Here is a 44,743-nt window from a genome sequence, read left to right on the forward strand (position 1 = left end):
GGCGCCTTCGCGGGCGTCGAGTTCTTCCGCTGGCTGCGGCTCCTCGGGCAGGCCGACCTTGTGGTGTCGGTGTCCTATCTTCTGTTCCTGAGCGTGATCGGCGGCCTGATGCTGACCGAGAGCCTCGGCGCGATCCTGCGGCGGCGCCGGGGAGAGCCCAAGCCGCCCCGGCGCGACCGCCGGCCGATCTGGCTGTACGGCCTGCCGCTGAAGATGCGGTTCCCGCGCTCGCGGCTCTACATCAGCGTGATCCCGCCGCTCATGCTCGGCGCCTTCGTGGGCGTCCTGTCGGCGATCATGGGCGTGGGCGGCGGCTTCATCCTCGTCCCGGCGATGGTCTACGTCCTGCGCATGCCCGCCAGCATGGTGGTCGGCACGAGCCTCCTGCAGATCATCGTGACCGCCAGCCTGACCGGCGTGCTGCAGGCGGGACGCAACCAGACCGTCGACATCCTGCTCGCCGCGCTGCTGATCCTGGGGGGCATCATTGGCGCCCAGTTCGGCGCGCGGGCCTCGTCCCGCTTCCGGGCCGAGGAGCTCAGGGCCATCCTCGCCCTCATCGTCCTCATCGTCGGGCTGCGCATGGGGCTGGGCCTGTTCCTGGCTCCGGAGGAGCCCTTCGTCCTGCTGTCGGGAGCAAGCGGGTGATCGCAGCTCTCGCCGCGCTGGCCGCCGTAGCCGCCCCCGGGCCGCCCTCTCCGCCCCTGCCGCCCTCTCCGGCGGCCGCGGCCGCGCCCGTGATCTCGGCGGCCCTCACCGACGCGACCGTACAGGTGAAGTCGGACTTCCGCGGCGCCCGCATCGTCCTCTACGGCGCCGTCTTCGACGCCGCGGCCCGGCCCAGCGACGTCGTGATCCTCGTCCGCGGACCCGAGCAGCCGGTCCGTCTGTCCCGCAAGCAGCAGGTCGCCGGACTCTGGCTCAACAGCCGCCCCGTGGTCTTCCGCGGCGCGCCGGGGTTCTACCGCGCCGCCTCGAACCGGCCGCTGGGGGACATCGCCACCTTCGGGACCCTGCGGCGCCTGGGCGCGGGCATCGACCACCTCACCATCAACGCACCGGCCGAGCAGCGGGTCGAGACGCGCTACGGGGTCAAGGACGTCGTGGTGTCGCGCCTGGGCGAAGACTACTTCGTGTGGCGGCGGGCGGTCGTGCGGCTGAAGGAGAAGGCGGGCCTCTACCACGAGGACGACGGCGGCGTGCGGTTTGTGGACCGCGGGCTCTTCCGGGCCGAGATCGCGCTTCCGACGGGCGCGCCCACAGGCGTCTATGGCGTCGACATCCTGCTGTTCCAGAACGGGCGCGCCGTCTCGCGGCGAACCCGGACCCTGACGGTCGAAAAGGTCGGCATCGAAAGGGCTCTTTACGTCTGGGCTCATCAGGGCCCATGGTCCTACGGTCTGGCCGCCATGGCGTTTGCGCTTGGGGCCGGTTGGGCGGCTTCGACGGCATTCCGGAGAGAATGATTGCTCATGGATGACGTGCGGTCCGTTCCGCGGGCGGAATCCATCCCGGCGGGACTTTGGGCGATCGCCCTCCTCGCGCTGTCGCCCTTCCCGGTCGCGGCGCTGCTGTATTGCTTCGGTCCCCCTGACCTGATGCGTGCGGCGCTGACGGGCCTGCTCGGCTGGAGCGCCGTCGTGCTGGCCTTCCTCGGGGGCGTCCGGTGGGGCCTCGAGACCCGCGAGCCGAGTCCGCGCCTGACCCGGCAGGCCTTCTCGGCCATGTGCGCCGTCGCGGCCTGGGTCGTCCTGCTCGCCCACAACCGCGCGCCGGACACCTGGATCCTCGGCGGCTTCATCGCCGCCTTCCTCATCCAGTGGCTCTTCGACCACCAGACGCCCGACACGCCCAGCCGGTATCCGATGCTCTCGACCACGCTCACCGCCGGGGCCTGCGTCTCCCTCGCGCTCGCGCTCGAGAAGGCGATGTCGAGCTGAGCCGCCCCGCGACCCGGGCGGCGAAACAGCTTGGCCTTGCGGGGCCTGGAGCGCATCATCCCTGACCATGCCGCTCGCCCGCCTGTTCGGGAGCCTTCGGTCGCGTCGCCGCGCGCACGATCCCACGCAGCCCTGGACCGGACCGCCCGACGCGACGCCCGTACACACCCTGCTCGACCAGCGCGGCGTCCCTTGGCGCCTGTCGGCGGCGGACCTGGTCGAGCGGTTCGGCGAGGCGGACGGCCGGGTCGAGATCCCCACGGCGCGGCCGTTCCTGCCCGGCCTCGTGCGACCGCTTTCCGCGGCCCTCGATCCGCACGCCCCGCGCGACCGCCCGGCCACCGCATTCAGCGCCCTCGTCCGCCGAGGCGGCGATCCCGCCAGCGACCTGCGGCTCACCGCAGACGAGGTCAGCCTCTACCTCGGCCGCGTCCGGATCCACGGGTCGGGGCGCGCGGCCACGGCGCTCTGGCGCTTCGGCGCAGCCTCGCTCGAGCTGGCGGCGACGCCCGACGGGTGCCGCGTGGACATCCGCCTTTCCGACTAGAGTCCGTCGACGGCGGCCGGCTCAGCAAGTAGCCTCCCTCGCATGACGAGCGCGGAACCGGCGGGATGACGCAGACCTATGCGCCCCGGACCCTCGGCGGCGGCTGGCGGGCCTGGTGGGCCCTGGCGGCGCAGGCCGTGATCTGCCTCGCCCTCGTCTGCGCCCTGCCCAGCTTCGTCGTCTGGCAGACCTGGAGCGAAGCGCGGGCGCTGCAGGCGGAGTGGTCGTTCACGGGCCCCCCGTGCGACATCGTCGAGACGCCGGCGTCCTGGGCCACCAACCACCGCCGCGCGCCGCGACAGTTCAGCTATGGCGGCCACCAGATCACCCGGCAGTTCGCCGCCGTCAGCTGCGCGGCCGTGCCCGAGCGGTGGTGGTGGCCGGGCGAGTCCTACCACGTCTGCATGTTCAACAATCCGGGCGCCGTGACCGTGTCCACGGTCGATGGGCCGGTCACCTTCCAGCCGCCCTACGGCCAGCGGGCCACGGTCAGGATGCAGGACGGCAAGGCGAGCTGCGTTGTCGGGGGCCGCTTCAACGCCTGAGCGCAACCAGGGACGTCGGCCGTCCCGCGCTCCTCCACGTCAGCCTGCCGAGCAGCCGGCCTCCAGCTGAAGCTGGAACTCCGCGGCGGTGCGCCAGCACGCCGCTTCCTCTCGCGCGGCGTTCCAGGCCCAGGCGAGTACGGCGCACATGACCGCCAGCGCCACGCTGACGGCCGTCAGGATACGGACCGCGACGATGGCGCGGGAGGCCTTGGGCATGAGAACGCTTTGGCTGATGCCGCCGCTCAGGGCAAGGGGGCTCGCTTCAGGCCGGCAGAGCCGCCCGGCTCACGGCGCCGACGCGGCGCTCGCCCTGCCACACGACCACCTCCACCGAGCTCAGGTGCTCGGCGAGCACCCGCTCCGCGCGGTTCAGGGCGCCGTCGTCGTCCGCGCAGTCGAAGGTTTCCAGGGCCGTGGACGAACCGTCCGCTCGGCAGGGGTAGAACGTGAAGAGCATTGGTCGGAACTCCCTCTCAGCTGGCGGGAGCACGGGGACTTGTCCCTGTCTCTCTATCGTCGGCCCGTCGTCCGGCGACAGCGGCACCATACACCATTCCCGCCGGAGGAGAGTCACCGACCCGACAGTCGCGCCGGTCAGGCGGTGCGGCCGCTGCGGTCCAGGGCGGCCGAAAGCCGGGCCATGGCGCGGCCCAGCTGGTTGCGCAGCTCGTTCGCCGTGACGAGCACGGGCGCCGAGACGCCCCAGAACAGCATCAGGGCGATCATCGCCCCATGCTGCGCCACGCCGTTGGGCGACAGGAAGAACCGATAGCCGATCACGCCGCCCGCCAGCATCACCAGCGCGCCGCAGAACGGCCCCCGGATCAGGCCGGCGACGAGCACCGCGGCCACGTAGAGCATGAACGGGGAGAGCGCGCCCAGATAGGGTGTCAGCGAAGCCCGCACCGCCGTCGCGACACCGACCAGGATGGCCGCGACGACGACGCTGATCAGCGCGCTCGCGACCACGCTCGCGGTCCGACTCTTCAGTGCCATGGCGATACCTTTGGCGAACCGCTCCCTTGACGCAACCGGCTTCGCCGCTGGCGCGAGCGCGATCGGGCCGGTTCCGGTCACCCGTGGAAGCCGGACGCGCGGGAGGTCGCATGGGGGCTCACGCCCGCCCGTCCGGCCTGCGCGGAGTCCACGGGTGACCGGCCTCTGACGACGCGGCGAGCGCGCGCCAAACCGATCCCGGCCGCAGCTAGAAGCCCGTCGGCTCCGCGGGGGCCGCCGCCGCGGCCGGCGCGTCGCAGCCCTTGCCCGAGTAGAGGCCGGCCAGCAGGGCCTTGCGGGTCCCGGCGGTGCTGATGGTCTGGCCCGCCTGAGCCTTCACCTGCTCCGCGCGCTGCCGCGCCATGTTGGTGGCCTGGTTCGCCATCTGGCCCACGCCCGGCATGCGCCCGAGCAGGCCGGTCCGAAGCATGCCCTCCACGGCGACGGCGCCCGCCACGCCGGCGCCCTTGGCCGAGCTTTCCGCCTTGGCGATCTGGGCGTTCGCGTCCGCGATGACCTGGTCCATGCGCCCGGACTCGGTGGCGATCGCGGCGCAGTCCATCTGGGCGTCCGCGGGATAGCTGACCTGCAGCGGCTCCGTCGCGAACGCTGTCGTTGACGCGAGCAGGGCGCACGCCGCGCCCGTGGCAAGAAGTCTGATCATTGACGCCCCCATGTTACCTGACGCCCGGGAGACTAGGGCGGCGGGCGCGGGGCGCCCTCCCCCGATTGGGGGCGCCGTTCAGCCGGTCAGGAGCGCCGCGAGTTCCGCAGCATGGGTGAACTGGGGCAGCATCCCCGCGCCGGCGAGCTGCACCACCTTCAGCTCGTGCAGTCCCAGCCAGCTGGGATCGACCTGGCTCGGGAAGCCGGCGGAGATCGCCACTGTCCAGCCGCGGGCGGGAAGGTCGCGAGGCGCTTCCCAGCCGTTCGCGTAGACCGCGTGCTCCGCCGCGAACCCATGCGCCGAGCGCGCGCAGAGCGCCTGGATGTCGCGGATCAGGAAACGGCGCACAGCGGGGTCCGACAGCGCCTGGGCGTCGCACGCCGCCTCGCCGAGCATGCGCGCGAGAATGCGTTCGAGGAGCTGGGTGGTGGCCTGCCGGCGCAGGAACTCGGCGAAGGCGGCCACCAGGTCCGGATTGCGCAGCAGATGCTTCTGCACCGAGCCGGTGAAGTTGTCGCGGTCGGGGGCGAGCCGCATGGGGGGATGGGGGTTCAGCAGCGCGGCGCGGCCGAGACGCTCCGGGTACGCGGCGGCGAACGCGAGGGCCACCGGTGTCCCCGTGTCGCGTCCGAGGAGATGCGCGGACCTGAGGCGCAGCCGTTCCACCGCGGCGGCCATGTCCGCGGCGCCCGTTTCCACGTAGTCGCCCCGGGCAGGGTCTGTCAGGCCGAACCCCGGGCGCTGCAGGACGAGGGGACGCAGGCCCGCCGCCGCGAGGCGCGATCGCAGGCCCTCCGGCAGGCGGCGACCCGCCGCGGCGCCGTGGAACACGAAGACCGGTTCGCCGTCATAGGGGCCGTAGTCAATCAGCGCGATCCGGCGATCACCGTCCAGCGACGGCAGGATGCGCAGCCGTCCGCCGCCCTCCTCCTCCGCGAAGACCGGCTCGGCCGCCGACGTCAGGGCGACCAGTTCCCGGGCCTCGGCCAGCAGCCGCGCGAGGTCCTTGGCGCTGTGGGCTCCGGTCTTGGCCAGCACGGACTTCATGTGGGTCTTGATCGTCTCGGCGCTCAACCCAAGCGCCTTGGCGGCCTCCGGCGCGGTAGCGCCGCGGGCCACCAGAGCCGCCGCCCGGGCCTCGGCGGGCGTCAGGTTGAGGGCGTGCTGCGCAACCGCTTCGTCATCGGTCGGGTCGCCGCCCGCCTGCTGGCTCTGGGCGGCGCACATCAGGCCGACCAGGCGCGAGATCAGCTCGGGCGTCCGGCGCACGCCCAGCTTGGCGTTGATGCGGCGCAGCGCGTCGCGCGCGGTCTCGCGGCCCACGCCCGCGTCGGCGGCGGCCACGTCCAGGTTCGGCGCGAACAGCAGGGCCTCCGCGAGCCGCGCCTCGAGCGCCGTGAGGTCGAGCGCCTGCGCGGCGCGCCGGGCGAGCTCCGAGGATCGCGAAGGCGCGCTGACCACCACCACCAGGCGCTCGGGACTGGCCCGGAGCGCCGCCGTGGCCTCGGGGTCCAGCGGCCAGCGCGCCGCGGCGGCCGCATCGCCCACCCAGGCGACGAAGGCCGCGCCCGCCGCGCCGTCCACCAGGCTCACAAGGGGAGCCTCGCGTTTCGCCCGCTTCAGCAGAGGTCGCAGGTCGGCCGAGTCCGGGAACAGCGCGAGGTAGGCCGCGTCCGCGTAGAAGACGTCGCCGCGCGGGTTCAGGACCGCGGTGGCCAGCGTACGGCGGTCGGCGATGGCGCCCGCCATGGGGGGCAAGGCTTCGGCCGCGGCGTTCAGCGCTTCGCGGGTGTCGCCCGCGTCGGCCCGCACCGCGTCTTCCACCTCGGCCCAGGAATCGAGCAGCAGCCGCACCGGCGCGCCCGTGGGCGCACGGGCGTCGAGGAGGTCGGACAGGCGGACGACGGACTTGGAGCTCATGTACCGTTCGCAATTACGTCGCCGGGACGGCGGCGGTGGCAAGCGCCGCAGGCCCTCGAACTGCAAGTCCGGCGCCATCGGCGTCTCGCTCCGACCCGAGGATAGGCGCTCGATGAGTCCGGAAGATTGCAGGCGTGAGCGTGCGGGCGCGGCCGCCGGGTTCGATGAACTGATCCGCCTGTCGCGGGTTCAGGACGGGTTCAGTGCGAGGGACATCCACTGACCCCGCTGGGGAAACCCGAGGACCCGAATGAAACACATGCTTTATGCCGCGGTCGCCATCGCGGCCGTCGCCGCCCCCATCGCCGCCTCCGCCCAGCCCGGGCACGAGCGCCGCGAAGATCGCCGCGAACTGCGGGAAGACCGGCGCGAGTATCGCGAGGACCGGCGGGACGCCCGCCGCGACGGCGTGATCACCCGCGACGAGGCGCGGGAGCTGCGCCGCGACCGGGCGGAAATCCGCGAAGGGCGGCGCGAGCTCCGCTACGACCGCCGACAGGCCGAAACCTGGCGCAACCGCGCCGAATGGCGCGAGTACCGAGGCGCACGCAACGGCTACTGGTACGCCCCCGGCTACGGCTACCGGCCCATCGCGCGCGGCTACTCCTGGCGGCGCGGCGCCTACGTGCCCACCAGCTACCGGCGCTTCTACGTGCAGGATCCCTACTACTACGGCCTGCGCGCCCCGCCCCGCGGCTATCGCTGGGTGTACGCGGACGGCAACTTCGTTCTGATGGCGCTCGCCACGGGCCTCATCGCCGAGGTGCTGCTCGACCGCTACTAGGGCGCGTTCCGAACGCACTCAAGCTCGTGATCTGGAGCCTCATTGCCCCGTTCAGACGGTTCCGTCTGAACGGGTGAGGCCCTGGCCGCGGGCTTTAGTTCGATCTCAACGATTCAATAGCTTCCGACTATCCCGGCGAATGCCGGGACCCAGATCCAGGTGCGGGACCGTGATGGGAAGGGCTCCGCACCTCGCAACCCGCATCCGAGCCATTCCATCTGGATCCCGGCCTTCGCCGGGATGACCGGGTCTGGAGTACGGAGTCCGCGGCCGGCTAGTGCAGCGTGGCGGCGGACCCCGCAGCGGCCGCCACGCCCGCGCCGCTCCGCGGCATGGAGACGACAAGCGCCGAGCCCCGCGCGTCGGCCCGCAGCGCGAGCCCCGCGCCCAGCTGCTCGATCATGGCGCGCAGCAGGTAGCCGTTGCTGACGGACACCAGCGTGCCCTCGGCGTTCTCGCCCGCCTCCATGATGGCCACCTCGGCCTGGCGGCCCCGGGCGTCCACCCGCAGCCGCATGCGGCCGCTGACGCCCGCGTCGAACAGCGCGCCCAGGCACTCCGCCAGCGCCACGGCGAGGGAGGTGGTGTCTTCCACGCTCAGCCTCAGGCCGGACGGTTCGATCTCGATCCGGTCCGCCGGCTGCTCGCGCTCCAGGCAGATGGCCCGGGCCAGCGCCGCGGCGAAGGCGTCGAAGTCCACCGCCTGTTCGCCTTGTCCTCCCAGGTCGCGGTGCACCCGGGAGATCAGCAGCGAACGCTCCATGGCCCGGCGCAGGCTTTCGGCCACCTGCGGCTCGGGCTCCCCCTTCGCCTGCAGCGCCAGCACGCCGGCCACCAGCCGCATCTGGTGGCTCATCCGGACATTCAGCTCGCGGAAGAGGGCCGCATGGTTGTCGGCGACCGCCTGGGCGCGGCCCAGTTCGCCCGAAAGCTGGCGAAGCGCGCGGGTCGCGCCCGTGATCACCGTGATCATCACCGCGCAGGTGATCACGAAGAAGAGGAGGCTCGCGATGGAGTCCGGCGTCGATTTCCACGCATAGGCCGGCTCGATGAAGCACCAGAAGCCGATGGCCGAGGACACCACCGTCGCCGCGATCGCGGGCGCGCGCCCGAAGGCGTAGGCCGGCAGGATCACCGCCGGATAGAAGACGGCGAACGAGGGACCGCCGCCCAGCAGGGGCTCCATCGCCGAGCGCAATGCGAACGCCACCGCGACCATGCCCGTGGTCCAGACCCAGGGCATGGCGGACGACAAGGGGTTGGAGCCCGGGGTACGCAGGGGCGGCGGGAACATTCAGAGGCTTTAGCACATGGCGGACTGGCGCGCTTGCGCGAACCATCGGAAAGCTTCGGCATGACCGACCGCGACGTGTACCTGAAGTTGGCCGAGGTGGCCGACGAACTGGCCAGGCTGGCGGAGCAGGCCGAGACCTATGTGGGCAACGCGGCGCTGCAGACCGCGGCGACGACGCTCGCGGGGACGGCCAAGGCGGTCTACGACCACCTCATGAGCGGGGAAGGCTCTCACTGACGCCCGCATCGGGTGGCGTCGGCCCCGAAACCGACTAGCCTCGCGGTCATGAGATCACTCGCCGCCGCTCTCCTCTGCCTCGCCGCGCTGGCCGGTCCGGCCGCCGGCCAGGACCTCGTGATCACCGGCGGCCCGATCTACACGGGCGCGGCGGCGCAGCCGACGGCGCGGAAGGTGATCGTGCAGGACGGCCGCATCGCCTACGTCGGCGACGCGGACGCGCCGTTCCGGCTGAAGCCGGGGACGGAGCGCATCGACCTGCAGGGCGCGGCCCTCTTTCCAGGCTTCACCGACGGCCATGCGCACCTGCGCGGGATCGGCGAGCGCGAGCTTTCGCTGAACCTCGAGGGTTCGAAGTCGGCCGCCGAGGTCGCCGCGCGCCTCAAGGCCTATCTGGAGACCCGCAAGCCTTCCGGTCCGGTGTGGGGACGGGGCTGGATCGAGACCGGCTGGCCCGAGGGCCGCTTCCTCGATCGGCGGGACCTCGACGCCGTCGCACCCGACCAGCCGGTGCTGCTCACGCGCGCGGACGGCCACGCCCTGGTGGCCAACTCGGCCGCCCTGCGCGCGGCGGGGATCGACGGCGCGACCCAGGCGCCGGCGGGCGGCGAGATCCTGAAGGGTCCGGACGGCGCCCCCACCGGCATGCTCGTCGACAACGCCATGGCCCTGGTCGCCAGGCTCCGGACCCCGCCCACCGAGGCCGATCGGCGGGCCGCGTTCGAGGCCGCGTTCCGGGTGGAGGCCGCCTACGGCTGGACCGGCGTGCATTCCATGAGCGTCGCCTGGGCCGACGTGGGCCTGCTCGAGCGCCTCGCGGCCGAGGGCCGCGCGCCGCTCCGCGTCTACAACGCCGTCGACGCCGGCGAAGCCGCCCCGCTCTTCGCCGGCGGCCCGCGCGCCACCCCCGATGGGCGCGTCACCACGCGCGCCGTGAAGCTCTACGAGGACGGCGCGCTGGGCTCACGCGGCGCCGCGCTCTTCGAGCCCTACGCCGACGAACCGGGAACCCGGGGCCTGGTGCGCACGACGCCCGAGCAGATGCGGGCGACCATGGACAAGGCCAAGGCCGCCGGAGTCCAGGTCGCCAGCCACGCCATCGGCGACCGCGGCAACGCCAACGTCCTCGACCTCTATGCGGCGGTGGGCGCCCGGGACCTGCGCTGGCGGATCGAGCACGCCCAGGTCGTCAGGCCGGCCGACATCGCCCGCTTCGCGCAGCTGGGCGTCATCGCGTCGATGCAGCCCAGCCACGCGATCGGGGACCTCCACTTCGCCCCGGCGCGGCTCGGCGACGCGCGCCTCGACGGCGCCTACGCCTGGAAGTCCATGCGCGACGCGCAGGTGCTGGTGGTGGGCGGGTCGGACGCGCCGGTCGAGCGGGGGGATCCCCTGATCGAGTTCTACGCCGCCGTGTCACGCCGGGACCTGGCCGGCTTCTCGGCGCCGGACTGGCGCCCCGGCCAGAAGCTGAGCCGCGCCGAGGCGCTCGCGCTCTTCACCTCGGCGCCGGCCTACGCCCGCTTCGCCGAGCGAGAGCTGGGCACCATCGAGGTCGGCAAGCGCGCCGATCTCTCGGCGTTCTCGGTGGACCTGATGACGGCGCCCGAGGCCGAGATCCCCAAGGGCCGGGCCGTGCTCACGGTCGTGGACGGCCGGGTCGTCTACAGGGCGCACTGACCGCCGCAGAACCAGCCCCTCACGGCGGCCTCGATCGCCGGCCACGCCCGTACGATCCCCCACGTCAGCAGGAGGACCACGGCGATCGCCACCACCCGGACCACCTCGGCCACGGAGCGGTGCAACGGCTTCCTCTGCGCCTCGCCGGTGAGGAACTTCAGCGTCGCCGGGCGGTAGCCGGGTTCCTTCTCGACCCGCTCCAGCGCCATGGCGTTCAGCTCGTCCGCCGTGGTGGGGTTCTTCGGCGCGGGGGGCTTCGACTTCGGAATCGTCCCGACCCGGTCGGCGTAGCCGGTCATGAACCCGATGAAGTCGAACTGCCACGGCTTCAGGAGCTCGCCCCGCTTGCCGATGCGGAACGGCGCCAGCGCGTTGCGGCCGCCCGGGTCCTGAGGGTTCTTCGCCCGGCCCAGTTCGGATCCCGCGCTCCAGTCCAGTTTCAGGCCCGCCCGCAGCGCGCCGACCGCGATCCAGACCAGCGCGCCGCTGGAGATCCCGTGCTCACGGTTGCCGCCGCCCACCGAGCCGTGCGTGCCGGGAAACCACTGCTGCTGGAACGGCCGGTCGCCATAGCGGACGAAGGTGTCCGGCTGCTCGGGATCGTCCACCTGCCGCCCCCGGGCGCGCGCCCAGGCCTGGTTGAGCCTGTGGATGTTGTTCACCGGCGTGATGTCGAAGGACTTGCGGTCCTCGTCGAGCGCGCAGGCGTGTCGGATCGAGTAGAGCAGCGAACTCGCGTCGGTGTCGTAGAATTGGTAGCGCTTGTTCACCCAGCGCGAGACGAACGGGATGGTGGACGGCACGCCCATCGACCCCACGGTGTCCCAGACGCCCAGGTACATCAGGCGGTAGACGCCGAGCGGCGGCGGCTCGGGCGGCAGCCAGGCGAACTCGTCCCCCGGCTTCGGCTTGCGGCGACGCGTCCGCGGTCCGGCGAGCGGCGTCGGTTCGGCAGGACGGAAATCGATCGCCCGCGCCGCCCAGTCCTCCGGGTTCGCCATGTCCTCGACGCCGGTCGCCATGGGCGCGCCGGTCTCGGGATCGCGATAGGTGTGCCGCGCGCGGAAGTCCGTCACCTCGTGCGGCGGCTTCGACTTGTCGCGATAGATCGACATCGCCTCGGGGATCTTGTCGAAGCAGTCGCGCCGCACGATCCCGCACTTGCGGATCAGCCCGCAGAGGCTCCGCGCCGTGTAGGCGCCGCGCGAGAAGCCAAAGACGAAGATTTCGTCGCCCGGCTGGTAGTTCAGGACGAGGAAGCGGTAGGCGCTCTCGATCTTGTCGTCGAGGCCGGCGCCGATGGCCCCGCCCAGGACGGTGACCAGCCGGTCCGCGAGATGGCCGACCCCCGTCGCGACCCCCACGCCCGAGTCGTAGAAGACGACCTGCCGCCGGCCGTCCCAGCCCCGCGGCTCCACGCACTTGGCCAGCCGCGCGACATTGGTCAGGTCCTTCATGCGCAGGTCGTTCCACGTCCCGTCGCAGAAGACCGCCAGGCGCTTGCGGTCGTAGGCGATGTCCGCGCTCGCCCGAGGCTTCGCCGTCTTCGCTCGCGGCAAGACCGTCCCTCCCCCGCTGTCCGTTCACTCTCAGGTTGTCTTGCGGGCTCGTCAACGCCCTGGCTGGCGCCTCCGCGGCCGCGGAACACGAGGGCGGTTCGCCGGTTACGGGTGCGACCCAGCGTGGAGATTCCCCATGACCTTGAGCAACGCCGAGCGCCTGTGGAAGGCGATCGACGACAACCACACCGGCATGCTCGGCCTTCAGGCCGAACGGCAGCATTTTCAGCCCATGACCGCGTTCGTGGAGCGCGACACGTCGACCCTGTGGTTCTTCACGCGCGACGACACCGACCTGGCGCAGACGGTGGGCGCGGGCGCCGAGGCGACCTTCCTGTTCATGGACCGGAAGCTGCAGGCCTGCATCGACGGGCGTCTCAGCCTGGCGCACGACCGCGACCGGATCGACAGGTACTGGAACGCCCACGTGGCGGCCTGGTACCCGGACGGCAAGGACGACCCGTCCCTGACGCTGCTGCGGCTCGACGTGGAGGAGGCCGCCGTCTGGATCACCGAGGGCGGGCTGCTGAAGTACGCGGTCGAGGTCGCCAAGGCGAACGTGACGCGATCGACGCCGGACGTGGGCGAACGGCGGGACCTTCACCTCCGCTGACGCGTCCGTCGCGGACGGAGCGTGGACGCCGGCGCGCGCGGGGACTGAAACCCGACTGCGCGATCGGCGTTTCGAGTTCCCGATGCAGAGGCCAGCACCACCTTCCCGGAACAGTCTGCTCGAGGCGCTTCCTCCGGCCGACCGCGACGCGATCGCACCCTATCTGGTCAACGTCGAGCTCGCCCGGGGCCGGATCCTGTACGATCCGGGCGACCCCATCGACTTCGCCTACTTCCCCCATGACGGCATCATCTCGCTGATGACGCTCATGGAGAGCGGGGCGGCGATCGAGTCGGCGACGATCGGACCGGAAGGCGGCCTCGGCCTGATGGCGGCGGTGGCGCCGCGCCAGTCCCTGTCCCGCGCCATCGTCCAGAGTCCGCTGAATGCGGCGCGCATCGGCGTGGATCGGCTGCGCGAGGTCTGGGAGCGAAGCCCGGTCTTCCGCAGCCTCGTCGACCGGCACAGCGAGGCCCTCTACGGGCACGCCATCCAGTCGGTGGCCTGCAACGCGCTGCACTCGGTGGAGGAGAGGTTCTGCCGCTGGCTGCTCATCTGCCACGACCGCATCGCCTCGGACCGGATGGCGCTGACGCAGGAGTTCCTGGCCGACATGCTCGGCGTCCAGCGGACCACCGTCACCGCCGTGGCGGGCTCGCTCCAAGAGAAGGGCGTCATCCGCTACCGGCGCGGGGTCGTGGACATCGTCGACCGGCGCGCGCTGCTCCAGGCGACGTGCGAGTGCTACGGGGTGATCCGCGGCCACTACGAGCGTCTTCTCGGCGCCGATGCAGCGCCCGCGGCTCACGCGCCCCCGGCGCGCCGCAGCGTCGGCGGATGATCGTCTGACGCCGTACAAGCGGCCGCTCGTCGCGCAGGCATTGCGCGGCACGGATTTTCCCCGTTTTGTGCGCCCCTCGCCGGTTCCTCGCATGGAGCCCGCCGGCCAAGGGATCAAGAACGACCGATGCTATCCGGAACACGCAAATTCCTGCTCGCGGGGGCTGCGGGCCTCGCGCTCTTCACCAGCCACGCCTGGGCCGCCGACGCGCCCGACCCGGCGTCGCTCGCCTCGCCCCGCTACGGGACCTGGGGCTTCGACCTCTCGGGCATGGACCGCTCGGTCAAGCCGGGCGACGACTTCTTCCGCTTCGCCAACGGCGCCTGGGCCGACCGGACCGAGATCCCCGGCGACCGCAGCCGCTACGGCAACTTCCACAAGCTGCGCGAGCTCTCCGAGGCCCGCATCCACGCGATCCTCGAGGACGCCAAGGCCGGCAAGCTGACGGACTCCGACGCCGGGCGGATCGCCGCCGCCTACTCGGCCTTCATGGACGAGGCGCTGGCCGAGAAGCTCGACGCCAGGCCGCTCGCGCCCGAGCTGGCCCAGATCCGCAAGGTGAGATCCAAGGACGAGTTCACGGCCCTCATGGGCCGGGCGACCCCCGGCGCGGGCCGCGGCAACGACGGCGTGGGCTACGCCTCGATCCTGCCGCTCGGCATCGCCTCCGACCTGAAGCAGCCTACCCGCTATGCGGTCTACACCGGCGGCGGCGGGCTCGGCCTGCCCGACCGCGACTACTATCTGCAGCCGAGCTTCGCCGAGAAGAAGGCCAAGTACCTCGCCTACGTCGAGCAGGTGCTGACGATGATCGGCTGGGAGCAGCCCGCCGCGCACGCCCGGGCGGTCGTCGACTTCGAGACGAAGCTCGCCGAGGCCAGCTGGAGCCGCGTCGAGCGCCGCGACCGGGACAGGACCTACCGCGCCAAGACGCCCGACGAGCTGCAGGCGATGACGCCGGGCTTCGACTGGAGCCGCTACCTGGCGGCGGCCGGCCTTGGCGGCGTGCAGCGGGTGGTCGTGACCACCGACACCGCCCTGCCGAAGTTCGCGGCCATCTACGCCGAGACCTCCCTCGACACGCTGAAGGCCTGGCAGGCCTTCCGGCTGGCCGACTCCGCGGCGCCCTATCTTTCCAAGCGGTTCGTGGACGCCAACTACGCCTTCCGCCTGAAGGAGCTCGCGGGCCAGCCCGAGCAGCAGGCGCGGTGGAAGCGCGCGGCCGCCTTCCTGGACGCGACCCTCGGCGAGGCGGTGGGCCGCGTCTACGTCGCCCGATACTTCCCGCCGGAGGCCAAGGCCAAGATGGACGCGCTGGTCGCCGACGTGCGCACCGCGCTCCGGGCCCGCATCGAGAAGCTGGCCTGGATGGGGCCCGACACCCGGACCCAGGCGCTCGACAAGCTGGCGAAGTTCACCGTCAAGATCGGCTACCCGGTCAAGTGGCGGGACTACTCCCGGATCGAGTTCAAGGCCGACGACCTCTACGGGAACGCCCAGAGGGCCGACATCCAGGAGTGGGCGCGGGCGGTGGCCCGCCTGAACGGGCCCGTGGACAAGGCCGAGTGGGGCATGACGCCGCAGACCGTCAACGCCTACTACAGCCCGCCCAACAACGAGATCGTCTTCCCGGCCGCCATCCTCCAGCCGCCGTTCTTCGATCCCGACGCGGACCCCGCCATCAACTACGGCGGGATCGGCGGCGTGATCGGGCACGAGATCAGCCACGGCTTCGACGACCAGGGCCGCAAGTCCGACGGCGACGGCGTGCTGCGCGACTGGTGGACGGCCGACGACGCGGCGAAGTTCAAGGTCCAGGCGGACCGCCTGGGCGCCCAGTATTCGGCGTTCGAGCCGCTCCCCGGCGCCAAGGTGCAGGGCGCGCTCACCATGGGCGAGAACATCGGCGACATGGGCGGACTGTCGCTGGCGCTCGACGCCTACCGGGCCTCGCTGAAGGGCCGTCCCGCGCCCGTGCTGGACGGGCTGACCGGCGAGCAGCGGGTGTTCCTCGGCTGGGCCCAGGTCTGGCGCGAGAAGGCCCGCGACGAGTACATCCGCCAGCAGGTCGTCACCGACCCGCACTCGCCGGCCTACTACCGGGTGAACGGGACGATCCGGAACATCCCCGGCTGGTACGACGCCTGGAACGTCCAGCCTGGCGACAAGCTCTACGTCGCGCCCGCCGAGCGCGTGGACATCTGGTGAGCCGCGTCCGGGTCCGGCGGCCGCCCGCCGCCGGATCCGGCTCCGCTTGTCAGGCGCCGCCTTCCGGGTCATGAACCCGCGCTCGGGTCAGGGACAACGCATGACGGATATTTCGATCGCCGGCCTCGGCGCCGCCAAGCTCGTGGTCATGGCCGACGGGCTGCTCAAGCTGGGCGACATCGAGACGGCCAAGGCGCTCTACCGGGCGGCTTTGCCCAAGGCGAGCCCGCAGCTCCAGCGCCGCATCCACATCCGCCTGGGCGTGGCCCACAAGGTCGACAACCGCCTCGTGCCGACGTTCAAGGCGCTCGACGACCTCGAGGCCATCCCCAACGCCAACGTCTTCATCGGCGACGGCCTGGCCACCTGGCTCAAGGCCCTGCCGTTCTTCGAGGACCAGCGCTTCCTCGACATCGCGCAGCGCCACGCCGACCTGCTCCCGATCCGCAACTGGCACTGGAACCTGCAGACGGCCCTGTGGGCGGTGGCCCAGGCCCGCAAGGTTCCCGGCGACCTCGTCGAGCTGGGGGTGTTCAAGGGCCACACCACGCTGTTCTGCGCCGAGTACCTCGACTTCGCCGCCTGGCCGAAGCGGTGGCGGCTGTACGACACCTTCGAGGGCATTCCGGAAGACCAGCTCGACGCCGGCTGGAGCGACGTCAACCGGCGCCTCTACGGCGACACCTTCACCTTCGAGGAGGTGCGGCAGCGTTTCGCCCACATCCCCAACATCGAGGTCATCAAGGGCCGCGTCCCCGAGATCCTGCACGAGCGCTCGCCGGGCGACGCGATCTCGTTCCTGCACATCGACATGAACAACGCCACCGCCGAGATCGCGGCCCTCGACGTGCTGTTCGACCGGGTCAGCCCGGGCGGCGTGATCCTGTTCGACGACTTCGCCTGGTCCACCGCCGACGCCCAGCGCCGCGCCGAGACCGCATGGTTCGCCGCCCGTGGCGAGCAGGTGCTGCCGCTGCCCACCGGCCAGGGCCTCTACGTCAAGCGATAGGGCCGGCTCAGGCCCGCGCGGCCGCGTGGACGACCACGCCCGCCACCAGCGTCAGCCGGACCCGGTCCTGCGAAGGCTCGCGCAGCGCCTCGTGCAGGGGCGCGTCCAGGAGGCATAGATCCGCCGGCGCGCCGGGGACCACCCTGCGCCGGTGGCGCCCCGGACCGGCAGGGTCGTCGAGGTAGAGCCCGAGCGCCGCGGCCGGCGAAAGCGCCTCGCCCGCGCCCACCTGGCGGCCGCCCGCACTCAGCCGGTCGACGGCCGCCGCGATCCCGACCCAGGGGTCCGGCGTGGCGTAGGGGGCGTCCGAGCTCGCCGCCACGGGCAGGCCGGCCGCCATCAGGCTGGCGCAGCGGTAGAGGTCGGGCAGGTCCTCCGGCGCGACCTGGGCCAGGTAGCGGTCGCCCCGCTCACGGATGAACGCCGGCTGGGTGACCACGGTCAGGCCCAGGGCCTTCAGCTCCGGAACGGCGGCGGGCGGAATGACGCTGCCGTGCTCCACCCGGTCGCCGGGCTCGACGCCGGCGACGGCGAAGGCCGCGAGCGTCAGCGCCAGTTCGGCGGCGGTCACGCAGTGGACGGCCACCCGGCGGCCCTCGGCGCGCGCCCCGGCGATCCGCGCGGTGAAGTCGTCGAGGTCGATCAACGCGTGGTCGTCGAGCAGGATCTTGCGCGGCCCCACCCGGAACGCGCCGTCGGCCGGCGCCGCAAGCGGACCGCCGCTCATCAGCGTCAGCCGCTGCGGCAGCGCGCCGTCGCGATGCGCGTCCGCCAGCCGGCGGGCGGCGTCGGCGTCGGTCGTGACGCTCGCGTCCGTCACGGCGGTCACCCCGCAGGCGGCGAGCCGCGCCCCCACCGGCGCCAGCGCCGGCGGCTCGGCGCCGATCCGGTCCCGCAGCCAGGCGTCGGCCCGCCAGACGCGGCCCGCCTCGCGGTCCACGCCGGGCGGCGCGTCGCCGTCGCACAGGCTTTCGAGGGCCAGGCTGTTCAGCATCCACAGCGAACCCGTCTGGTGCTGGATCCGCAGCCGGTGGCGGGGCGCGAGCCGGTCCAGGTCGGCGCGGGTCAGGTCGCCGGCCTGGCTCTCATGGTAGCCCAGCACGCGCAGCCAGGCGCCGTCGGGCCGCGCCGCCGCCGCTTCCGCGATCCTCGCCGCCAGCGCCTGCGGGGTCGCGACGCCCTCCAGCGTCACCGACTCCGCCTGCGCGGCGAGGCCGAAGAGGTGGATGTGGTGGTCACAGAGTCCGGGGATCAGGGCTCCGCCCTGGCCGTCGATCTCCGGGCCGGCGCGCGGAAGCCGCGGCCCCACCGCCGCGATCCGGCCGTCCGCCAGCGCCACGTCCAGTCCGGCCTGCCCCTCGACCTCGACATTCCGGACCGTGAGGGCGCTCAAGGCAGCCGCCGCTGGCCGCAGATGATCGCCGCCCGCCTCGCGATCGACGCCATGCCGGCGTCGATCACGCCCGCGCGCTCATGCGCCAAGGCGCGGAGCGCGCTCGCTGCGGCGGCCACGCCCGTCACCGGGTCCGCCAGCGCGTCGCCCCGGAACCGCGGCTCTCCCGCCGCCGTCCAGGCGACCAGGCCCCCGGCGGCGGCCGTGTCGTCGCCGAACCCGACGCGGTTGGTCCAGGGGTCATCGCTCCACACGGCGCCCGAGAGGCCGTAGCCAGTGATGGCGACCCAGGTCAGCCGCCGCGCGGCCAGCAGCGCCTCGGGATCGAGACCGATCGAGCGCAGGCCGCGGGGCCGGGCGCTGGTGATCACCGCGTCGGCGTCCAGGATCAGGTCGCGCAGCTTCGCCTGGTCCGCCGCGTCCGTCAGGTCCAGCGCCCGCTCCGCCTTGCCGCCGTTCAGGCGGGCATGCAGCCCGGGCGTCGAGGTCCGCGTGGGGTCGGGCCGCCGCACGCTCTCCACCTTCGTCACCTCGCAGCCGGCGGCGGCCAGGATCGCCCCGCACAGGGGACCGGCCCACAGCGCCGAGAGGTCGACCACCTTCGGGGTCCTGCGGGGCGCGCCGTAGGCCCAGGCGCGGCTGACGATGTGCAGGGGTTCGGGATCGCTCGCCACGATCTCGGCGACCCCGCAGGCCGGAAGGCCCAGCAGCATCGCCTGCTCCATGAGCGACCGCCGGGATTGGCGCGGCGCCTCGGCGGCGACCAGGTCCCACGGGTCGTCCGAGGGGGCGCCCCCGAAGTCGCAGCCCAGCCACGCGGGCACGAGGTCGCGGTCCTCCTCGCGCGCGAGGTTCAGCGCCATCCAGCCGTCCGCGACCCGGAACATGCGGCACGCGCCATTGGGCGAAACGAGCTCGCCCGCAGGCCCCAGCGGAAGTTCGCCGTCGCGGTCGGTCACCCCGAGGGCTGCGACGTCTACCTCGCGCCCCAGCGCCGCGCTGGCCTCCGCCACGCCCTGCGCGTGGCGCCGCAGGGCCTTGCCGATCGGGCCCTTCACACCGCCACCTCGTCCACCAGGCCCCACGCCAGCGCGGTCGCGAGATCGATTTCGGCGCCCGAGATCGCCATCCAGCAGGCCCGCCGCCGGCCGATCCGCCGCGGGATCGTGGCTGTGCCGCCTGCGCCGGGGATCAGCCCCATCGACACTTCCGGCAGCCGGAAGTGCGTCCCCGGGTCGGCGCTCACCCGGCCGGCCGCGGCAGGCACCTCGATGCCGGCGCCCACGCACGCGCCGTGCAGGCGGACCGTCAGGCGCTCGCCCAGATCCTGCGCCAGCCGGGCCGGCGAGCGCAGCGTGCGGATCAGGTGCGCCTGGCCCGGATCGGGCGCCTGGCCGAACTCGTCGAGGTCCCCGCCCGCGCTGAAGCACGGACCTTCGCCGCTGAGCACGACCGGCGGCGCGTCCGGGTGCGCCAGCGCGAAGGCCAGGGCCTCGGCCAGTTCGTCCCGCATCCGGGCGTCGAAGGCGTTGCGCCGGTCGGGTCGGGTAAGGCGCACGGCGATCGCGTCCCCGGCGTCGACGGCGACGCGGGGCGCGGGGGACTCCGGGCGCCGCTGGGGCGGATGGGCCGCCCGCCAGCCGCGGAACCCTTCCGACGCCAGCAGCATGGAATACGCCAGCGACTCCAGCGCCAGGGCGCTCGGGAACGGGACGTCCAGCGTCATCCGCAGCACCTGCGCGCAGACGGCGGCGGCCGCCGGTTGCGCCGCCACCGCGGCCCGCAGGGCCTCGATCTCCGCGTCCAGCCGATCGGGCCCGATCCCGACCCATGGGCCCGGCGCGGCCGGCTCGTGGCTCAGGAGGATGTCGAAAGGCTCCAGGGCGCCGCCGGGCAGCGGGCCACCGCGCCAGACGCCGACCTGCACGACCCCCGGCGTCGCCGCCAGCGGCGGCGGATCGCGTCCGAGCTCGGTCACGGCGACGCCCGCCCCGCCCAGCTCGATGAGGTCGGCGAGGAGGCTCATGCGGCGGCAGACTGGATTGCAGGCACGATCGGCCTCCGCGCGACTCCGCTACGCGGGCCGGCTCATCTCGGCCTTGAGCTGGCGCCGCAGCAGCTTGCCCGTGTCGTTGTACGGCAAGGCGTCGCGGAATTCCCAGACTTCCGGCGTCTTCGACGACCGCAGCCGGGCCTTGGCGAACGCGGCCAGGTCCTGCGCCGAGGGCTGCGTCTCGCGCGGGACGATCACCGCGGCGACCTTCTCGCCCCACTCGTTGTCCGGCAGGCCCAGCACCGCCACGTCCGCCACGTCGGGATGCTCGCGCAGCACGTCCTCGATCTCGCCGGGGCTCATGTTCTCGCCGCCGCGCACGATCACGTCGTCCAGCCGGCCCTCGACGAACAGGTAGCCTTCCTCGTCCAGGAAGCCGCCGTCGTTGGTGGCGAACCAGCCGTCGTCGCGGATCACCTTCTTCGAGGTGTACTCGCCCGAGACCTGCTCGCCGCGGACGTAGATCTCGCCCGACTCGTTCGGCCCCAGCACCTCGCCGTCCGGGCCTCGGATCTGAAGCTCCAGCGTGGGCAGCGGGCGCCCCACCGAGCCCAGCCGCTTCTTCACCGCCTCGTCGTCCGAATAGAGCGCCATGCGGTGGTCGTCGGGGCCCAGGATCGAGATGGTCGAGGACGTCTCGGTCAGCCCGTACGCATTGGCGAAGTCCACGTGCGGCAGCAGGGCCAGGGCGCGCTCGATCACCGGCAGCGGCATCCGCCCGCCGCCGTAGCTGATCGCCTTCATCGACGGCAGGCTTTCGCCCCGCGCCTCCAGGACGTCGAGGATGCGGCCCAGCATGGTGGGCACCACCATGGCGTGGGTGATGTCCTCGGCCGCCGCCACGTCGACCCACTGCTCGGGCGTGAACGCCTCGAGGTGGACGATCCGCCGCCCGGAATAGCAGCCGGTCAGCACCGCCGAGATCCCGGCGATGTGGTAGGGCGGCACGCTCACCAGCGCCGCCTCGTCCGGCTCCGAGCCCAGGAACTCGACCGTCGAGATCACATAGCTGGTCAGGTTGGCGTGGCGCAGGATCGCGGCCTTGGGCTCGCCCGTGGTGCCGCTGGTGAACAGCAGGACGGCGATGTCGTGGTCCACGTCCAGGAACTCGGCGTCGGAGTCGCCGTGCATGCGGCAGGCGGCCTCGAAGGCGCTGCGGGCCACCAGGTTCACGCCCTCGGCGGGCGCGAGGCGGTGGGCCATGTCGTCGTCGACGATGGCCACCGACGGCGCGGTTCGCGCCAGCAGCTTGGACAGATCGGCGTCGGGCAGGCGGTAGTTCAGCGGCGCGAACGGCTTCGCCAGCATGCCCGCGGCGAACAGCGCCACCGGCAGGGCCGGGCCGTTCAGGCCCACGAACGCCACGTTCGTTCCGCCCATCTGTTCGAGGAAGGCCGCGCCGTGGTGCGCGCGCCGGCGCACCTCGGCGAAGGTCAGGCCTTCGGCCTTGCGACCCAGCGCCAGCCGGTCGGCGGCCGCATCGGCCGCCATGTCGAGCAGGAGCGCGGTGTGCATGCGGTTCAGTCCGACGCCGGCAGCTTCTTGGCTTCCTTGGCGCCGATCGGCCGGCCGCCGATGGTGAGCGTGCCCTGGCCGGTCTTGGTGCAGAGCACCTCCATGCCGGTCTCTTCGTCGGCGTAGCGCTTGCCCGCCTGGCTGCCCTCGGCGAAATCCTCGTGTAGCGTCTTGCCCTCGGGCTTGGCCTCGGCGTGCGGGATCACCGGATAGCCGCCGCATTCCAGGGTGGCCTCGGCCTTCGGCGGCCGCACCACCACCACCTCGGTGTCGCAGACCGCGCTCTTCCAGCGCGAGCCGGGCTTAAGCTCCATCGTTCACTCCCACGTACCGGTTTTTCCAGTCTCTCTAGAGCGCGTTCCGAAAAGTGGGAACCGGTTTTCGGATCGAAACGCGCTCAAGGTCTTGATTTAGAGCCTCATTCTCCCGTTCAGACGGCTCCGTCTGAACGGGTGAGGCTCTCGCCGCCGCCCGCGGCTGCGTCCACGCGGCCGGCGCTCAGGGGTACATCGCCGCGGCGAGCGCCCGGGCCTCGGCCTGGTCGGCCTTCAGGATGAAGCCGGCCTTCACCGCCTTCGCCAGCGCCGCGTCGAACGCCTTCAGGTAGGCCTCGCGACCGCCCGGGTAGAGCCGCGCCAGGGTGGCGGCGTCGAACGGCTCGGTCGATCCGACCAGCCCGGCGAACGGGCCGCCCGAATTGCCGAAGCCGGAAAGCTTGGCGGTGGGGACGTCCTGCCATGGCGTCCGGATCCCGCCGGTGGCGTTGCCGTTGGCGTCCAGCACCAGCTTGGGCGGCGCCGCCCCCTCGCCCGGCGTGACCGCCAGCCGCGGGGCCGTCGGCGGCGCCTTGCCGGTGCGCACCCAGGCCTCCAGGCCGGCCATCGCCGCCTGGGCCACGTAGTGGTGCTGCGGCGCGCCGTTGATGGGCTTGGCCAGCTTGCCCACGATGGTGACCGCCGACGGCTTCCACAGCGGGACCAGTTTCTCGATCGGCGCCAGGCCCGAGTCGTTGGCCGCCACCTGGAACATGTAGACGTCGGCGTGCGCCGCGCCGGGGATCTGCCAGACGCGGAGCCTGGCGTTGTCGGGCTGCTCGGCCATCCACCAGCCGCCGGGGCTGACCACGTCGGTCTCGGCCAGAAGCGTCATCACCGGCACGCGCAGGTCGGGACGGAAGCGAACGCCGGCCTGCGCCTGCTGCGGCATGGTCCGCGAGGCGTCGACGCCCGGCGCGCCGCCGAAACGCGAGTGCACGAAGTAGCCGTCGTAGACCTTCGCCATCGGGTCGATGGCGTTGATGTAGGTGGTCATGAAGATCGCCGACTGGGACTCGCCAAGCGCCAGCAGGCGTTTCGGCTTCAGACCGCCCAGCACATCGGCCTCGCGCACCGCGCGGCCCGCCTGGGTGAAGATGTCGAAGGCGTAGGCGTCGCCGGGGTGGCTGAGCTCGCCATAGCGCGTGGGATTGGCCCGCTTCAGCGCGCCGCCCAGGCCGCCGCCCATGCTGGGCCCGCCCTCGACGCCCACCTTCTGCACCGAGACGCCGACCCAGACGTAGCCCGAGCGCAGCATCTCGCGGTGCGTGAACGACCAGACCGGCCCCACGTCCAGGCCGCCGGTGACGTTCAGCCACTCGACCGCCACCGTGCCGTTGAAGCGCTTGGGATCGATGGGCCGCACCACCACGATCCGGGTGGCGTAGGGGGCGGTCGACGCGGGCTCGGCCTGCCAGCGCCCGTCGGGGCCCGCCTCGCCCACCTTGCGGTAGGACTGGGCCGTACCCTTCAGGAAGTACTCCTCGACCGTGTAGCCGACGGTCTTCAGGTCGTACGACGCCAGCGCCAGCACCGGCTGTCCGGGCGTGGCCTTGACCTCGGGGGTCGCGGCCAGCGCGGCCGTGGCCAGACCCAGCATCAACATCACGCCAGCGATCCAGGTCCGCATCCCACGTCTCCCCGACTTTCTTCACGTCGTCCCGCGCCTCCGGCCGAGGCTGCGGGACGGCTTGACGCTATCTTCCGCCCTGGCCGTCGTCCACGCGGATCACGGTGCCGGTGACCGCCTCCGAGGCCGGTCCCACCAGGTAGAGGAGCGTGGAGTCCAGCTGCGCCGGATCGCCCAGGCGCTGGCGCGGGAAGCGCTTGGTGAGGTCGCCCACCCGGCTCATCATCCCGTCCATCATCTCCGAGGCGAAGGCCCCGGGCGCGATGGCGTTGACGTTGATGTGGTAGCGCGACCACTCCACGCCCAGCACCTCGGCCGAGCGCGCCACCGCAGCCTTGCTCACGGAATAGAGCGCCGCCCCGCCGCCGCCGTACGAGAAGGCCGCCACCGAAGCGATGTTGACGATCCGGCCGGGCTTCTCGGCCGCGATCAGCCGCCGGGCCACCTCGCAGGCCAGGATGAAGGGCGCGCGGACGTTGATGTCCAGCACCTGGTCGATCAGCTCCAGCGACATCTTGTGAGCCCGCTGGGCGTCGGGGATGCCGGCGTTGTTGATCAGGATCTGGACCGTGCCGAGCTCCTTCTCGGCGGTTTCCACCGCCGCGATCAGCTGATCGGCCTGGGTCGCGTCCATGGCGATGGGCAGGGCGACGCCGCCCGCGTCGCGGATCTCCTTCGCCAGGGCCTCCAGCTTGTCCACCCGCCGGGCCGCGATGGCGACCTTGGCGCCGCACGCCGCCAGGACCTTGGCGAACCGGTAGCCGAGGCCCGACGAGGCGCCGGTGACCAGCGCCACCTGCCCCGTGAGGTCGACCGAATTGTTGGGAAGGGGGAAGCTCATGCCTTGGTCCTGCCGCTTGTCGGGATGTCCTTGAAGGCCACGTCCTTGTCGACGCGGATGTCGCCGGGCAGGCCCAGGACCCGCTCGCCGATGATGTTGCGCAGGATCTCGTCCGATCCGCCCTCGATCCGCGTCGCCGGCGAGCGCATCAGCATGCCCTGGAAGCGGCCGTTCTGTGGACTGTCCTCGTCCCACGCGACGCCGGCCTGGCCCTGCAGGTCCAGGGCGAACATCGAGAGGTCCTGCATGTTGGCGCCGGCCACCAGCTTGCCGATGGAATTCTCCGGCCCCGGCGTCTGGCCCTTGGACAGCGCCGTGATGGCCCGCATGCCGGTGTACTTCAGCCCCGACTGGCGCACGGCGAACTGGGCCAGCTTCGAGCGCACGTTGGAGTCGTCCACCGCGGGCTTCCCGTCGATCTCGGCCTCCAGGCAGTAGCGGAACAGCTCGGGGAAGCCGTTCGACATGCCCGAGCCGATCGACAGGCGCTCGTTCATGAGCGTGGTCAGCGAGACCTCCCAGCCCTGGCCCACCGCGCCCAGCCGCTGGCTGTCGGGGATGCGCACGTCGTTGAAGAAGACCTCGTTGAAGCCCGACTGGCCGTTCGCCTGCTTGATCGGCCGCACCTCGACGCCCGGCGAGTCCATCCGCAGGAAGAACATCGTCAGGCCCTTGTGCTTGGGCACGTTCGGGTCGGTCCGCGTGATCAGCAGGCCCCACTGCGAGTGCTGGGCCCCGCTTGTCCACACCTTCGACCCGCTGATGATCCAGTCGCCCGAGCCGTCCTTGGCCGGCTCGGCCTTGGTGCGCAGGCCGGCGAGGTCCGAGCCGCCGGCCGGTTCCGAGAACAGCTGGCACCAGATTTCCTCGCCGCTCGCCAGCGGCGGCAGCAGCTTGCGCTTCCAGTCCTCGCTGGCCCACGTCATCACCGTGGGGCCGCACATGCCGTGGCCGATGATGAAGGGCCCCGAGAGCGCACCGTAGACGCCCTCCTCCTGGCCGAAGATCACCCGCTCGATCGGCGTGGCGGCGCGGCCGCCGTATTCCTTGGGCCAGTGCAGGCACGCCCAGCCGCCCTCGGCCTTCTTCTTCTGCCAGGCCTTGGAGGCGGCCATCGGATCTTCGCTCTCGATGCCGCTCGAGGCGAAGCTGGCGCGCTTCAGCTCGGCCTCCAGGTGCCTGGGTGCGTTCGCCTCGATCCAGCGGCGGGCCTCGGCGCGGAAGGCGGCTTCTTCGGGGGTGTCGTCGAAGTTCATCGTCTTTGCTCCGTTCAGGCCGCCGCTTCGGCGTTGCCGGCGCTCATGCGTTCGATCAGCAGGCTCTCCCAGGTCGAGAGCGAGCCCAGGGAGAGGGCCAGGGCGTTGGCCCGGCGATAGTAGAGGTGGCAGTCGAAGGCCCAGGTGAAACCCATGCCGCCGTGCACCTGGATGTTGTTCTTGGCGCAGTGCTGGAAGGCCGTGGTCGCCGAGACCCGCGCCGTCGCCGCCGCCACCGGCAGCTCCGCGGCCTCGGTCGAGAGCGCCCAGGCGGCGTAGTAGCAGTTCGACCGCGCGAGCGTGGCCGAGACGTACATGTCCGCTAGCATGTGCTTGATGCCCTGGAACGAGCCGATCTGCCGCCCGAACGCCATCCGGTCGAGCGCATAGTCGCGGGCCATCTCCAGCGCGCGGTCGGCGCCGCCCACCTGCTCGTAGGCCATCAGGATCGCGGCCCGGTCGATCACGCGCTCGGTCAGCCCCCAGCCGTCGCCGGCGGCGCCCAGCGGCTCGCCGGGCGCGCCGTCGAAGGTCAGCTTTGCGTAGCTGCGCGTGGGGTCGATCGTTTCGACCGCCGTGCGCGTCACGCCGGGTCCGTTCAGGTCGACGAGGACGAGCTGCAGGCCGCCCGCCGCCTTGGCCAGCACCACCGCCACGTCGGCGACGTCGCCGTCGGGCACGACGATCTTGGTCCCCGAGAGCTTGCCGTTCTGGAAGCCGGCCTTGATCGCCTCCGGCTGCACGCGGCCCGAGGCCTCGACATAGGCGAACGTCCCCACCGCCTCGCCGCTCGCCAGCTTGGGCAGCCACGCCTGCTTCTGCGCCTCGCTCCCCGCCAGCAGCAGGAACTCGGCGCAGAGGTAGATCGACGAGCTCACCGGCACGGGCGCGATCGCGCGGCCCAGCTCCTCGGCGATCAGGCAGAGTTCCAGATGGCCCAGGCCCATGCCGCCGTAGGCCTCCGGGATCGCCACCCCCAGCACGCCCAGTTCGGCCAGGCCGGCGTAGAGCGCCCGGTCGTACGGCTCGGGCCCCTCCAGGATCGCGCGCGGCGCGCTGGTGGGGCACTTCTCGTCCAGGAAGCGGCGGACCTGCGCCTGCAGCGCCTTCTGGTCGTCGGAAAAGTCGAGGTTCATGGCGAGCTCCGTCGTCTGCCCGCTACCTGCCCCCGCTCACCCGACGGCAGGAAAGACCCCTCTGCCCCTCCCGCTTCGCGAGCTTCGGAGGGACCACCCTCCCCTTGCAGGAGGGGACCAAGCTCCCGGCGCCCACCCAACCCTGTCATCCCGGTTTCCGCGAAGCGGAACACCGGGACCCATAGACTCCGCTTTTCCGGATGAAGCGCGGCGGCGCCGCCCGAGGGCCGCGCCCCACCATCGGGCGCGTATGGGTCCCGGTCTTCGCCTGCGGCGAAACCGGGATGACAGCTGTGGGGGTGTGCAGGCCGATGGACGCCGCAGGCGCTCGATTGAACCGCGGAGGACGCGGAGAAGACCGCAGAGAACGCAGAGATCTCCGCGCCCTCCGCGCCCCCTCCGCGATCTCTGCGGTCAAGTCGGGCCATGCTCCCCCCTAGGGGAGCTCGCGAAGCGAGAGGGGGTCTGGCCGCCCCAACCCCTGTCATCCCGGTTTCCGCGCAGCGGAAGACCGGGACCCATAGACCCCGTCTTTCCAGATGAGGCGCGGCGGCGCCGCCCGCGGGCCACCCCCACCTCGGCGCGTATGGGTCCCGGTCTTCGCCTGCGGCGAAACCGGGATGACAGCCGTGGGGGGTGCGCAGTCTGCTTGCCGCCGCCGGCGCGCGATTGAACCGCGGAGAACGCGGAGAAGACCGCAGAGAACGCAGAGATCTCCGCGCCCTCCGCGCCCCCTCCGCGATCTCTGCGGTCAAGTCGGGCATGCTCCCCCCTGGGGGAGCTCGCGAAGCGAGAGGGGGTCTGGCCGCCCCGACCGCTGTCATCCCGGTTTCCGCGCAGCGGAAGACCGGGACCCATAGACTCCGCGGTTCCGGATGAAGCGCGGCCGCGCCGCCCGCGGGCCGTCCCCACATCAGGCGCGTATGGGTCCCGGTCTTCGCCTGCGGCGAAACCGGGATGACAGCCGTGGGGGTGCGGGAGAACGCAGAGATCTCCGCGACCTCTGCGGTCAAGTCGGGCCTCCCGCCCTACCTCAGCTCCAGGATCTCGATCCGGCGGAACTCCACGGGCGAGCCCTCGCTCTGGAGCGCGATGTAGCCGCCGCTCACGGCCAGCGCGCCGCCGGCCGCCGCGATCAGCGGGGTCGCGGTCCGGTCGGTCGGATCGTACTGGGGCGCGTCGTAGGCGATGACGTCCTGGCCGTTGATGCGGTGGACCACGCGGCCCGACGGCGAGACCTCGGCCTCGACCTTCACCCACTCGCCGAAAGGCGCGGCCGGCGCGCTGGCGGCGTTGCAGTGCTGGGTGACCAGCTTCCCGGCCATCTCCACGTTCAGCCCCGGCGTGCAGAGGTTGCCCGTGGTCCGCGTCTGGCCCGGCACGACGCCCAGGTACTGCACCTCCAGCGAGACCGGGAACGGCTGGCCGATCGCCATGGTCGCCGGCGCCTGCGAATGGATCATCACGCCCGAATTGCCCTTGGCCCAGTCGGCCGTGTCGGCCGGCCAGGTCCCGACGAAGCGGTACTCCATGCGGAGGCGGTAGGCCCGGTAGGGCGTCTTCCAGAACAGGTGCCCGAACCGGTTCCGGAACGCGCCGCCGTACTGGTCGTAGCTGACGACGATCCTCCCGTCCTCGACCCGGAACGTGCGCAAGGGGTCCTCGCCGGCCGGCAGCCCCATGATCTTGGGCGTCCAGCCCTTCAGCGACTTGCCGTCGAAGAGCCGGGTCCAGCGCTCCGCCGCGGCCGCGGGCGCGGCGGCCGCGAGAACGATCAGTCCGGCGGCCAGGGCGCGCATCAGACGATCGTGCCCCCGGTCTTGCCCCAGTAGGCGTCGCGGATCAGGCGCTTGTAGAGCTTGCCCGTCGGGTGGCGCGGCAGCTCGGCCATGAAGTCGATGACCCGCGGCCGCTTCACCCCCGACAGGTGCTGGCGGCAGTAGGCGTCGAGCTCGGCCCGCAGGTCGTCCCCGGCGTCGGCCCAGTCCATGGGCTGGATCACCGCCACCACCTTCTCGCCCATCTCCTCGTCGGGGGCGCCCACCACGGCGGCGTCCGCCACGCGCGGATGGGTGATAAGCAGGTTCTCCACCTCCTGCGGATAGATGTTCACGCCGCCCGAGATGATCATGAAGCTCTTGCGGTCGGTGAGGTAGAGGTACCCCTCCTCGTCCAGCCAGCCCACGTCGCCCAGCGTGGTCCAGCCGTGCCTGTTGGTGCTCTCGGCCGTCTTCTCCGGCGCGTTGTGGTACTCGAACTTCGCCCCGCCCGAGAAGAAGACCATCCCCTCGGTCCGCGGCGGCAGCGGCTCGCCCTCGTCGTCGCAGATCTTCACCTCGACGGGCGGGTTCGCGCGCCCCACCGAGCCCTTGTGCGTGAGCCACTCGGCGCTGTTGATCGTGGTGCGCCCGTTGCCCTCGGTGCCTGCGTAGTACTCGTGGATGATCGGGCCCCACCAGGCGATCATCTGCTCCTTCACCGGGATCGGGCACGGCGCGGCGGCGTGGAACACGACCTTCAGGCTGTCGTGGGCGTAGCGCGCCCGCACCTCCGGCGGCAGCTTCAGCATGCGCACGAAGTGGGTCGGCACGAACTGAACGTGGGTGATGCGGTGGCGCTCGATCAGCCGCAGGCAGTCCTCGGGGTCGAACTTCTCCATCATGACCACCGTCCCGCCCAGGCGCTGGACGTTCATCGACCAGCCGAGAGGGGCAGCGTGGTACAGCGGCGCGGGCGAGAGGTAGACCGTGTCCGGGTCCATCCCGTAGAGCGTGCGGGCCCATTCGGTGAGCCCCTCGGCCGCGGTCAGCGGGCCGCCGGGCAGCGCCCGCTTCACGCCCTTGGGCCGGCCGGTGGTTCCCGAGGAGTAGAGCATCGCCACGCCGGGCGTCTCGCCCTCCACCGGCGTGGCCGGGTGCTTCGCCAGCTCGGCCTCGAACGATGCGAACGGCGCCACCGCCTCGTCGCACATGAAGAGCGCGACCCCGGGCGTCTCCTTCACCGCCTCGACCACCACGTCGGCCATGGCGCGCGACGCGACGAACGCCTTCGCGCCGGAATCCTGCACGATGTAGGCGACCTCGCCGGCGGTCAGCCGCGACGAGATCGCCGTGTAGCGCAGCCCGCACCGCTGCGCGGCCCACAGCACCTCGTAGTAGATCGGGTGGTTCTCCATCATGATCGCCACCCCGTCGCCCACCTGCAGGCCCAGCGCGCGGAACAGCTGGGCGCCCTGGTTCGAGCGCTCGTCCAGTTGGCGGTAGGTCACCGTGTGGCCGGTCCCGGCCATGATGAAGGCGGGCTTGTCGGGGCTCGTCCGGGCGTGGACGGAGGGGTGCATCCTAGTTCTGGCCTCCATCCACGCGCACCACGGCGCCGGTGACGAACGACGACTTCGGGCTCGCCAGGAAGAGCGCCGCCGTGACGATCTCCTCCGGCCGGCCCGGACGGCCCAGCGCGTTGTCGGATTTCTCGCGCGCCTCCTCGGTCCAGGCCTTCGAGATGTCGGTCAGGAACGGGCCGGCCGAGATCGAATTGACCCGCACCTTCGGACCGTACTCGTGCGCCAGCGACACCGTCATGGCGTTCAGCGCCGCCTTGGCCCCCGAGTAGGGGACCACCCGCGGCAGCGGCACCAGCGCGCCGGTCGACGAGATGTTGATGATCACCCCGCCGTCGCCGTCGGCCATCCGCTTGGCCACCTGGCTCGCCAGCCGGAACGGCCCCTTGAAGTTGAGGCTGAGCACGCTGTCGAACAGCTGCTCGGTCACCTCGTGGCTGGGCACGGCCGGGCTCATGCCGGCGTTGTTCACCAGGATGTCGATGCGGCCGAAGTCGGCGTAGGCGTCCTCGATCAACCGGTCCATCTCGGCCCACCGCCCGGCATGGACGGCGTAGGCCTTCGCCCGGCGGCCCATGGCCCGGACTTCCTCCGCCGCCGCCTCGCACGCGTCCAGCTTGCGGCTGGCGATGATCACGTCCGCGCCGTGGCTCGCGAACGCGCGCGCCATCTGCAGGCCCAGCCCCCGGCTCCCGCCGGTGATCAGCGCCACCTTGCCACTGAGGTTGAAGAGGTCGTCGGCCATGTTCCGCTCCCGTTTTCCGCCATGCTAGGCCCGAACGGGCGTACCGCTAGGTCAGGCTTTCCGGCGCGGCCCATCCCCCCTAAGTCGGGAGCCTCGGCGGCGCGCGGGGGACACCATGGATCTGAGCTGGAGCGACGCGGATCTGCGGTTCCGCGACGAGGTGCGGGCCTTCCTCGACGCCGAGCTGACGCCCGAGCTGCGCCACGTGGGCGAGACCCTCACCAGCGTCTACGCCGAGCGCGACGTCGCCATGCAGTGGCAGCGGATCCTCTACCGCAAGGGCTGGGTCGCCCCCGCCTGGCCCCGCGAGCATGGCGGCTGCGACTGGTCGGTGACCCAGCGCTACATCTTCGCGTCCGAGCTGGCGGCGGCGCACGCCCCGCCCCTGTCGCCCATGGGCCTCGGCATGTGCGGCCCGGTCCTCATCGGCCACGGCACGCCTGCGCAGAAGGCGCACTACCTGCCCCGCATGCTCCGCGGCGACGACTTCTGGTGCCAGGGCTACTCCGAGCCGGGCAGCGGCTCCGACCTGGCCTCGCTGCAGATGGCCGCCGTGGACGACGGCGACCACCTGGTCTGCACCGGCCACAAGCTGTGGACGACCCACGCCCACCGGGCCAACTGGATCTTCTGCCTCGTCCGCACCTCCCGGGAGGCGATCCCGCAGCAGGGCATCACCTTCCTGCTGATCGACATGACCAGCCCCGGCGTCGAGGTGCAGCCGATCCTGTCGCTCAGCGGCGAGCACATCCAGAACCACGTCTTCTTCACCGACGTCCGCGTGCCCAAGGCCAACGTCGTGGGCCGCATCGGCGAGGGCTGGGGCGTGGCCAAGTACCTGATGCAGTTCGAGCGCGGCGGCGGCGTCTCCACGCCCGGCCTGAAGGTCCGCGCCCGCCGCATCGCCCAGATGATCCGCCGCGAGACCGAGGGCCGTCCCGACCTCGCCGCGGAGGCCGCCGCCCTGTCCCGGCAGCTTGCCGAGGCGTCGGTGCGGATCGAGGCGTTGGAGGCGACCGAGCTCAAGCTGATGGCCCGGCTCTCGGCCGGCGACCCGCCCGGCCCGGAATCCTCGCTGCAGAAGACGGTCGGCACCGAACTTTCGCAGCGGCTGACCGAGATCGCGCTGGCCGCCGCGGGCCTCTTCGCCGCGGTCTACCAACCGCACACCGTCTCGGCGGGCGGCCCGACGCCGCACTTCACGCCGCCGAACGACGGCCTCGCCATCGGGCCCGACTACGCACGGACCGTGGCCGCCAAGTACCTCAACGACCGCGCCGGCTCGATCTACGCCGGGTCGAACGAGATCCAGCGCAACATCATCGCCAAGGGCATCCTGGGCCTCTGATCCGAGGCGCCGCAGGGTGAAGCCGGGGGCGTGCTAGACGACGGCGAAATCCAGATCGGGAGCCACCCATGAAGCTCGACTCTTCCGTCTCCGCCATCGTCACCGGCGGCGCCTCCGGCCTCGGCAAGGCCACCGTCAAGGCCCTGCGCGACCTGGGCGTGAAGGTCGCCATCTTCGACTTCAACGCCGAGACCGGCGAGGCGGCGGCCAAGGAGACGGGCGCCGTCTTCTGCCAGGTGAACGTGATGGACGAGGCCTCGGTCGACGCCGGCTTCGAGAAGGCCCGCGCCGCCAACGGCCAGGAGCGCATCCTGATCAACTGCGCGGGCGGCGGCCGCGGCGGCAAGACCGTGGGCAAGAACAAGGAGACGGGCGAGATCGTGCCGTTCAAGGTCTCCGACTTCTCGTACGTGCTCGAGCTCAACACCGTGGGCACCTTCCGCTGCATCGTGAAGAGCGCGGCCGGCATGATCGCCAACCTCGAGCCCGACGAGACCGGCGACCGCGGCGCCATCGTCAACACCGGCTCGGTGGCCGCCGAGGAGGGCCAGATCGGCCAGGTCGCCTATTCCGCGGCCAAGGCGGCGATCAAGGGCATGACGCTGGTCATCGCCCGCGACCTCTCGGGCGACGGCATCCGCGTGAACACGATCCTGCCCGGCATCATGGACACGCCCATGCTGGGCGGCCTGAAGACCCGCGCGCCGCAGGTCTACGCCGGCCTCGCCGCCTCGGTGACCTTCCCCAAGCGTCTGGGCCACGCCGAGGAGTACGCGGACCTCGCCGTCACCATGTGCCGCAACGGCTACCTCAACGGCGAAACCGTCCGCCTCGACGGCGCCATCCGCATGGCGCCGCGGTAGGCTCCACGCCGCCGCCCGACTTGCCGGTCATGGCGCAGCTTTACGGGCGCAGGGGCTGGCTCCCGGGTCTCCGCGCTCTCTCGAGCGCTCCGCCCGGGATGACGGGGGGAAGGGGGACGACGTCCGCCACCGCCGCCCCCCTGCTGGCCTCTTACCTCCCCCGCGAAGCGGCGGGAGGGGGACCGGTCGCCGACCCCGGCGGAGCCGGGGGAAGAGCGACAGGTGGAGGGGGCGAGCGGCCGGCATTGCGGAACGATCGGCCTCGCCGGGCTCAGCGGTCGAGGCTCGCCCCTCCTTTGCGCGGGCACGGAAGCGCGGCCCGCAGCCTGGCAGCGATCTCTGCGCACCAGGCCAATCCCGACCGCGACAACGCACCGCGCTGGGCGAAGCAAACGGCGCGATCGGGTGGCCCAAGAGGCCAGGCCATTCAGGACGCGTGGGCGCCGGGCAGCTCAGGTTCATCCTTGAAGATGACAAGGAGGCTGGAGCGGAGCGGCGGATCAGAGGGGCCGGAGCGTGCGCCGTCGCCGAGGTGATCATGGCCGCGGGCCCTGGGCTCCGGTCACGTCAGGTCCCGCTACGTACCGCACCCGCTTGATTTCGCCTTCGCTGGAGCCAGGCCCGGCCTGCCGCGATGCCGGGCTTCTCGATGCCTATATGCAGCACCAGGGCCCCGAACAGGCACGCAGGCACAGTAATCGACATCGCCGCGATAAATCGGTGGAGGGGGGTCTCGAAGGCGCCTACGGCCCATGCCGCACTGGGGATCAGGATCAACAGGTGCAGCAGGTAGACCGAATAGCTGGACTCGCCCGCAAGGTGGCCCAGCCTTGAGCCCAGAGCGCCGGCCAATCGCCGCCAAAGTGTGGCAAACGGCAAACCGCGCTGGTCCACGAGGAGGCCCAGCCCCAGGACCATGGCTGCTCGCAAGATGATTTCCAGTCGCGCCGATCTCAGGACTGGTGCGGCCGACACCAGGATCGCGATGGTCAAATAGAACCAGCGCTGTGCGCCGCTCTTCGTCATGGCTATGGCGAGCAGCATGCCCGACAAGAACAGATTGAGCTTCATAGGCAGAAATGCAGGCTGTTCGAAGCTTTCATAGACCCCCGGAGCGGACCACCCCAGGAGGACGCAGCCGCCGGTGACGGCAACGGCCATGCCGATGAAGCCGATCTTCCGACCGGCCAGCATCAAGAATGGAAAGGTGGCGTAGAACGCCATCTCGAGTCCGATGCTCCAGTCGGGGAGCGCGGTGCGGAAATGATATTCTGGCAGCTGGCCGAACACGAAGGACACATGCGCCAGGATGTTGGCGATGCTCGTATCAGTGTAACGGCTCTCCGCCTGAGACTGCCCTGGTATTGCAGCTCCGATCACCTCGCGCGCGTCGAAGAGCAGTGGACCGAATAACAGCGCCGCGGCCAGAAGCACGTAGTAGAGGGGCGCGATGCGGAAGAACCGCTTCGTCCAGAACTCCAGCCAAGTGGATGTCGCGCTCCAAGGCGCGGCATGTTCCCGCCTCTGATAGTGGTAGGCCATCAGGAAACCGGACAGGATGATGAAGAGGTCGACGGCGAGCTTCGCATTGGAGACGATCGGAACCCGGAAGCCCGTCAGCAGCATCGCGTGTCCGGTCAGGACCCAGAAGGCTGCAATTCCACGCAGCCCATCAAGGCTGCCGATCCGATCCTCGACCGGCTTCATACGCCACGCCCCCGCCCGATGTTCCTCTCTCCTAGAACCTTGCCGCACTTTCGGTTGTCAATTGATCACTCCTGCCTGCAGCCAGATTCGTCCAAGACGAGACGTTCTACGTCCCGCTCGCCGAGATATGCGGCCACGCGATCGAGAGTAAGGCTTCGACAGCCCTCGCCTGAAAGCTGCAAATCAGGGGCTAGCTGGCGTCACAAGCCTCTCTCTTCCAGCACGATAGGAGGCTTCGCAGCATCGAAGGAACGATCCTTCGCCAATCGGCATCGGCTCGCTGCGAATTCGACAAGGTCGCTGAGTTTTTGGAGCGGGTGAGGGGAATCGAACCCCTGACATTCAGCTTGGGAAGCTGACGTTCTACCTCTGAACTACACCCGCTCAGGCCGGGAGCTTCCCGGCGAGGGCGCATCGTTTAGCGTCTCTTCGTCGGCGCGTCGAGACGGCGTGGTGGGGCGGTCGGGCCGGCCTCCGCGTTGACCCCCGGACCGCTCGCGCCCACCATGCCGCCCAATCAGGGAGGTTCCGATGGCCGACGGCGAAGTCCTGCTCGAGCGGGCGAAGTTCAACAGCATGGTGGAAGGCACGGCCGAGGACTGGGCGGCCATCGGCCGCGCGGCGGCCAGGCATCGCGGCGAGCACGTCGACCGCATCGTGGCCCACCTGAAGCTGCTGGAGGGCGACCACGGCGGCTTCGCGGTCGACCGGCTGGAGCACTCGCTGCAGACCGCCACCCGCGCCCATCGCGCCGGCAAGGACGAGGAGTATGTCGTCTGCGCCCTGCTGCATGACATCGGCGACATCCTGCTGCCAGCCAGCCACGCCGAGCTGGGCGCCGCGATCCTCGAGCCCTACGTCTCGGAAGAGAACCACTGGATCCTGAAGCACCACGGCGTCTTCCAGGGCTACTACTTCTTTCATCACATCGGTCTGGACCGCGACATGCGCGAGCAGTTCCGGGGCCACCCGGCGTTCGAGGCCTGCGCCCAGTTCTGCCACCTGTACGACCAGAACTCGTTCGAGCCGGGCTACGACTCGATGCCGCTGGACGCCTTCGTCCCGATGATGCGCCGGGTGATGGATACCCCGCGGCGGTCGATCTACAAGCGTCCGGCGGAGTGAACGCGCGACCCTCCGCCGCGCTCGCCCTCGCCGCCGCATGCGCGGCGCTCGCGGTCGGCCCGGCGGCGGCGCAACCCGGACCGCAGGACCGCGCCCGCGAGGCCGCGGCCATGCTCACGGCGGCCGGCTACGCGATCCGCGGAAACCAGATCCTCAACGGCTGCGGGCGCCCCGCCCGGCCCGTCCCGACCGCGGTCGACCTGAACGGGGACGGCAGGAGCGAGGCCATCGTCACCGACGTCGACCCCGCCTGCTATGGCCCGGCCGGCGCGGGCGCCTCCGTGATCTGGCGCGATCCGGCGGGCCGCTGGCGCAGGATCGGCGGAGCCGCCGGCCGCATCCGGGTGCTGTCCACCGTCACCGGAGGCTGGCGCGACTACACGCTCGACGCGCCGGGCGCCCAGCCGGTCTGGGCCTGGGCCGGAGAGGCCTATCTGCTGAAGCCCGCCTCCGCGTCCGGGCCGCCGCCCGCGACCGCGACCGCGGACCGCGCCGCGGCCTTCCGGGCGGCGGGGTTCACGGCCAGGGCCGGGCGCTACCCCGCCTGCGACCCGCGCCAGGAGGCGACGATCGAGATCCGCGACCTCAACGGCGACGGCCGGCCCGACGCCGTGGTGACCGACGAGGGGACGAACTGCTTCGGCATGACCGGAACGGGCTATGTGATCGTGACCAAGGAGGCGTCCGGGGCCTGGCGGCGGCTGTTCTCGAACGCCGGCATACCGAAGTTCCTGCCGACCCGCGGCGCCGGCGGCTGGCCCGATATCGAGAACGGGGGCCCCGGCTTCTGCCACCCGATCCTGCGCTGGACCGGGAGCGACTATGCGATCGTCCGCTGGAAGGCCGAGGAAGCGGGCGCCTGCGCGGGCCGGCGCTGACGGCCTACTTGCGCTCGGCGCGCACCCCCAGTTTCGCGAGCTGCGCCTGGACGCTGTCGGGGCCCACGGTGTGGCCCGCGCCCACCGCGACGAAGCTGACGCCCGAGCCCTTCAGCGTCTCGACGATGGTGCGGGCCCAGTCGGCATTCCGGCGCACCACGATGACGTCATAGAGCTCGGGATAGTCCCGCTTCAGTTCGGTGACGAACAGCGTCTCCAGGCCGGCCGTGTCGCCGGCGGCCCAGGCCGAGACCATGGCGTCGAGCTGCGCCGCCGCGGAGTCCAGGTCGTCGAGCGTCGATACCAGGAACTGCGCCTGGGCGGCCGGCGACATCCCGGCGAGATAGCGGATCTGCTGCTCGGGCGTCTCGAGGCCCCTCACCTCCCAGCCGCCGGCCTTGGCCATACGCAAGAGGCTCATCTCGACGCCGCTCTGAGGGTCGTAGCCGGCCTTCACGGCCGGCGCGAGGCTCAGCGTCAGGGCGGCGAGCCAGGGCTGCAGCGGCTCCAGGGCCTGTGGCGGCAGGCCCATCGCCTGGGCCGCCGCGGCCAGCCGCGGCCGGTCCTTCTCGGGCAGCTTCGACGAGAGCGGCTGGGCCGGATCCAGGCCGTACCTGCGCACCAGCGGCTGCATCACCGCCGCGTCGTCGAGCCCCGCGGCCTCGATGACCAGCGAGCTGGACGAGGCCAGCGCCGCCTCGACCTTGCCCTCATGCCACGCCGTTCCCGGGCGCAGCACGTGGACGGTTCCCATCAGGTAGATGGTGGAGTCCTCGTCCTTGATCACCCAGAGCGCCGGCTCGGCGGCGGCCGGCGTGGCGGCGAGAAGGCCGCAGGCGACGACGGGAGCCAGGGCGCGGCGCGCCAGGCGGGAAAGCGTACGGATCATGGTGTCCCTTGTAGATCGGCAGGGTTCGGCGCGCGTTAAGCGGCCTCGTCCTGGAAGATGTCTTCGATGGCGAGCCCGAAGAGGCGGGCGATCTTGAAGGCCAGCGGCAGGCTCGGGTCGTACTTGCCCGTCTCGAGCGCGTTCACGCTCTGCCTGGAGACCCCGAGCCGCTCGGCCAGGTCGCCCTGGCTCCAGTCGCGTTCGGCGCGCAGCACCTTGAGGCGGTTCTTCATGGCGTGATCCACGATGCGAGAGTCCCCACGAAGTAGGCGGCGACGAGACTGCCGTAGACGACGGCGGCGGCGCCGGAGATCAGCGGGCTCACCGGCGCCTCCACCACCAGAACGCCCAGGCGACCAGGAAGCCGATGAGCTGCGCAGCCATCACGGCGGTGGCGCCGGCCAGCATCAGCTTCTCGGCGCTCGCGCCGGGCCGCGCCAGTTGCAGGGCCAGATCCGGATAGAAGGCGATGGCCAGCACGCCGAAGCCCAGGCCGGCCGAGCCGCCCCAGAACCAGGCCCACTTCTGGGCCTCCTGCGCCGCCTCGTCGAGGCTGCGCCAGTAGTTGAGCACGAACCACAGCGCGGGGATGGCGGCGGCGAGTCCGATGCCCAGCCGCACGCTGGCCGGCGGGTCGAAGCCGCTCAGCCGCATCGCCGTGACCACCCCGAGCAGCAGGCCCGTGGCGGCGAGCAGGGCCAGCAGGGCGCGGCCGGGCGACGATCTGAACCAACTCACGTGAAGCCTCCTTGTCTGTTTGACAAGGAAACATGACATGACAGGACTGTCAAGCGACCTAGACAGAATGTCGGGCTGACTTGCCTTTCTACTGCACCCTTACGACCTGGCGCCCGGGCGCGCGGAGCAGGGACGGCAGGCCTTCGGGACCGATCAGGTGCAGTGCGCCGACATTGACGAGCATGACGCCCGAGGTGGCGGCCATCTCCTCCGCGAGGCGGTCCGCCCAGGCCCGGTTGCGCCGCAGGACCAGCGCCTCGTAGAGCGCGTGATTCTCGGCCTCCAGGCCCGCGTTCAGGCGCGCCACGTCGCCGGCCATCCACGCGCGTTCGAGCGAGTCGGCGCCCAGGCGCAGAGGCAGCCGCGGGCGCGACCGCTCGCGCACCACGCCGGCGAGGTAGCGCACCTCGGCCGCCGGCGGCAGGCTGGCGTACATCCGCGCCTGGTCCTCCAGGGTCTCGAACGCCATCAGCCGCTTCCCGGCCTGGCGGGCGGCCCGCGTGGCCGTCATATCGGCGCCGGCCTCAACCGTGGACCCGCGGCCCAGGACCGGGCGCACCGAGAGCATCAGCGCCGCCGCCCAGGGCCTCAGGTGGTCGATCCGCGCAAGGTCGGCCTGGCGCGACAGCACGGCCAGGTCGGACGGGGCGAGCTTGCGCGACAGCGGCGTGTTGGGGTCGAGCCCGTACCGCTGCACGAGCAGCCGGATCGTCTCGGGGTCGCCCGACGTCATGTCGGCCTCGAACCAGACGGTCCCGGCCCTCGCCATCACCCGATCGTAGAGCGGCGTCCGCCACGCAAGCCCCGGCGGCAGGGCGTGCAGGGTGCCGAAGAGGTACACCTCGGAATCGCCGTCGGTGACGCGCCACATGGCCGGCGCCGCGGCAGCGCCGCCGGCGATGGACGCCGCCGCGAGGACAGCGCCCGCCAGCGCCGCAAGCCTTCGCCTCCAACCCACGATGCCGCCCCCGACCCCGCCGCGCCCTCACGGCGCGAAGGCACTATGCGCCCCAGATCCGGAAATGCTTCGACAATTTCAGGCCCTGCCGCTGGTAGTGCGACCCTAGGTCGCCGTAGAGCCGCGTCGGACGCTCGGTCAGCGGTTCGTAGACGAGGCGCGCGACGGTCTGGCCGTCCTCGAGGATGAAAGGCGTCTCGTGGCTCCGGACCTCGAGCACGCCCTTGGACCCCTTCCCGTGCTGCTCGTCGGTGCCGAAGCCCGGGTCGAAGAAGCCGGCGTAGTGGACGCGGAACTCGCCGACGGACGGGTCGATGGGCGTCATCTCGGCCGCCTCCATCACCGGGATCTCCACCGCCTGCTTCGAGGCCAGGATGTAGAACTCGCCGGGATCGAGCAGCAGCTTGCCGTCGCGCGGGACCAGCGGCTCCCAGAAGTCGCGCGGGTCATGCCCCTCGATGTTGTCGAGATCGACCACCGGCGCATGGCGACGGCCGCGATAGCCGGCGATCTCGCCGGTCAGGTCGACCCCGACGCTTTCCGTGCGGAGCCGCTCGGGCACGCCGGACTTCAGGCGCAGCTGGTTCAGCCGCGTGCCGGTGCGCACCAGCACCGAGAAGGTCTGCGGCGCGATCTCCATGTAGAGCGGGCCCTCGTAGCCCTCGTCCACGTCGTCGAAGGCGTGGCCGTGATCGGTGATGACGCGCACGAAGACGTCCACGCGGCCCGTGGAGCTCTTCGGGTTGGCCCGCGCCGAGATCCCCTTCGGCAGCTTCAGCGCTTCCTGCAGTTCGGCGATGTAGACGCAGCCGCGTTCCAGGACCGCGCCGGGTCCCAGGTCGAGCGCGTGCATCGCCACTTCCTCGAGCCGCTCGCGCACCGTGCCGTGCCGCGGCAGGAACGAGGCGCGCACCCGCCAGGCCTTGCCGCCGAGGCGGAGGTCGAGGCTGGCGGGCTGCACCTGGTCCGGCTCCCACGCGGTGGCGGAGCTGATCGCGCGGGCGGCGATCAGGGCTTCGATGGACTGGCAGGGCAGGATGCCCGGAACGCTGAAGTCGCTCATGGGCGGCGAAGCCTTAGCGGAGAACGCAGGTGTTGCAAGGCTTCTGGAGCCGCTTGCAGGAAAGCGGGCCTTGACCCGCACGGAAGGCTGCCGTTCAAGCGCAGCCTCACCGATGGAGGCCGGCATGGCGGAAGACCCGCGCGACTGGGAGATCGAAACCCGAGCGGTGCGCGGCGGCCTCATGCGCACCGAGCACGGGGAAATCTCGGAAGCGCTCTTCCTGAACCAGTCCTTCGCCTACGAGAGCGCGGCGGCCGCCGACGCGCGGTTCGCGGGGGGGCCCGGCTTCATCTACCAGCGCTTCGGCAACCCCACGACGCAGATGTTCGAGGACCGGCTGGCGCTGCTCGAAGGCGCCGAGGCCTGCAAGGCCTGCGCGTCCGGCATGGCCGCCGTCCAGCTGTCGCTGATGGGCCTGGTCCGCGCGGGCGACCACATCGTGGCGGGCCGGGCGCTGTTCGGCTCGTGCCGCTGGATCCTCTCGGAATGGATGCCCCGCTTCGGCGTCGAGACCACCTACGTGGACGCCACCGACCTCGAGGCGTGGAAGAATGCGGTGCGGCCCAACACCCGCGCCTTCCTGGTCGAGAGCCCGGCGAACCCGCTGCTGGAGGTCACCGCCATCGGCGCGGTGGCCGACATCGCGCACGCCGCGGGCGCGAGGCTGGTGGTGGACAACGTCTTCGCCACGCCGATCTTCCAGAAGCCGCTCGCGCTCGGCGCCGACATCGTCGTCTATTCGGCCACCAAGCACATCGACGGCCAGGGCCGGGTCCTGGGCGGCGCGATCCTGGGGGCCGCGGACGTGCTCACCGAAGCCTACAAGGACATGCACCGGCACACGGGCCCGGCGCTGTCGCCCTTCAATTCCTGGGTGCTGCTCAAGGGCCTCGAGACGCTGGAGCTCCGCGTTCGCCGCCAGACCGAGAACGCGGGAAGGGTCGCCGACGCCATCGCCGCGCACGGCAAGGTCCTGAAGACCATCTACCCCGGCCGGCCCGACCACCCGCAGGCCGCCATCATCGCCAACCAGATGACCGGCGGCGGCAACGTGGTCGCCTTCGACCTGGGGAGTCGCGAGGCCGCGTGGCGCTTCCTCGACGCACTGCAGATCGTCGACATCTCGAACAACCTCGGCGACGCCAAGTCGATGGCCACGCATCCGTCGACCACCACGCACCGGTCGATGCCCGAGGCCGAACGGATCGCCATCGGGCTCACCGAAGGCTGGGTGCGGATGAGCGTGGGCCTCGAGGGTCCGAACGACCTGATCCGGGACGTGAGCCGGGCGCTGGACGGGGCCTAGAGCGCGTTCCGAAAAGTGGGAACGGGTTCCCGGATCCAGACGCGCTCAAGCTTTGAACGGGAGGCTCTAGGCCGCCTGCAGCGCGTCCGGCTCCACGGCGTAGACGCGGCTGCAGTACTCGCAGGTGACGCGAATCTTCCCGTCCGCCTCGACCATCTCGCCCCGCTCGGCGGCGCCGAAGCTCTTCAGCACCGTCTCGATGCGCTCCTGGCTGCAGCGGCAGAAGGCGCGCAGGGGCCGGGAGCCGAAGACGCGGACGCCATCCTCGTGGAACAGCCGGAACAGCAGGGTGTCGGAGGAGAGGCCGGTGTCGAGGAGCTCATCCTCGCCGATGGTCTCGAAGAACGCCTGCGTGCGGTTCCAGGCCTCCACGGTGTCGCCCCGCGCCTCGTCGGCGGCGATGTGCTGGATGAGGAAGCCGCCGGCCCGCCACGACTCGTCGCCGCGGCCGACCGCGAGGCGCACCCGCGTGGGCGTCTGCTCGGACTGGGCGAAGTACTGCTCGGCGCACAGGGCCAGGGTCTCGCCCTCGATGGCCGTGACGCCCTGGTAGCGATCCATGTCCGGGCCCTGGTCGACGGTCATCATGAAGAAGCCCTCGCCCAGCAGGGTGCGGGCGCCGGCGCCGGAGAAGCCGTGGCTCGCCTGTTCGACCGCGTCGGCGTCGAACCGGCAGTAGCCGCGCAGACCGCCCGAGGTGTCGTAGTCGGCCACCACGTAGCGCACGGGCCCGTCGCCACGCGCCTCGACGATCAGCCGCCCGTCGAACTTGAGGTTGGAGCCCACGAGCGCGGCCAGCGCGCACGCCTCGCCCAGGAGGTTGGCCACGGGCGCGGGGTAGTCGTGACCGGTCAGGATCTCGTCGATCGCAGGGCCCAGCCGGGCGACGCGCCCGCGGACGGGCTCCCCCTCAATCTGGAACGCGCCGACGAGGTCGTCGGGAATGGAAGTCTCGGACATCGCGCCAATATAGGCCGCCGGGCCGGCGATGCGAGCGCGGCGCGGCGCCGCTGCAGAACCGGTAAGACCGTGGGGAGAAACCGCGCGACGGCCTACCGCGCCGGAATCCGCCGGAAGTCGAGGGCGTACACGCGACCGCCCGTGAAGCGCAGGGCCGTGACCCGCCCGCGGGCGTCTCGGACCACCCGCACCAGGTTTCCGCCGCCCTGGAAGGCGTCGGCGTGGAGCGGCTGCAGGCGATACGCCGCGCTGGGGCGATCCGCGGGCGACAGCACCAGGGCGCCCTGATCGACGCTGGCGACCAGCACCGCGCCGGCCTCGGGGCTGGAATAGGCGCCGGCCAGGGCCTGCAGGTCCGCCTCGGCGGGCTTGGCTTCCGGCTTGCGGACGTAGTCGGTGGTCTCGCCGTCCGCGCCGATCCGCCGCGCGGTCGCGCCCGAAAAGACGATGTCGGCGCCCCCGGCCCTGAACCGCCCCGGCTCGGCCGCCGGCTGCAGGACGCCGCTGCCGCGCAGCCGCAGTTCGCCCTTGTCGGCGGCGATGCGCAGCACATGACCCGTACGCTCGTCCACATAGAGGCCGGGAACGCCGGCGAGCTCGGCCTCGGACGGCGTCCGCCCGGCCGGCGCGGGCGCGCCTGCGCCGGGCGCCAGCGCTTCCGCGAGGCGGCGGCCGATCAGCGCCGGATTGATGTCGCCGCGGTTGCACAGCAGCGCCACCGACAGCCTGGCGGACGGAACCCTCGCCAGCCACGCCCGGTACGAGGCGGTGGCCCCGCTGTGGGACAGCTCGTCCCGGCCATCGGCGGTGAGCGCCATCAGGCCCCGCGCGTAGGCGATCTTCCGCCCGCCGGTAAGGACCGCCCGCTCGGCCATCCGGTCGGCCACGCCGGGACCGAGGCGGCCCTCGCTGAGCGCGCGGTTCCAGATCAGGAGGTCGCCCACCGTCGTCAGCAGCGCGCCGTGGCCGTAGGTGTTCTCGAACGGCATGTCCTGCAGCCAGGCGCCGCCGGGCCCCGGTTCGTAGGCGAGGGCCCGGCCGGACACGATGCGGCGGAAGTTGTCGCGCCAGCTGGTGTGGGTCATGCCCAGCGGCTCGAACAGCCGGTCCTTCGTGAACTCGGCCAGCGTCTGGCCGCTCACCCGCTGCACGATCAGGCCGGCCAGGTTGTAGCCTGTGTTGGTGTAGGAATAGGCCTCGCCGGGCGTGTAGTTCAGGCTCTTCTGCCGCGACGCGATCAGCAGGACCTCCTGCGCCGTGTAGATGCGGCTGGTCCGCGGCCAGCCGGCCAGGGCGGCCACCTCGCCCCAGTCGCGCAGGCCGCTCGTGTGGCTGAGCAGCATGTCGATGGTGATCGGCCGCCCGTAGTCCGGCATCTCGGGCAGGTGCTTGCGGATGTCGTCGGCGAGCGACAGCTTGGCGTCGGCCGCCAGCAGCAGGATCGCCGCAGCCGTGAACTGTTTCGAGACCGATCCGGCCTCGAACACGGTGTCCGGGCTGATCGGGACTCCGTGCTCGAGGTCGGCCGAGCCGAACCCGCGCAGGATCGGCGGCTCGCCGGCCCGCTCGACGCCGACGGCGCAGCCGGGCTCCTGGGGCTTCAGACGCGAGAAGACGGCGTCGACCGGCGAGGTCTGCGCCTGCGCGCCCGTCGCCGCCGCCAGGATCCCGGCCAGCACCACCCACCGCATCGACGCCTCCCCCGCTTCGGGGCCCAGCCTAGGTTCCGGACTCAATCAGGTCCACCAGGTGACGACGGCGGCGAGGTAGACGGTCGCGGCGAAGACGGCTGCGAGTTTGTCGTAGCGGGTAGCGATGCGCCGCCAGTCCTTCAGGCGGCAG

At 71.7% G+C, this 44,743-nt stretch carries 44 protein-coding genes, 1 tRNA gene and 1 pseudogene (1 of these 46 running past the window's edge); 17 read left to right on the forward strand and 29 right to left on the reverse strand.

The genetic code is table 11. The annotated features are described in order from the left end of the window. The 5 genes from AC2D8W_RS19495 to AC2D8W_RS19515 all read left to right on the forward strand — a co-directional run. Positions 1 to 648, forward strand: partial view of a sulfite exporter TauE/SafE family protein gene (locus AC2D8W_RS19495; RefSeq protein WP_484672920.1) — the 3' portion only. Its footprint begins 276 nt before the window's first position; only the last 648 of its 924 coding nucleotides appear in the window; its start codon lies off the left edge, out of view; it ends in the stop codon at positions 646 to 648. Further along, entirely contained in the window at positions 645 to 1,466 is an 822-nt protein-coding gene (locus AC2D8W_RS19500; RefSeq protein ID WP_484672921.1) for a TIGR02186 family protein, read from the forward strand. Before AC2D8W_RS19495 ends, AC2D8W_RS19500 begins: the two co-directional genes overlap by 4 nt. A 6-nt stretch (positions 1,467 to 1,472) precedes the next feature. Further along, on the forward strand, positions 1,473 to 1,940 hold the full coding sequence (locus AC2D8W_RS19505) for a DUF3429 domain-containing protein (RefSeq protein ID WP_484672922.1): 468 nt from the start codon (positions 1,473 to 1,475) through the stop codon (positions 1,938 to 1,940). 67 nt (positions 1,941 to 2,007) lie between these two features. Next, the gene (locus AC2D8W_RS19510) at positions 2,008 to 2,487 is read left to right on the forward strand and encodes a hypothetical protein (RefSeq protein ID WP_484672923.1); all 480 of its coding nucleotides are present in this window, start codon (positions 2,008 to 2,010) and stop codon (positions 2,485 to 2,487) included. A gap of 65 nt (positions 2,488 to 2,552) precedes the next feature. Further along, entirely contained in the window at positions 2,553 to 3,032 is a 480-nt protein-coding gene (locus AC2D8W_RS19515; RefSeq protein WP_484672924.1) for a hypothetical protein, read from the forward strand. Positions 3,033 to 3,071: 39 nt separating this feature from the next. Here AC2D8W_RS19515 and AC2D8W_RS19520 read toward each other — a convergent pair whose 3' ends face one another. The 5 genes from AC2D8W_RS19520 to AC2D8W_RS19540 all read right to left on the reverse strand — a co-directional run bounded on the left by AC2D8W_RS19520 (position 3,072) and on the right by AC2D8W_RS19540 (position 6,618). Continuing rightward, positions 3,072 to 3,251, reverse strand: coding sequence for a hypothetical protein (locus AC2D8W_RS19520; RefSeq protein WP_484672925.1), 180 nt, complete (start codon positions 3,249 to 3,251; stop codon positions 3,072 to 3,074). A 46-nt stretch (positions 3,252 to 3,297) separates the two neighbouring features. Next, the gene (locus tag AC2D8W_RS19525) at positions 3,298 to 3,492 is read right to left on the reverse strand and encodes a hypothetical protein (protein ID WP_293482747.1); all 195 of its coding nucleotides are present in this window, start codon (positions 3,490 to 3,492) and stop codon (positions 3,298 to 3,300) included. Positions 3,493 to 3,629: 137 nt separating this feature from the next. Beyond that, complete coding sequence (locus AC2D8W_RS19530; protein ID WP_484672926.1) at positions 3,630 to 4,031, reverse strand: DUF4118 domain-containing protein; 402 nt, start codon at positions 4,029 to 4,031, stop codon at positions 3,630 to 3,632. A gap of 208 nt (positions 4,032 to 4,239) precedes the next feature. Beyond that, positions 4,240 to 4,695, reverse strand: a complete 456-nt coding sequence (locus AC2D8W_RS19535) for a hypothetical protein (RefSeq protein WP_484672927.1) — start codon at positions 4,693 to 4,695, stop codon at positions 4,240 to 4,242. A 78-nt stretch (positions 4,696 to 4,773) separates the two neighbouring features. Next, a complete protein-coding gene (locus tag AC2D8W_RS19540; RefSeq protein ID WP_484672928.1) occupies positions 4,774 to 6,618 on the reverse strand; it encodes an alpha/beta fold hydrolase in 1,845 nt (614 codons plus the stop codon). A 250-nt stretch (positions 6,619 to 6,868) separates the two neighbouring features. Here AC2D8W_RS19540 and AC2D8W_RS19545 point away from each other — a divergent pair, with 250 nt between their 5' ends. Beyond that, entirely contained in the window at positions 6,869 to 7,402 is a 534-nt protein-coding gene (locus tag AC2D8W_RS19545; RefSeq protein ID WP_484672929.1) for an RcnB family protein, read from the forward strand. A gap of 274 nt (positions 7,403 to 7,676) precedes the next feature. On the opposite strand, the gene AC2D8W_RS19550 is transcribed toward AC2D8W_RS19545, so the two are convergent. Further along, the gene (locus AC2D8W_RS19550; RefSeq protein WP_484672930.1) at positions 7,677 to 8,696 is read right to left on the reverse strand and encodes a DUF4118 domain-containing protein; all 1,020 of its coding nucleotides are present in this window, start codon (positions 8,694 to 8,696) and stop codon (positions 7,677 to 7,679) included. A 60-nt stretch (positions 8,697 to 8,756) separates the two neighbouring features. Between AC2D8W_RS19550 and AC2D8W_RS19555 the strand changes: the two genes are divergently transcribed. After that, the gene (locus tag AC2D8W_RS19555; protein ID WP_293482735.1) at positions 8,757 to 8,933 is read left to right on the forward strand and encodes a hypothetical protein; all 177 of its coding nucleotides are present in this window, start codon (positions 8,757 to 8,759) and stop codon (positions 8,931 to 8,933) included. Between the two features lie 48 nt (positions 8,934 to 8,981). After that, positions 8,982 to 10,613 carry an amidohydrolase gene (locus tag AC2D8W_RS19560; protein WP_484672931.1) on the forward strand — a complete coding sequence of 544 codons (1,632 nt, stop codon included), beginning with the start codon at positions 8,982 to 8,984 and terminating at the stop codon, positions 10,611 to 10,613. On the opposite strand, the gene AC2D8W_RS19565 is transcribed toward AC2D8W_RS19560, so the two are convergent. Beyond that, positions 10,598 to 12,172, reverse strand: a complete 1,575-nt coding sequence (locus AC2D8W_RS19565; RefSeq protein WP_484672932.1) for a DUF2235 domain-containing protein — start codon at positions 12,170 to 12,172, stop codon at positions 10,598 to 10,600. The two genes, AC2D8W_RS19560 and AC2D8W_RS19565, sit on opposite strands and share 16 nt — an antisense overlap. 136 nt (positions 12,173 to 12,308) lie before the next feature. Here AC2D8W_RS19565 and AC2D8W_RS19570 point away from each other — a divergent pair, with 136 nt between their 5' ends. From AC2D8W_RS19570 to AC2D8W_RS19585, 4 genes are all read left to right on the forward strand, one after another. Beyond that, positions 12,309 to 12,785, forward strand: a complete 477-nt coding sequence (locus AC2D8W_RS19570; protein WP_484672933.1) for a pyridoxamine 5'-phosphate oxidase family protein — start codon at positions 12,309 to 12,311, stop codon at positions 12,783 to 12,785. Positions 12,786 to 12,867: 82 nt separating this feature from the next. Further along, the gene (locus tag AC2D8W_RS19575) at positions 12,868 to 13,626 is read left to right on the forward strand and encodes a Crp/Fnr family transcriptional regulator (RefSeq protein WP_484672934.1); all 759 of its coding nucleotides are present in this window, start codon (positions 12,868 to 12,870) and stop codon (positions 13,624 to 13,626) included. 126 nt (positions 13,627 to 13,752) lie between these two features. Then, positions 13,753 to 15,834: a M13 family metallopeptidase gene (locus AC2D8W_RS19580; RefSeq protein WP_484672935.1), complete on the forward strand. Its 2,082-nt coding sequence runs from the start codon at positions 13,753 to 13,755 to the stop codon at positions 15,832 to 15,834. A gap of 100 nt (positions 15,835 to 15,934) precedes the next feature. Then, entirely contained in the window at positions 15,935 to 16,843 is a 909-nt protein-coding gene (locus AC2D8W_RS19585; protein WP_293480210.1) for a TylF/MycF/NovP-related O-methyltransferase, read from the forward strand. Between the two features lie 7 nt (positions 16,844 to 16,850). Here the strand turns inward: AC2D8W_RS19585 and AC2D8W_RS19590 are convergent, their stop codons facing one another. The 12 genes from AC2D8W_RS19590 to AC2D8W_RS19645 form a co-directional block, all read right to left on the reverse strand. Next, on the reverse strand, positions 16,851 to 18,236 hold the full coding sequence (locus AC2D8W_RS19590) for an amidohydrolase family protein (protein WP_484672936.1): 1,386 nt from the start codon (positions 18,234 to 18,236) through the stop codon (positions 16,851 to 16,853). Then, positions 18,233 to 19,294, reverse strand: coding sequence for a CoA transferase (locus AC2D8W_RS19595; RefSeq protein WP_484672937.1), 1,062 nt, complete (start codon positions 19,292 to 19,294; stop codon positions 18,233 to 18,235). Before AC2D8W_RS19595 ends, AC2D8W_RS19590 begins: the two co-directional genes overlap by 4 nt. Next, positions 19,291 to 20,262: an enoyl-CoA hydratase/isomerase family protein gene (locus tag AC2D8W_RS19600; RefSeq protein ID WP_484672938.1), complete on the reverse strand. Its 972-nt coding sequence runs from the start codon at positions 20,260 to 20,262 to the stop codon at positions 19,291 to 19,293. Before AC2D8W_RS19600 ends, AC2D8W_RS19595 begins: the two co-directional genes overlap by 4 nt. Before the next feature lie 48 nt (positions 20,263 to 20,310). Then, complete coding sequence (locus tag AC2D8W_RS19605) at positions 20,311 to 21,804, reverse strand: class I adenylate-forming enzyme family protein (RefSeq protein ID WP_484672939.1); 1,494 nt, start codon at positions 21,802 to 21,804, stop codon at positions 20,311 to 20,313. A gap of 5 nt (positions 21,805 to 21,809) precedes the next feature. After that, on the reverse strand, positions 21,810 to 22,118 hold the full coding sequence (locus tag AC2D8W_RS19610; protein ID WP_293481495.1) for a hypothetical protein: 309 nt from the start codon (positions 22,116 to 22,118) through the stop codon (positions 21,810 to 21,812). 184 nt (positions 22,119 to 22,302) lie between these two features. Further along, the gene (locus AC2D8W_RS19615; RefSeq protein ID WP_484672940.1) at positions 22,303 to 23,748 is read right to left on the reverse strand and encodes an alpha/beta hydrolase domain-containing protein; all 1,446 of its coding nucleotides are present in this window, start codon (positions 23,746 to 23,748) and stop codon (positions 22,303 to 22,305) included. 67 nt (positions 23,749 to 23,815) lie between these two features. Then, positions 23,816 to 24,589 (reverse strand): SDR family NAD(P)-dependent oxidoreductase, encoded by a 774-nt coding sequence (locus tag AC2D8W_RS19620; RefSeq protein WP_293485161.1) that lies wholly within the window; start codon positions 24,587 to 24,589, stop codon positions 23,816 to 23,818. Further along, complete coding sequence (locus AC2D8W_RS19625; protein WP_484672941.1) at positions 24,586 to 25,845, reverse strand: acyl-CoA dehydrogenase family protein; 1,260 nt, start codon at positions 25,843 to 25,845, stop codon at positions 24,586 to 24,588. Before AC2D8W_RS19625 ends, AC2D8W_RS19620 begins: the two co-directional genes overlap by 4 nt. Before the next feature lie 14 nt (positions 25,846 to 25,859). After that, positions 25,860 to 26,981: an acyl-CoA dehydrogenase family protein gene (locus tag AC2D8W_RS19630; RefSeq protein ID WP_484672942.1), complete on the reverse strand. Its 1,122-nt coding sequence runs from the start codon at positions 26,979 to 26,981 to the stop codon at positions 25,860 to 25,862. A gap of 1,028 nt (positions 26,982 to 28,009) precedes the next feature. Continuing rightward, positions 28,010 to 28,780 (reverse strand): 3-keto-disaccharide hydrolase, encoded by a 771-nt coding sequence (locus tag AC2D8W_RS19635; RefSeq protein ID WP_484672943.1) that lies wholly within the window; start codon positions 28,778 to 28,780, stop codon positions 28,010 to 28,012. Continuing rightward, positions 28,780 to 30,321, reverse strand: coding sequence for an acyl-CoA synthetase (locus tag AC2D8W_RS19640; protein ID WP_484672944.1), 1,542 nt, complete (start codon positions 30,319 to 30,321; stop codon positions 28,780 to 28,782). Before AC2D8W_RS19640 ends, AC2D8W_RS19635 begins: the two co-directional genes overlap by 1 nt. Before the next feature lies 1 nt (position 30,322). Continuing rightward, entirely contained in the window at positions 30,323 to 31,066 is a 744-nt protein-coding gene (locus AC2D8W_RS19645; RefSeq protein ID WP_484672945.1) for an SDR family NAD(P)-dependent oxidoreductase, read from the reverse strand. A gap of 115 nt (positions 31,067 to 31,181) precedes the next feature. On the opposite strand from AC2D8W_RS19645, the gene AC2D8W_RS19650 reads away from it, so the two are divergent. Further along, positions 31,182 to 32,414, forward strand: a complete 1,233-nt coding sequence (locus AC2D8W_RS19650; RefSeq protein ID WP_484672946.1) for an acyl-CoA dehydrogenase family protein — start codon at positions 31,182 to 31,184, stop codon at positions 32,412 to 32,414. Positions 32,415 to 32,482: 68 nt separating this feature from the next. Then, positions 32,483 to 33,277, forward strand: a complete 795-nt coding sequence (locus tag AC2D8W_RS19655; RefSeq protein WP_293481617.1) for an SDR family NAD(P)-dependent oxidoreductase — start codon at positions 32,483 to 32,485, stop codon at positions 33,275 to 33,277. A gap of 567 nt (positions 33,278 to 33,844) precedes the next feature. Here the strand turns inward: AC2D8W_RS19655 and AC2D8W_RS19660 are convergent. Further along, positions 33,845 to 34,984 (reverse strand): acyltransferase family protein, encoded by a 1,140-nt coding sequence (locus AC2D8W_RS19660; protein ID WP_484672947.1) that lies wholly within the window; start codon positions 34,982 to 34,984, stop codon positions 33,845 to 33,847. 309 nt (positions 34,985 to 35,293) lie between these two features. Beyond that, positions 35,294 to 35,368, reverse strand: a tRNA-Gly gene (locus AC2D8W_RS19665). 147 nt (positions 35,369 to 35,515) lie between these two features. Here AC2D8W_RS19665 and AC2D8W_RS19670 point away from each other — a divergent pair. Together AC2D8W_RS19670 and AC2D8W_RS19675 are read left to right on the forward strand one after the other, a co-directional pair. Beyond that, complete coding sequence (locus AC2D8W_RS19670) at positions 35,516 to 36,109, forward strand: HD domain-containing protein (RefSeq protein WP_484672948.1); 594 nt, start codon at positions 35,516 to 35,518, stop codon at positions 36,107 to 36,109. Continuing rightward, positions 36,106 to 36,987, forward strand: coding sequence for a hypothetical protein (locus tag AC2D8W_RS19675; protein WP_484672949.1), 882 nt, complete (start codon positions 36,106 to 36,108; stop codon positions 36,985 to 36,987). The genes AC2D8W_RS19670 and AC2D8W_RS19675 overlap by 4 nt, the downstream gene beginning before the upstream one ends. A 4-nt stretch (positions 36,988 to 36,991) precedes the next feature. Here the strand turns inward: AC2D8W_RS19675 and AC2D8W_RS19680 are convergent, their stop codons facing one another. The 5 genes from AC2D8W_RS19680 to AC2D8W_RS19700 form a co-directional block, all read right to left on the reverse strand. Next, positions 36,992 to 37,876 carry a TraB/GumN family protein gene (locus AC2D8W_RS19680; RefSeq protein ID WP_484672950.1) on the reverse strand — a complete coding sequence of 295 codons (885 nt, stop codon included), beginning with the start codon at positions 37,874 to 37,876 and terminating at the stop codon, positions 36,992 to 36,994. A 35-nt stretch (positions 37,877 to 37,911) separates the two neighbouring features. Next, complete coding sequence (locus AC2D8W_RS19685) at positions 37,912 to 38,109, reverse strand: helix-turn-helix transcriptional regulator (protein WP_293481625.1); 198 nt, start codon at positions 38,107 to 38,109, stop codon at positions 37,912 to 37,914. Between the two features lie 88 nt (positions 38,110 to 38,197). Continuing rightward, on the reverse strand, positions 38,198 to 38,614 hold the full coding sequence (locus AC2D8W_RS19690) for a hypothetical protein (protein WP_484672951.1): 417 nt from the start codon (positions 38,612 to 38,614) through the stop codon (positions 38,198 to 38,200). A gap of 88 nt (positions 38,615 to 38,702) precedes the next feature. Then, entirely contained in the window at positions 38,703 to 39,572 is an 870-nt protein-coding gene (locus AC2D8W_RS19695) for a TraB/GumN family protein (protein ID WP_484672952.1), read from the reverse strand. Between the two features lie 43 nt (positions 39,573 to 39,615). Then, positions 39,616 to 40,635: a 2'-deoxycytidine 5'-triphosphate deaminase gene (locus AC2D8W_RS19700; RefSeq protein ID WP_484672953.1), complete on the reverse strand. Its 1,020-nt coding sequence runs from the start codon at positions 40,633 to 40,635 to the stop codon at positions 39,616 to 39,618. Positions 40,636 to 40,759: 124 nt separating this feature from the next. Here AC2D8W_RS19700 and metZ point away from each other — a divergent pair, with 124 nt between their 5' ends. Continuing rightward, a complete protein-coding gene (gene metZ, locus AC2D8W_RS19705) occupies positions 40,760 to 41,941 on the forward strand; it encodes an O-succinylhomoserine sulfhydrylase (protein ID WP_484672954.1) in 1,182 nt (393 codons plus the stop codon). A gap of 66 nt (positions 41,942 to 42,007) precedes the next feature. On the opposite strand, the gene AC2D8W_RS19710 is transcribed toward metZ, so the two are convergent. The 3 genes and pseudogenes from AC2D8W_RS19710 to AC2D8W_RS19720 all read right to left on the reverse strand — a co-directional run. Next, positions 42,008 to 42,901 carry an Hsp33 family molecular chaperone gene (locus AC2D8W_RS19710; protein ID WP_484672955.1) on the reverse strand — a complete coding sequence of 298 codons (894 nt, stop codon included), beginning with the start codon at positions 42,899 to 42,901 and terminating at the stop codon, positions 42,008 to 42,010. 92 nt (positions 42,902 to 42,993) lie between these two features. After that, entirely contained in the window at positions 42,994 to 44,592 is a 1,599-nt protein-coding gene (locus AC2D8W_RS19715; protein WP_484672956.1) for a serine hydrolase domain-containing protein, read from the reverse strand. A gap of 45 nt (positions 44,593 to 44,637) precedes the next feature. Further along, positions 44,638 to 44,743: pseudogene (locus tag AC2D8W_RS19720) on the reverse strand (IS5/IS1182 family transposase); the annotation flags it as partial.

This window comes from Phenylobacterium sp. T106, assembly GCF_057219735.1.

Bases quoted from the DNA above. Each gene is read 5' to 3' on its own strand.
- AC2D8W_RS19530 (WP_484672926.1), bottom strand. From the start codon at position 4,031: ATGGCACTGAAGAGTCGGACCGCGAGCGTGGTCGCGAGCGCGCTGATC.
- AC2D8W_RS19620 (WP_293485161.1), bottom strand. From the start codon at position 24,589: ATGAGCTTCCCCCTTCCCAACAATTCGGTCGACCTCACGGGGCAGGTG.
- AC2D8W_RS19535 (WP_484672927.1), bottom strand. From the start codon at position 4,695: ATGATCAGACTTCTTGCCACGGGCGCGGCGTGCGCCCTGCTCGCGTCA.
- AC2D8W_RS19540 (WP_484672928.1), bottom strand. From the start codon at position 6,618: ATGAGCTCCAAGTCCGTCGTCCGCCTGTCCGACCTCCTCGACGCCCGT.
- AC2D8W_RS19610 (WP_293481495.1), bottom strand. From the start codon at position 22,118: ATGGAGCTTAAGCCCGGCTCGCGCTGGAAGAGCGCGGTCTGCGACACC.
- AC2D8W_RS19625 (WP_484672941.1), bottom strand. From the start codon at position 25,845: ATGAACTTCGACGACACCCCCGAAGAAGCCGCCTTCCGCGCCGAGGCC.
- AC2D8W_RS19585 (WP_293480210.1), top strand. From the start codon at position 15,935: ATGACGGATATTTCGATCGCCGGCCTCGGCGCCGCCAAGCTCGTGGTC.
- AC2D8W_RS19510 (WP_484672923.1), top strand. From the start codon at position 2,008: ATGCCGCTCGCCCGCCTGTTCGGGAGCCTTCGGTCGCGTCGCCGCGCG.
- AC2D8W_RS19635 (WP_484672943.1), bottom strand. From the start codon at position 28,780: ATGCGCGCCCTGGCCGCCGGACTGATCGTTCTCGCGGCCGCCGCGCCC.
- AC2D8W_RS19580 (WP_484672935.1), top strand. From the start codon at position 13,753: ATGCTATCCGGAACACGCAAATTCCTGCTCGCGGGGGCTGCGGGCCTC.
- AC2D8W_RS19560 (WP_484672931.1), top strand. From the start codon at position 8,982: ATGAGATCACTCGCCGCCGCTCTCCTCTGCCTCGCCGCGCTGGCCGGT.
- AC2D8W_RS19630 (WP_484672942.1), bottom strand. From the start codon at position 26,981: ATGAACCTCGACTTTTCCGACGACCAGAAGGCGCTGCAGGCGCAGGTC.
- metZ (WP_484672954.1), top strand. From the start codon at position 40,760: ATGGCGGAAGACCCGCGCGACTGGGAGATCGAAACCCGAGCGGTGCGC.
- AC2D8W_RS19715 (WP_484672956.1), bottom strand. From the start codon at position 44,592: ATGCGGTGGGTGGTGCTGGCCGGGATCCTGGCGGCGGCGACGGGCGCG.
- AC2D8W_RS19700 (WP_484672953.1), bottom strand. From the start codon at position 40,635: ATGAGCGACTTCAGCGTTCCGGGCATCCTGCCCTGCCAGTCCATCGAA.
- AC2D8W_RS19660 (WP_484672947.1), bottom strand. From the start codon at position 34,984: ATGAAGCCGGTCGAGGATCGGATCGGCAGCCTTGATGGGCTGCGTGGA.
- AC2D8W_RS19650 (WP_484672946.1), top strand. From the start codon at position 31,182: ATGGATCTGAGCTGGAGCGACGCGGATCTGCGGTTCCGCGACGAGGTG.
- AC2D8W_RS19555 (WP_293482735.1), top strand. From the start codon at position 8,757: ATGACCGACCGCGACGTGTACCTGAAGTTGGCCGAGGTGGCCGACGAA.
- AC2D8W_RS19605 (WP_484672939.1), bottom strand. From the start codon at position 21,804: ATGCACACCGCGCTCCTGCTCGACATGGCGGCCGATGCGGCCGCCGAC.
- AC2D8W_RS19685 (WP_293481625.1), bottom strand. From the start codon at position 38,109: ATGAAGAACCGCCTCAAGGTGCTGCGCGCCGAACGCGACTGGAGCCAG.
- AC2D8W_RS19550 (WP_484672930.1), bottom strand. From the start codon at position 8,696: ATGTTCCCGCCGCCCCTGCGTACCCCGGGCTCCAACCCCTTGTCGTCC.
- AC2D8W_RS19615 (WP_484672940.1), bottom strand. From the start codon at position 23,748: ATGCGGACCTGGATCGCTGGCGTGATGTTGATGCTGGGTCTGGCCACG.
- AC2D8W_RS19570 (WP_484672933.1), top strand. From the start codon at position 12,309: ATGACCTTGAGCAACGCCGAGCGCCTGTGGAAGGCGATCGACGACAAC.
- AC2D8W_RS19515 (WP_484672924.1), top strand. From the start codon at position 2,553: ATGACGCAGACCTATGCGCCCCGGACCCTCGGCGGCGGCTGGCGGGCC.
- AC2D8W_RS19710 (WP_484672955.1), bottom strand. From the start codon at position 42,901: ATGTCCGAGACTTCCATTCCCGACGACCTCGTCGGCGCGTTCCAGATT.
- AC2D8W_RS19680 (WP_484672950.1), bottom strand. From the start codon at position 37,876: ATGATCCGTACGCTTTCCCGCCTGGCGCGCCGCGCCCTGGCTCCCGTC.
- AC2D8W_RS19655 (WP_293481617.1), top strand. From the start codon at position 32,483: ATGAAGCTCGACTCTTCCGTCTCCGCCATCGTCACCGGCGGCGCCTCC.
- AC2D8W_RS19520 (WP_484672925.1), bottom strand. From the start codon at position 3,251: ATGCCCAAGGCCTCCCGCGCCATCGTCGCGGTCCGTATCCTGACGGCC.
- AC2D8W_RS19645 (WP_484672945.1), bottom strand. From the start codon at position 31,066: ATGGCCGACGACCTCTTCAACCTCAGTGGCAAGGTGGCGCTGATCACC.
- AC2D8W_RS19545 (WP_484672929.1), top strand. From the start codon at position 6,869: ATGAAACACATGCTTTATGCCGCGGTCGCCATCGCGGCCGTCGCCGCC.
- AC2D8W_RS19525 (WP_293482747.1), bottom strand. From the start codon at position 3,492: ATGCTCTTCACGTTCTACCCCTGCCGAGCGGACGGTTCGTCCACGGCC.
- AC2D8W_RS19505 (WP_484672922.1), top strand. From the start codon at position 1,473: ATGGATGACGTGCGGTCCGTTCCGCGGGCGGAATCCATCCCGGCGGGA.
- AC2D8W_RS19640 (WP_484672944.1), bottom strand. From the start codon at position 30,321: ATGCACCCCTCCGTCCACGCCCGGACGAGCCCCGACAAGCCCGCCTTC.
- AC2D8W_RS19670 (WP_484672948.1), top strand. From the start codon at position 35,516: ATGGCCGACGGCGAAGTCCTGCTCGAGCGGGCGAAGTTCAACAGCATG.
- AC2D8W_RS19575 (WP_484672934.1), top strand. From the start codon at position 12,868: ATGCAGAGGCCAGCACCACCTTCCCGGAACAGTCTGCTCGAGGCGCTT.
- AC2D8W_RS19600 (WP_484672938.1), bottom strand. From the start codon at position 20,262: ATGAGCCTCCTCGCCGACCTCATCGAGCTGGGCGGGGCGGGCGTCGCC.